The 54,268-nt window shown below is 72.0% G+C and carries 62 protein-coding genes (2 of these 62 only partly in view); 26 read left to right on the forward strand and 36 right to left on the reverse strand.

Annotation, left to right across the window (positions count from 1 at the left end; genetic code table 11):
- The 4 genes from AB0B35_RS05645 to AB0B35_RS05660 form a co-directional block, all read left to right on the forward strand.
- Positions 1–412 carry the 3' portion of a TetR family transcriptional regulator gene (locus AB0B35_RS05645; protein ID WP_361041083.1) on the forward strand. 191 nt of this gene lie to the left of the window's left edge, so the window shows 412 of its 603 coding nt (coding positions 192–603); the start codon falls outside the window, past its left edge; it ends in the stop codon at positions 410–412.
- Between the two features lie 84 nt (positions 413–496).
- Positions 497–1,213, forward strand: a complete 717-nt coding sequence (locus tag AB0B35_RS05650; RefSeq protein WP_361041086.1) for an alpha/beta hydrolase — start codon at positions 497–499, stop codon at positions 1,211–1,213.
- 85 nt (positions 1,214–1,298) lie between these two features.
- Positions 1,299–1,937: a TMEM175 family protein gene (locus AB0B35_RS05655; protein ID WP_361041089.1), complete on the forward strand. Its 639-nt coding sequence runs from the start codon at positions 1,299–1,301 to the stop codon at positions 1,935–1,937.
- A 47-nt stretch (positions 1,938–1,984) separates the two neighbouring features.
- Complete coding sequence (locus AB0B35_RS05660; RefSeq protein WP_361041092.1) at positions 1,985–3,187, forward strand: hypothetical protein; 1,203 nt, start codon at positions 1,985–1,987, stop codon at positions 3,185–3,187.
- Between the two features lie 42 nt (positions 3,188–3,229).
- Here the strand turns inward: AB0B35_RS05660 and AB0B35_RS05665 are convergent, their stop codons facing one another.
- From AB0B35_RS05665 to AB0B35_RS05675, 3 genes are all read right to left on the reverse strand, one after another.
- The gene (locus AB0B35_RS05665) at positions 3,230–4,270 is read right to left on the reverse strand and encodes a nucleotidyl transferase AbiEii/AbiGii toxin family protein (protein ID WP_361041094.1); all 1,041 of its coding nucleotides are present in this window, start codon (positions 4,268–4,270) and stop codon (positions 3,230–3,232) included.
- A 95-nt stretch (positions 4,271–4,365) separates the two neighbouring features.
- Positions 4,366–4,509 carry a GPGG-motif small membrane protein gene (locus tag AB0B35_RS05670; protein ID WP_203688747.1) on the reverse strand — a complete coding sequence of 48 codons (144 nt, stop codon included), beginning with the start codon at positions 4,507–4,509 and terminating at the stop codon, positions 4,366–4,368.
- A gap of 147 nt (positions 4,510–4,656) precedes the next feature.
- Positions 4,657–5,184, reverse strand: coding sequence for a hypothetical protein (locus tag AB0B35_RS05675; protein WP_361041096.1), 528 nt, complete (start codon positions 5,182–5,184; stop codon positions 4,657–4,659).
- A 145-nt stretch (positions 5,185–5,329) separates the two neighbouring features.
- Here AB0B35_RS05675 and AB0B35_RS05680 point away from each other — a divergent pair, with 145 nt between their 5' ends.
- Positions 5,330–6,406: a PHP domain-containing protein gene (locus AB0B35_RS05680; protein ID WP_361041098.1), complete on the forward strand. Its 1,077-nt coding sequence runs from the start codon at positions 5,330–5,332 to the stop codon at positions 6,404–6,406.
- Between the two features lie 5 nt (positions 6,407–6,411).
- On the opposite strand, the gene AB0B35_RS05685 is transcribed toward AB0B35_RS05680, so the two are convergent.
- Positions 6,412–6,819 (reverse strand): low affinity iron permease family protein, encoded by a 408-nt coding sequence (locus tag AB0B35_RS05685; RefSeq protein WP_361041100.1) that lies wholly within the window; start codon positions 6,817–6,819, stop codon positions 6,412–6,414.
- A 187-nt stretch (positions 6,820–7,006) separates the two neighbouring features.
- Between AB0B35_RS05685 and AB0B35_RS05690 the strand changes: the two genes are divergently transcribed.
- From AB0B35_RS05690 to AB0B35_RS05700, 3 genes are all read left to right on the forward strand, one after another.
- Positions 7,007–7,975 (forward strand): helix-turn-helix domain-containing protein, encoded by a 969-nt coding sequence (locus AB0B35_RS05690; protein WP_361041102.1) that lies wholly within the window; start codon positions 7,007–7,009, stop codon positions 7,973–7,975.
- A 51-nt stretch (positions 7,976–8,026) separates the two neighbouring features.
- Positions 8,027–8,971, forward strand: coding sequence for an RNA polymerase sigma factor SigJ (sigJ, locus tag AB0B35_RS05695; RefSeq protein WP_361041103.1), 945 nt, complete (start codon positions 8,027–8,029; stop codon positions 8,969–8,971).
- Between the two features lie 90 nt (positions 8,972–9,061).
- Complete coding sequence (locus AB0B35_RS05700; RefSeq protein WP_361041105.1) at positions 9,062–10,243, forward strand: FAD-dependent oxidoreductase; 1,182 nt, start codon at positions 9,062–9,064, stop codon at positions 10,241–10,243.
- Positions 10,244–10,301: 58 nt separating this feature from the next.
- Here the strand turns inward: AB0B35_RS05700 and AB0B35_RS05705 are convergent, their stop codons facing one another.
- From AB0B35_RS05705 to AB0B35_RS05735, 7 genes are all read right to left on the reverse strand, one after another.
- Positions 10,302–10,940, reverse strand: a complete 639-nt coding sequence (locus AB0B35_RS05705) for a hypothetical protein (protein WP_361041108.1) — start codon at positions 10,938–10,940, stop codon at positions 10,302–10,304.
- The gene (locus AB0B35_RS05710) at positions 10,937–11,401 is read right to left on the reverse strand and encodes a hypothetical protein (protein ID WP_361041110.1); all 465 of its coding nucleotides are present in this window, start codon (positions 11,399–11,401) and stop codon (positions 10,937–10,939) included. The genes AB0B35_RS05705 and AB0B35_RS05710 overlap by 4 nt, the downstream gene beginning before the upstream one ends.
- A 71-nt stretch (positions 11,402–11,472) precedes the next feature.
- Complete coding sequence (locus tag AB0B35_RS05715) at positions 11,473–11,949, reverse strand: SRPBCC family protein (protein ID WP_361041112.1); 477 nt, start codon at positions 11,947–11,949, stop codon at positions 11,473–11,475.
- A gap of 2 nt (positions 11,950–11,951) precedes the next feature.
- The gene (locus AB0B35_RS05720; RefSeq protein ID WP_361041114.1) at positions 11,952–12,275 is read right to left on the reverse strand and encodes a metalloregulator ArsR/SmtB family transcription factor; all 324 of its coding nucleotides are present in this window, start codon (positions 12,273–12,275) and stop codon (positions 11,952–11,954) included.
- 85 nt (positions 12,276–12,360) lie between these two features.
- On the reverse strand, positions 12,361–16,191 hold the full coding sequence (locus AB0B35_RS05725) for a S8 family serine peptidase (RefSeq protein ID WP_361041117.1): 3,831 nt from the start codon (positions 16,189–16,191) through the stop codon (positions 12,361–12,363).
- An 84-nt stretch (positions 16,192–16,275) separates the two neighbouring features.
- Positions 16,276–18,777 carry a DUF4132 domain-containing protein gene (locus AB0B35_RS05730; RefSeq protein WP_361041119.1) on the reverse strand — a complete coding sequence of 834 codons (2,502 nt, stop codon included), beginning with the start codon at positions 18,775–18,777 and terminating at the stop codon, positions 16,276–16,278.
- 1 nt (position 18,778) lies between these two features.
- Entirely contained in the window at positions 18,779–19,192 is a 414-nt protein-coding gene (locus tag AB0B35_RS05735; RefSeq protein WP_361041122.1) for a hypothetical protein, read from the reverse strand.
- A gap of 258 nt (positions 19,193–19,450) precedes the next feature.
- Between AB0B35_RS05735 and AB0B35_RS05740 the strand changes: the two genes are divergently transcribed.
- From AB0B35_RS05740 to AB0B35_RS05750, 3 genes are all read left to right on the forward strand, one after another.
- A complete protein-coding gene (locus AB0B35_RS05740) occupies positions 19,451–19,597 on the forward strand; it encodes a hypothetical protein (RefSeq protein WP_361041124.1) in 147 nt (48 codons plus the stop codon).
- Between the two features lie 180 nt (positions 19,598–19,777).
- Positions 19,778–20,080 (forward strand): antibiotic biosynthesis monooxygenase, encoded by a 303-nt coding sequence (locus AB0B35_RS05745; RefSeq protein ID WP_361041127.1) that lies wholly within the window; start codon positions 19,778–19,780, stop codon positions 20,078–20,080.
- 27 nt (positions 20,081–20,107) lie between these two features.
- The gene (locus AB0B35_RS05750) at positions 20,108–20,860 is read left to right on the forward strand and encodes an AraC family transcriptional regulator (protein ID WP_361041129.1); all 753 of its coding nucleotides are present in this window, start codon (positions 20,108–20,110) and stop codon (positions 20,858–20,860) included.
- Between the two features lie 17 nt (positions 20,861–20,877).
- Here the strand turns inward: AB0B35_RS05750 and AB0B35_RS05755 are convergent, their stop codons facing one another.
- On the reverse strand, positions 20,878–23,319 hold the full coding sequence (locus tag AB0B35_RS05755) for a tetratricopeptide repeat protein (RefSeq protein WP_361041564.1): 2,442 nt from the start codon (positions 23,317–23,319) through the stop codon (positions 20,878–20,880).
- A 669-nt stretch (positions 23,320–23,988) separates the two neighbouring features.
- Here AB0B35_RS05755 and AB0B35_RS05760 point away from each other — a divergent pair.
- Positions 23,989–24,132, forward strand: coding sequence for a hypothetical protein (locus AB0B35_RS05760; protein ID WP_361041132.1), 144 nt, complete (start codon positions 23,989–23,991; stop codon positions 24,130–24,132).
- 236 nt (positions 24,133–24,368) lie between these two features.
- Positions 24,369–24,860 (forward strand): DUF4383 domain-containing protein, encoded by a 492-nt coding sequence (locus tag AB0B35_RS05765; protein ID WP_361041134.1) that lies wholly within the window; start codon positions 24,369–24,371, stop codon positions 24,858–24,860.
- Positions 24,861–24,870: 10 nt separating this feature from the next.
- Here the strand turns inward: AB0B35_RS05765 and AB0B35_RS05770 are convergent, their stop codons facing one another.
- Together AB0B35_RS05770 and AB0B35_RS05775 are read right to left on the reverse strand one after the other, a co-directional pair.
- On the reverse strand, positions 24,871–26,109 hold the full coding sequence (locus tag AB0B35_RS05770; protein ID WP_361041136.1) for a hypothetical protein: 1,239 nt from the start codon (positions 26,107–26,109) through the stop codon (positions 24,871–24,873).
- 49 nt (positions 26,110–26,158) lie between these two features.
- Positions 26,159–26,488: a PadR family transcriptional regulator gene (locus AB0B35_RS05775; protein WP_361041138.1), complete on the reverse strand. Its 330-nt coding sequence runs from the start codon at positions 26,486–26,488 to the stop codon at positions 26,159–26,161.
- A gap of 103 nt (positions 26,489–26,591) precedes the next feature.
- Between AB0B35_RS05775 and AB0B35_RS05780 the strand changes: the two genes are divergently transcribed.
- Both AB0B35_RS05780 and AB0B35_RS05785 read left to right on the forward strand, forming a co-directional pair.
- Complete coding sequence (locus AB0B35_RS05780) at positions 26,592–26,987, forward strand: hypothetical protein (RefSeq protein ID WP_361041141.1); 396 nt, start codon at positions 26,592–26,594, stop codon at positions 26,985–26,987.
- Between the two features lie 6 nt (positions 26,988–26,993).
- A complete protein-coding gene (locus AB0B35_RS05785) occupies positions 26,994–27,548 on the forward strand; it encodes a hypothetical protein (RefSeq protein WP_361041144.1) in 555 nt (184 codons plus the stop codon).
- 32 nt (positions 27,549–27,580) lie between these two features.
- Here the strand turns inward: AB0B35_RS05785 and AB0B35_RS05790 are convergent, their stop codons facing one another.
- The 6 genes from AB0B35_RS05790 to AB0B35_RS05815 form a co-directional block, all read right to left on the reverse strand.
- Complete coding sequence (locus tag AB0B35_RS05790; RefSeq protein WP_361041146.1) at positions 27,581–28,099, reverse strand: hypothetical protein; 519 nt, start codon at positions 28,097–28,099, stop codon at positions 27,581–27,583.
- Positions 28,100–28,197: 98 nt separating this feature from the next.
- The gene (locus AB0B35_RS05795; RefSeq protein WP_361041149.1) at positions 28,198–29,910 is read right to left on the reverse strand and encodes an acyl-CoA dehydrogenase family protein; all 1,713 of its coding nucleotides are present in this window, start codon (positions 29,908–29,910) and stop codon (positions 28,198–28,200) included.
- A 20-nt stretch (positions 29,911–29,930) separates the two neighbouring features.
- Entirely contained in the window at positions 29,931–30,476 is a 546-nt protein-coding gene (locus AB0B35_RS05800) for a PadR family transcriptional regulator (protein WP_361041152.1), read from the reverse strand.
- Between the two features lie 114 nt (positions 30,477–30,590).
- A complete protein-coding gene (locus tag AB0B35_RS05805; protein WP_361041154.1) occupies positions 30,591–31,427 on the reverse strand; it encodes an ABC transporter permease subunit in 837 nt (278 codons plus the stop codon).
- Entirely contained in the window at positions 31,424–32,338 is a 915-nt protein-coding gene (locus AB0B35_RS05810) for an ABC transporter ATP-binding protein (RefSeq protein ID WP_361041157.1), read from the reverse strand. Before AB0B35_RS05810 ends, AB0B35_RS05805 begins: the two co-directional genes overlap by 4 nt.
- Before the next feature lie 41 nt (positions 32,339–32,379).
- Positions 32,380–32,502, reverse strand: a complete 123-nt coding sequence (locus tag AB0B35_RS05815) for a hypothetical protein (protein WP_361041160.1) — start codon at positions 32,500–32,502, stop codon at positions 32,380–32,382.
- A gap of 25 nt (positions 32,503–32,527) precedes the next feature.
- Here AB0B35_RS05815 and AB0B35_RS05820 point away from each other — a divergent pair, with 25 nt between their 5' ends.
- Positions 32,528–33,706 carry a serine hydrolase domain-containing protein gene (locus AB0B35_RS05820; protein ID WP_361041162.1) on the forward strand — a complete coding sequence of 393 codons (1,179 nt, stop codon included), beginning with the start codon at positions 32,528–32,530 and terminating at the stop codon, positions 33,704–33,706.
- A gap of 79 nt (positions 33,707–33,785) precedes the next feature.
- On the opposite strand, the gene AB0B35_RS05825 is transcribed toward AB0B35_RS05820, so the two are convergent.
- From AB0B35_RS05825 to AB0B35_RS05855, 7 genes are all read right to left on the reverse strand, one after another.
- Positions 33,786–34,991, reverse strand: a complete 1,206-nt coding sequence (locus AB0B35_RS05825) for an RNA polymerase sigma factor (RefSeq protein ID WP_361041567.1) — start codon at positions 34,989–34,991, stop codon at positions 33,786–33,788.
- 62 nt (positions 34,992–35,053) lie between these two features.
- The gene (locus tag AB0B35_RS05830; RefSeq protein WP_361041164.1) at positions 35,054–35,407 is read right to left on the reverse strand and encodes a YciI family protein; all 354 of its coding nucleotides are present in this window, start codon (positions 35,405–35,407) and stop codon (positions 35,054–35,056) included.
- A gap of 89 nt (positions 35,408–35,496) precedes the next feature.
- Complete coding sequence (locus AB0B35_RS05835) at positions 35,497–36,090, reverse strand: hypothetical protein (protein ID WP_361041166.1); 594 nt, start codon at positions 36,088–36,090, stop codon at positions 35,497–35,499.
- A gap of 197 nt (positions 36,091–36,287) precedes the next feature.
- Positions 36,288–36,518 (reverse strand): hypothetical protein, encoded by a 231-nt coding sequence (locus AB0B35_RS05840; protein WP_361041169.1) that lies wholly within the window; start codon positions 36,516–36,518, stop codon positions 36,288–36,290.
- 258 nt (positions 36,519–36,776) lie between these two features.
- Positions 36,777–37,565, reverse strand: a complete 789-nt coding sequence (locus tag AB0B35_RS05845; protein ID WP_361041570.1) for a peptidase — start codon at positions 37,563–37,565, stop codon at positions 36,777–36,779.
- Positions 37,566–37,582: 17 nt separating this feature from the next.
- The gene (locus tag AB0B35_RS05850) at positions 37,583–38,866 is read right to left on the reverse strand and encodes a VWA domain-containing protein (protein ID WP_361041172.1); all 1,284 of its coding nucleotides are present in this window, start codon (positions 38,864–38,866) and stop codon (positions 37,583–37,585) included.
- 166 nt (positions 38,867–39,032) lie between these two features.
- The gene (locus tag AB0B35_RS05855) at positions 39,033–39,671 is read right to left on the reverse strand and encodes an NAD(P)H-binding protein (protein WP_361041175.1); all 639 of its coding nucleotides are present in this window, start codon (positions 39,669–39,671) and stop codon (positions 39,033–39,035) included.
- 77 nt (positions 39,672–39,748) lie between these two features.
- Here AB0B35_RS05855 and AB0B35_RS05860 point away from each other — a divergent pair, with 77 nt between their 5' ends.
- Entirely contained in the window at positions 39,749–40,243 is a 495-nt protein-coding gene (locus tag AB0B35_RS05860; RefSeq protein WP_361041178.1) for a MarR family transcriptional regulator, read from the forward strand.
- A gap of 45 nt (positions 40,244–40,288) precedes the next feature.
- Positions 40,289–40,891, forward strand: coding sequence for a DUF664 domain-containing protein (locus AB0B35_RS05865; RefSeq protein WP_361041180.1), 603 nt, complete (start codon positions 40,289–40,291; stop codon positions 40,889–40,891).
- Between the two features lie 124 nt (positions 40,892–41,015).
- On the opposite strand, the gene AB0B35_RS05870 is transcribed toward AB0B35_RS05865, so the two are convergent.
- Positions 41,016–41,552, reverse strand: a complete 537-nt coding sequence (locus AB0B35_RS05870; RefSeq protein WP_361041182.1) for an SRPBCC family protein — start codon at positions 41,550–41,552, stop codon at positions 41,016–41,018.
- A 433-nt stretch (positions 41,553–41,985) separates the two neighbouring features.
- Here AB0B35_RS05870 and AB0B35_RS05875 point away from each other — a divergent pair, with 433 nt between their 5' ends.
- Both AB0B35_RS05875 and AB0B35_RS05880 read left to right on the forward strand, forming a co-directional pair.
- A complete protein-coding gene (locus AB0B35_RS05875; RefSeq protein WP_361041184.1) occupies positions 41,986–42,339 on the forward strand; it encodes a substrate-binding domain-containing protein in 354 nt (117 codons plus the stop codon).
- A gap of 91 nt (positions 42,340–42,430) precedes the next feature.
- Entirely contained in the window at positions 42,431–43,627 is a 1,197-nt protein-coding gene (locus tag AB0B35_RS05880; RefSeq protein ID WP_361041187.1) for an epoxide hydrolase, read from the forward strand.
- Positions 43,628–43,693: 66 nt separating this feature from the next.
- Here the strand turns inward: AB0B35_RS05880 and AB0B35_RS05885 are convergent, their stop codons facing one another.
- Both AB0B35_RS05885 and AB0B35_RS05890 read right to left on the reverse strand, forming a co-directional pair.
- A complete protein-coding gene (locus tag AB0B35_RS05885) occupies positions 43,694–44,458 on the reverse strand; it encodes an SDR family NAD(P)-dependent oxidoreductase (RefSeq protein ID WP_361041190.1) in 765 nt (254 codons plus the stop codon).
- 31 nt (positions 44,459–44,489) lie between these two features.
- Positions 44,490–45,050, reverse strand: a complete 561-nt coding sequence (locus tag AB0B35_RS05890) for an NAD(P)H-dependent oxidoreductase (RefSeq protein WP_361041193.1) — start codon at positions 45,048–45,050, stop codon at positions 44,490–44,492.
- A gap of 103 nt (positions 45,051–45,153) precedes the next feature.
- Here AB0B35_RS05890 and AB0B35_RS05895 point away from each other — a divergent pair, with 103 nt between their 5' ends.
- Positions 45,154–45,630, forward strand: coding sequence for a MarR family winged helix-turn-helix transcriptional regulator (locus AB0B35_RS05895; RefSeq protein WP_361041195.1), 477 nt, complete (start codon positions 45,154–45,156; stop codon positions 45,628–45,630).
- Positions 45,631–45,734: 104 nt separating this feature from the next.
- Positions 45,735–46,559, forward strand: a complete 825-nt coding sequence (locus AB0B35_RS05900) for an alpha/beta hydrolase (protein ID WP_361041198.1) — start codon at positions 45,735–45,737, stop codon at positions 46,557–46,559.
- Positions 46,560–46,565: 6 nt separating this feature from the next.
- On the opposite strand, the gene AB0B35_RS05905 is transcribed toward AB0B35_RS05900, so the two are convergent.
- Positions 46,566–46,922, reverse strand: a complete 357-nt coding sequence (locus AB0B35_RS05905; protein ID WP_361041200.1) for a hypothetical protein — start codon at positions 46,920–46,922, stop codon at positions 46,566–46,568.
- A 221-nt stretch (positions 46,923–47,143) separates the two neighbouring features.
- Here AB0B35_RS05905 and AB0B35_RS05910 point away from each other — a divergent pair, with 221 nt between their 5' ends.
- The gene (locus AB0B35_RS05910; protein ID WP_361041203.1) at positions 47,144–47,608 is read left to right on the forward strand and encodes a DUF1801 domain-containing protein; all 465 of its coding nucleotides are present in this window, start codon (positions 47,144–47,146) and stop codon (positions 47,606–47,608) included.
- 72 nt (positions 47,609–47,680) lie between these two features.
- On the opposite strand, the gene AB0B35_RS05915 is transcribed toward AB0B35_RS05910, so the two are convergent.
- Positions 47,681–47,977: a hypothetical protein gene (locus AB0B35_RS05915; RefSeq protein ID WP_361041206.1), complete on the reverse strand. Its 297-nt coding sequence runs from the start codon at positions 47,975–47,977 to the stop codon at positions 47,681–47,683.
- 83 nt (positions 47,978–48,060) lie between these two features.
- Positions 48,061–48,387 carry a DUF3040 domain-containing protein gene (locus AB0B35_RS05920; RefSeq protein ID WP_361041209.1) on the reverse strand — a complete coding sequence of 109 codons (327 nt, stop codon included), beginning with the start codon at positions 48,385–48,387 and terminating at the stop codon, positions 48,061–48,063.
- Positions 48,388–48,805: 418 nt separating this feature from the next.
- Between AB0B35_RS05920 and AB0B35_RS05925 the strand changes: the two genes are divergently transcribed.
- Positions 48,806–50,029 carry a multidrug effflux MFS transporter gene (locus AB0B35_RS05925; protein WP_361041212.1) on the forward strand — a complete coding sequence of 408 codons (1,224 nt, stop codon included), beginning with the start codon at positions 48,806–48,808 and terminating at the stop codon, positions 50,027–50,029.
- A gap of 11 nt (positions 50,030–50,040) precedes the next feature.
- Here the strand turns inward: AB0B35_RS05925 and AB0B35_RS05930 are convergent, their stop codons facing one another.
- The gene (locus AB0B35_RS05930; RefSeq protein WP_361041215.1) at positions 50,041–50,526 is read right to left on the reverse strand and encodes a hypothetical protein; all 486 of its coding nucleotides are present in this window, start codon (positions 50,524–50,526) and stop codon (positions 50,041–50,043) included.
- Between the two features lie 64 nt (positions 50,527–50,590).
- Positions 50,591–51,271, reverse strand: coding sequence for a DUF998 domain-containing protein (locus AB0B35_RS05935; RefSeq protein ID WP_361041217.1), 681 nt, complete (start codon positions 51,269–51,271; stop codon positions 50,591–50,593).
- 158 nt (positions 51,272–51,429) lie between these two features.
- On the opposite strand from AB0B35_RS05935, the gene AB0B35_RS05940 reads away from it, so the two are divergent.
- Entirely contained in the window at positions 51,430–52,263 is an 834-nt protein-coding gene (locus AB0B35_RS05940; protein WP_361041220.1) for a hypothetical protein, read from the forward strand.
- A 106-nt stretch (positions 52,264–52,369) separates the two neighbouring features.
- Complete coding sequence (locus tag AB0B35_RS05945) at positions 52,370–53,785, forward strand: sigma-70 family RNA polymerase sigma factor (RefSeq protein ID WP_361041222.1); 1,416 nt, start codon at positions 52,370–52,372, stop codon at positions 53,783–53,785.
- Between the two features lie 54 nt (positions 53,786–53,839).
- Here the strand turns inward: AB0B35_RS05945 and AB0B35_RS05950 are convergent, their stop codons facing one another.
- A protein-coding gene (locus AB0B35_RS05950; protein ID WP_361041225.1) for an ABC transporter ATP-binding protein crosses the window boundary here: on the reverse strand, positions 53,840–54,268 show its 3' portion. 348 nt of this gene lie beyond the right edge of the window; the window shows 429 of its 777 coding nt (coding positions 349–777); the start codon falls outside the window, past its right edge — the gene reads right to left on this strand; its stop codon occupies positions 53,840–53,842.

A 54,268-nucleotide genomic window follows, 5' to 3' on the forward strand; every position in this document is an offset into this window, starting at 1 on the left:
GCGCCACCAGGCCGACATGGCCGAGGCGGCGCGAACCGAGCCCGCCCCCGCCTCGGGCGACGGCGCGCAGCGGGCGATCGACCTGATCGCGGGTTCGCTGCTGCTGGCCGCAGGCCCGCACCGAGCCCGCTACCTGGCGATCTTCGAGCTGCGCCTGGAGAGTCTGCGGCGACCCGCCCTGGCCGCGGCGCTCGATGAGCTGATGGCGGCGATGGCGTCGTTCACCGGCGGCCACCACGCCGACCTCGGCTTGGACATCCCGCCGGCCGCGATCCCGCCGATGCTCGTGATGTACGGCGGAGCGCTGTTCGCACTGGTCACCGGGCCGGTCGAGGCGGTGACCCGGGAGGTGGCGCTTCCCCTCGCGGTCGCGATCGTGGAAGGCGGCCTAGGCGCAGCACGGAGCGCGTGACGGCCGTCACGGACGGTCACATCTTGTGAGGCTGCCCTGTCTTAGCTGTTTGAGCAGGGCAAACCTTACGAAACGGAGAACACCATGACCGACCGGAAGCCGACCGTCGTCCTCGTGCACGGGGCCTTCGCCGAATCCGCGAGCTGGTCCGGGGTCGTACAGCGGTTGCGGGAACGGTCGATCGACGTCGTGGCGGTCGCCAACCCGCTGCGCAGCGTGCATGGCGATGCCGCCTACGTACGCGACGTGATCGCCGCGATCAGCGGACCCGTGGTGCTCGTCGGCCACTCGTACGGCGGCATGGTCATCACCGAGGCCGCGGCCGGCAGCGACAAGGTCTCCGGCCTGGTCTACGTCTGCGCGTTCGCGCCCGACCACGGCGAGTCCGCGATCGAGCTGTCGGGCCGCTTCCCCGGCAGCACCCTGGGCCAGGCGCTGACCGCCTACCCGGTCTCGACCGGCGGCAACGAGCTCGCCATCCGGCGGGACGTGTTCCACCAGCAGTTCGCCGCCGACGTGCCGGCCGAGCGGGCCGCCGTGATGTACGCGACCCAGCGCCCGGTCACCGAGCTCGCCCTGACCACGGGGCTGCCCGCGACCGCTCCGGCGTGGGCGTCGATCCCGTCGTGGTTCGTCATCGGCGACGCCGATCTGTGCATCCCGGCGGAGCTGCAGCGGTTCCTGGCGAACCGGGCCGGCGCCAAGAGCGTCCGCGAGGTGCCGGGCGCGTCCCACGCGATCAGCGTCTCGCAGCCCGACGCGGTGGCGGCGGCGATCATCGAGGCCGTCGGCGCGGCCTGACCCCAGCCGGGGGTGAGGTCGTGGCTGTCTCCTCGGGCCTCACCCCCTCCCTCGGACAGCGGACCGGAGAAGGGCGGATACAGCGATGAAGACCAGTCGGGTGGAGGCGTTCAGCGACGGGGTGCTCGCCATCATCATCACGATCATGGTGTTGGAGCTGCGGGTGCCGGAAGGCCACGAGCTCTCCGACCTGCTCGGCATGAGCGGCACCGGGTTGCTGACGTATCTGCTGAGCTTCGTCTACATCGGCATCTACTGGAATGCCCACCACCACATGTTCCACCTGGTGGAGCGGATCAGCGGCGGTGTGCTGTGGGCGAACCTGGCGCTGCTGTTCTGCCTGTCGCTGTTCCCCTTCACCACGGCCTGGGTCGACGAGTCGGGGTTCGCGCGCACGCCGGTCGTGCTCTACGGCGTGAACCTGCTCGGTTCGGCGCTGGCGTACGTGGTGCTGCAGAACGTGATCATCGCGCAGCAGGGGCCGGGCTCGGCGCTGCGCCGGGCGGTCGGCGGCGACCGCAAGGGCAAGGCGTCGCTGGTGCTCGACGTCGCCGGCATCCTCAGCGCGCTGCTGATCCCCGGGCGGGCCGGGGTGTGGGTAGCGCTGGGCTGCTTCGTCGCCGTCGTGGTCATGTGGGTGGTGCCCGACCCGCGCATCGACAAGATCGTGCGCGAGCACACCGATCAGGACGCGAGCACCTCTGCCGCCCGTGCGCCGATCTGACCTGGCCGGGCCCACGCGGCCGACGGGCATCCACTACGTTGGCCGCCATGGGATTGCTGGGAAGGTTCTTCGGATCGCCCCGGGACAGGTTCGCGGCCGAGGCGCTCCGGATCGCCCGGCAGGCCCCCGGGGTCCGGCGGGTCAACTACGACGCGGGCAAGTTCGCGATCGCCGCCTGGCGTGACGGTGCCACCGCCCCCGTGTGGATCTACCTGTCGAACGTCTTCGCGGAGAGCGAGGGTGCCGGGGCGGCCGCCCGCCGGGACCGGATCACGCAGCTCGTGCGCATCATCATGACCCCGCACGACGACGAGACCTGGCACGAGGTGCGCCACCGGCTGCGGCCGGTGCTGCGAGCGGAGACCTTCGGGCAGGGCGGGCCGATGGGCATGGTCCCGCCGCTGTCCCGCGCCGCCCTACCGCACCTGCGGGAACTGGTGGTCGTCGACCGCCCCGAGTCCATGGCGTACGTGACCCCGGCCCGGCTCGACGAGTGGGAGGTCACCGCCGACGAGGTCTTCGCCGCCGCCCGCGAGAACCTGCAGCGCCTGGCCGAGCGCTCGCTGAGCCGCGACTGGCCCGACGCCGGCGCGCTGATCCGCATGGTCGACACCGGCGACGCCTACTTCACCTCGCTGCTGCTGGCCCCTGGCTGGCTGGCCGGGATCAGCCACGCCATGGACGCGCAGGTCGTCGCGTTCGTGCCCGACATCAACACCGTCCTGCTCTGCCCGGTCGGCGAAGGCGGCATGCCCGGCCTGTTCTCCCTGGTGGAGAGCGAGTTCAACGAGGCGACCCGCGGGGTCTCACCGGTCGGCTACGTCGCCGACGAGCGCGGCCGCGTCGCGCCGTACGCCCCGCCGCCGGGCCACCCGGACCACGTGCCCGCCCAGCGCGCCCAGGTCGTGCTCGCCCACACCGAGTACGGCGCGCAGACCCGGTGGCTGTCGGCGCAGTACGCCGAGCACGGCATCGACGTGTTCGTGGCGTCGCTCATCGCCGCCGCCCGCCCCGACGAGCCGGCGATCACCGTCACCACCTGGACCGACGGCATCACCACCCTGCTGCCGGAGGCGGACTTCGTCTCCTTCGTCCGCGACGGCGAGAGCTGGGGCCGGGTGCCGTGGCGCGACGTGACCCGGCTCGTCGAGCTGACGCCCGAGCCGCTGCTCGCACCGACCCGCTACCAGGTCGGCGACTGGCCCGCGCCGGAGGTCATGGCACAGTTGCGCGCCCACGCGGTCGACTGAGCCGCCGGGACCCGCGGCGAAACCCGGCCCTCGGGCGCACCGTCACGGACCGAGGACCGGCGGCAGGGCGGTGATCAGCCGTTCGAGCCAGGGTCCGGCCGACGGTCCGCCGAGGTCGCCGGGCCAGTCGACGCGCCAGGACCGCACCCGGTCCGGGTGGTAGGCGTCCGGATCGGACACCCGTCGCGACAGCTCGCGCCGCAGACGGCCGCTCAGGCGGGCGCCGTCGCGTTCGGCGAGCAGCACCGCGTCGTACAGGTCCTTGCCCGCGGACGTGCCGTCAGCCGCCTGGTCATGGTGCAGCCAGTGCAGCTTCCAGGCCAGCGACAGCTCCGGCCCCGCCGTCCACACCGCGGTCGGCGGGCCGCCCCCGGACCGGGGGATCGCGGTGAGCACCGGCGGCTCCGGCAGGCGCTCGTCGTAGGAGAAGTCGAGCTGCAGCAGCCCGTGCACCGTCTCGTCGAGCCGCCAGGGCAGCAGCAGACGTGTGCCGCCCGCCCCGTCCTCCTCGCCGTCGTACGCGTACGTCCAGCCGTGGTCGATCTCGGCCCGATCGGCGTCGAACCGTACGCCGCCTTCGGCCTGCGGCTGCCGGTGCACCAGTTCCAGGACGTCCTCGTGCGGACGGTCCAGTTCCATCCGGTCCAACGGCGGCATCCAGCGCAGGCCTTCGGGCGGCAGCACCGCACGGATCCCGCCGGTGTCGAAGTCGTCCGGGTCCCACATCTCGTCACCGGCCGCGCCGTGAACAGCCTCCGGCCAGGTACGCACCCGGTCGAGCTTGTCCACGTACGGAAAGGGGAAGGCGGGGTCCACCGGCACCCAGGCCACGGGGCGTACGACCCAGTCCAGGTCGCCCGGATCGCGCGCCCGCTCCCCCACCCAGGCCAGCATGGTCACGCTGCCGCGCAGCACCAGCCGGTCCCCGCAGGGCTCGGCGGCGACGAGGGCGAGCACATGATCGAGCGCCGCCCGGTGGGCAGCCCGGCGGCGCTCGCACGCAGGTGACGGCGTGCTCTCGGACTGCCCCGCGAACCCCATGCCGACCGCCCCCGCCGAGACACCACGCTTCGTGGCGCGCACCGGCGCAGAGGTTAGGCGCGGGGTCCGACAACAGTCAACGAACGCTCGCATCGGACGAACAGGATGAACAGTCCGATGCGAGCCGAAACAGCAGATCAGGTGAAGATGCTGACCCCACCCGGGCCCACCAGCAGGCCGACGACGATCAGCACGATCCCCCAGAGGATCTCCCTGCGCAGCAGGGCGAAGATACCCGCGATCACCAGCACGACCGCGAGGATCCACAGCAGCGTGGCCATCATTTCCTCCCTTGTGACCGGCCGGCCCTGGTCGGGCAGGAATCCCGGTGGCGCACCGGTGCGGTCTGCGATGGCCGACCGGACGCACTACATTCCGGGTACCCAAGGTGGAAACATGGCAAACCGGCCACGCCCGCCGGTGCCGGGTCAGCCGACCTCGACCGGGTCCAGGCGCAGGCGCTCGATCAGGTGCGCCCGGTGCATGTTCGCCACGGAGGCGACCAGGTCCGGGTGCCGCAGCAGGGCCGCGGCGCGCGCGTCGTCGGCGTCGGGGGCGGTGAGGCGGCCGAAGTCACGGTCCACGACCTGGGCGTGCTCGCAGTCGGCGGTCGCGGCCACCGCGTCGGCGGCCAGCCGCGGGTCCGACAGCAGGCAGGCCGCCCAGCTGGCGACGACCTCGTCGACCCAGCCCCGCCAGATCCGGTCGGCGGCGGAGAGCTCCTCATGCTCGTCGGCGCGCATGACGCGGTCCAGCCCGCCGGAGCCGCCCGGCCCGAGCATCGCCAGCAGCCCGGCGTCCATCTCCGTGGGGTAGCGCAGCCACGCCGCGACCGTGGCCGCCTGCCGGGCCTGCGCCAGCACGCGGGCAGCCTGCGCCGGCCCGCCGTCGGACGGGTATGCCCGGGTCAGCCAGTGGGTGGTGGCGGCGATCACGGGGGCCAGGCCTGCGGTCACGTCTACCTCATTCGGGGTGCGCGGGGCCGCGCCGGTGCGGCCTGCCCCGCCGGGGCAGCGAGGATCAGCAATGTTAGCCACGACCAGGGCGGAGAGCAATTCATGATCTTGATTGGGTACGCTCAGCGGGCCGGCAGGATGTGACATGTCCGATACGCCGGGGTACAACGTCGGGGTGAGCCGCGATCCCGCCGCCGACCTGCTGGCCATCGCCGTGGAGCTGGAGCGCGCCGGCGAGGCCGGTTACCGCATCCGGGCGTTCCGCCGGGCCGCGCAGACCGTCGCCGCCACCGACCCCGCCGACCTGGCCGGCCGGGCCGCCCAGGGCACCCTGGCCAAGCTGCCCGGCCTGGGCGAGGTCACCGCCCGCTGCGTGGCGGAGTCACTGGCCGGGGAGGAACCGGTCTACCTGAGGCGGCTGCTGGCCACCGCCGACCGGCCGCTCGACGAGGCCACCGAGGAGCTGCACCGTGCGCTACGGGGCGACTGCCACAGCCACTCCGACTGGTCCGACGGCGCGGAGCCGATCGAGGCGATGGCCGACGCCGCCCGCGCCCTGGGCCTGGAGTACCTGGTGCTCACCGACCACTCCCCCCGCCTCACCGTGGCCCGCGGGCTGACCGCGCAGCGACTGGAGCAGCAGCTGGCCGAGGTCGAGCGGCTCGACTCCGGCTACGGCGACGGCTTCCGCCTGCTGTCCGGCATCGAGGTGGACATCCTCGACGACGGCTCGCTCGACCAGAGCGACGAACTGCTGAGCAGGCTCGACGTGGTCGTCGCCAGCGTGCACAGCAAGCTGCGCGCGCCGTCCGAGGTGATGACGCCGCGGATGCTGGCTGCGGTCGCCGACCCGCACACCGACATCCTGGGCCACTGCACCGGCCGGGTGCTGCGGCGCGCGGGCGGCGACGCCGCCGTCGAGACCCGGCCGGAGAGCACGTTCGACGCCGAGGCCGTGTTCGCCGCGTGCGCGGACCGCGGGGTCGCCGTGGAGATCAACTCCCGGCCGGACCGGCTCGACCCGCCCAAGCGCCTGCTGCGGCTCGCCGTCGAGGCGGGCTGCCTGTTCGCCGTCGACTCCGACGCCCACTACAGCGTCCAGCTGGACTGGCTGCGCTTCGGCTGCGAGCGCGCCGCCCGGTGCGGTGTGCCGGTGGACCGGGTGGTCAACACCTGGCCGCTGAACCGACTACTGGACTGGACCCGCCGCGACCGTTCCTGAGCGGGTCAGCGGGTGCCCTCGCGGTGCTCCAGGCCGACGGCGTCGCGCAGCTCGACCATGTCCTGGGTCAGCTGGTCCCCGCCCCGGCTCTGCGCCTCCATCAGGTCGGCCAGGCCGTCGGCGATCGCGTTGAGCTTGTGCTGCACCGCCTCGTTGGCGCGGGTCTGGCTGTTCTGCAGCAGCGCCACCATGAGGAACGTGACGATGGTGGTGGCCGTGTTGATGATCAGCTGCCAGGTGTCGACCTTGCCGATGAACACGATCGACGGCGCCCAGACCAGGATCAGCAGCACGCACAGCGCGAAGAACCAGGCCTTCGACGCGAAGTTGCTGGCCGCCTCCGCGAAGTGGTCGAACATCGACATGTCCTTGCCGGACACCGATGAGGGCATGTCTTCCTTGCGCCCGGTCATGACCGGCCTCCCGTCGTCAACCGCACATCCCGGTATTGCCCGCCCGCGCCGCTTTCCATGCCTGCGCGGCCGCCCGGTCCCGCGACTGCCGCGAAGTCCGGATCGAGTACGGGGAACCGCGGGCCGCTCGCGACGGTCAGTACCGGGGAGCACTGGCAAGATCCGCACATCGGAGGTAACAGGCACCATGCCCGACGAGCCGGAGATGCTGCCCGCGTTGGAGGAGCACGCGTACCGCCTGCTGGTGAAACTGGATCGGGCCCGGCCCGACGACCTCGCCGCGATCACCACGCTGTCGCACGCCGAGGCCGCCCGGGTGCTGCAGGCGCTGCAGGCACGGGGCCTGGCGGCGGTCCAGCCCGGCGAGCAGGCGGTGTTCCGCCCCCTGCCGCCCGACGTCGCCCTCGGCAACCACCTGCTGCGCCGGTACGAGGCGCTGGAGCGGGCCCGGCAACTGGTCGCCGACCTGAACGACGAGTACCGCGCGGGCGTGCGCCGCCTGGAGGCCGACCACCTCGTCGAGGTGGTCGTCGGCGGCGCGGCGCTGCGGGAACGGCTGCGCCAACTGCAGGACGGCGCCCGTCAGGAGATGCTCTGGTTCTGCCGGTCCAACCCCGTCGCGCTGCCCAGCGGCGAGAACACCGCCGAGCTGGACGCCCTGCGCCGCGGCGTGCGCTACCAGGTGATCTACGACCGCGAGTTCCTGCAGTCGCCCGGCGTGCTCGACAACGCCCAGGCCGCGATGCGCCTCGGGCAGCAGGCCCGCACCCTGCCCAGCCTGCCGATCCGGATCGCCATCGCCGACCGGGCCACCGCGATCTGCCCGCTGGTCCGCGAGACCGGCGGCGGCGAGCCCACCGCCGCCGTCATCGGCCAGAGCGAGCTGCTGACCGCCGTCGTCGCGCTGTTCGACGCGTACTGGGCCATGGCCACCCCGATCCACCCCTCCGGCGAGGCGGCCGCCGACGGCCCCGACGACGCCGACCTGTACGTGCTGTCCCTGATGATCGGCGGCCTGCCCGACAAGGCCATCGCCTCCCAGCTCGGGGTCAGCCGCCGCACCGTCCAACGCCGACTCGACCGGCTGATGGGCCTCGCCGGGGTCGACACCCGCCCCGGCCTGGCGTTCCACGCGGCCCGCCACGGTTGGCTCTGACCCGCGGCCGCGACGCGGAGTCGATCACCGGCGGCTGGTTAGTATCGGGCCATGCCGCTGACCGCGCTGGACGTCGACCGGTTCGAAGCCGCCAGGCCGCGCCTGGAGGCCGTCGCCTACCGCCTGCTCGGCTCGTCCGCGGAGGCCGAGGACGCCGTGCAGGAGACGTACCTGCGCTGGCAGGCCACCGACGTCGAGCGCATCGAGGTCCCCGAGGCCTGGCTGACCAAGGTCCTCACCAACCTGTGCCTCAAACAGCTCACCTCGGCACGGGCGCGCCGCGAGACGTACGTGGGCCAGTGGCTGCCCGAGCCGCTGCTCGCCGGCGACCCGATGCTCGGCCCGGCCGACACCGCCGAGCAGCGCGAATCGGTCTCCTACGCCGTCCTCACCCTGATGGAGCGCCTGTCCCCCAACGAGCGCGCCGTGTACGTGCTGCGCGAGGCGTTCGACTACCCGCACCGGGAGATCGCCGAGATCCTCGACCTCACCGAGGCCGCCAGCCAGCAGATCTTCCACCGCGCGAAGAAGCACGTCGCCGACGGCAAGGCCCGCACCGAGATCGACGACGCCACCGCGCGGCGCATCGTCGAGGAGTTCCTGGCCGCCGCCACCAGCGGCCGCACGGAGCCGCTGGTGCGGCTGCTCACCGCCGACGCCATCGCGATCGGCGACGGCGGCGGCAAGGTCCCGGCCCGTGCCAGGGCGTTCGAGGGCGCGGTCGCGGTCGCGAAGTTCCTGTGGGGCCTGTTCCGGCCCGCCGAGGCCAAGCGCGCCATCATCGGCGGCGCACCGGAGATCTTCGCGACGACCGCCAACGGCGACCCCGCCGTGGTGGCCGTGGTGGACGGCCGGGTCGTCGGCATCATGTGCCTGGAGGTCACCGCCGAGGGCATCGCCGCGTCCCGCAATCAGGTCAACCCCGACAAGCTCGCCCGCGCGACCGCGCACTGGGCCGCCACCGACCACGGAAAACCCCTGTTCACCGCGTTCTGATCGCCGTGTGAGCTGCTTCACAGCCGTCCCTGTCAGGAAACGGCGGGCTGCCCGGTTCAAGAGGCGAACCCGCGAAGACAGGAGCAGGAAATGAAGCACCGCATCGTCGTCATCGGAGCCGGATATACCGGAGCCACCGCCGCCGGCCGCCTCGCCAAGCGGCTGCACCGCGAGGACGTCGCCATCACCCTGGTCAACGCCGAGCCCGACTTCGTCGAACGGGTGCGCATGCACCAGCTGGCAGCCGGCCAGGACCTCACACTCCGGCCGCTGCGCGAGATGTTCGCCGGCACCGGCGTCGAGCTGCGGCTCGCAAAGGTCACCGGGGTCGACGTCGGCCGCAAGACCGTCGCTGTCGCCGACGGCGGCGAACTCGCCTACGACACCCTGGTCTACGCCCTCGGCAGCGGCTGGAACACCCAGGGCGTGCCTGGGACGACCGAGAACGCGTACGAGATCGCGAGCCGTTCCGGCGCGCTGCGGCTGCGCGAGCGCCTCGCCCGCCTCGACGCCGGGCAGACCGTGGTCGTGGTCGGCGGCGGCCTCACCGGCCTGGAGGCCGCGACCGAGATCGCCGAGACCCGCCCCGACCTCCAGGTGGCGCTGGCCGCCCGCGGCGGCCTCGGCGACTGGCTGTCCGCCAAGGGCCGCGAGCACCTGCGCAAGGTCGTCGGCAAGCTCGGCATCACCGTGTACGAGAACGCCGCCGTCACCCGCGTCGACGCCGACCGGGTCGCCCTCGCCGACGGCCGGACCGTCCCGGCCGCGGTCACCGTGTGGACCACCGGTTTCGCGGTCCACCCGATCGCGCAGGCGACGACCCTGGAGGTGACCGGCACCGGTCAGATCGTGGTCGACGGCACCATGCGCTCGGTCTCGCACCCGGACGTGTACGCCGTCGGCGACGCCGCCATGGCGATCGGCGCCGGGGACAAGCCGCTGCGCATGTCGTGCGCCTCGGGAACCCCGATGGCGTGGCAGGCCGCCGACGCGATCGCGGCCAGCCTGACCGGCGGCAAGCTGCCGACCGCGCACCTGCGCTACTTCAACCAGTGCATCTCGCTGGGCCGCAAGGAGGGCCTGATCCAGTACGTCACCGCGGACGACGTCGCCAAGCAGGCTGTCCTGACCGGACGGCTCGCGGCCGCGTACAAGGAGGTCATCTGCAAAGGCGCGGCCTGGGGCGTGGCCAACCCGACGCTGGGAGTGCCGACCCGGCCCCGCCGCATCGCCCGGGACACGGTCGCCGCGGCCGTCAACGCGCCGGCGTAGCGCACGAAGCCGAAGCGGGCGCCCTCATGACGGGGACGCCCGCTTCGGCCGCACGCGCCTACGGCGTCCAGCGCCGGCTGTTCACGCCGGGCCAGACCTGTTCGAGCACCGGCACCAGCGTCCCGCCGAACGCCACCGTTCCCTCGTGCGAGGCGTATGCGATCCAGCTCGACGATTCGTCCGACCAGACGCCCTCGGCACCTGTGTACCGCGGTGCCGTCAGATTCACCTCGACGGCGTATTCGGGGCCGTACTCGCGCAGCTCGATCACCCGTCGTACCCCGAGCCGGTCGAGGGCGTGCCGGAAGGCGTCGACGACAGGCTCGGCCCGCAGATGCGCCGTCGCCGCCCACACCCTCACCTGACGGGTGAAACGATCGCGCTCCTCGGACGCGGCTTGAGCCTCGATCTCGCGGGCGGGATCAGTGAACACCGGCCCGGCTGTGCCGGCCGCGCGGACCAGCAGGTCGGCGAGCCGGGACGAGCCGGGAAGACGGTCGCCGTCCAGGCGTTCGACCTCGACCAGGACGGCGTCCACGACGCCGTACCGGGGGAAGATCGCCTTGGCTTCGTCGGTGTAGTGGTAGCCGTCGGCGGCTCGCCCGTGGTTCGGCAGCCGGGAGTAGCGGGCCGCCGGCTCGGTATACCTTTCCGCCAGGTAGCGCCTTGCCGTGTCGTGCAGGATCTGAGGGTTCACCTGCCGTTGTCCGGCATCGTGCGGATCGTGGTGCCCGGTCCGACATCCCTGGTGAGGCCGTACCAGTAGAAGGTGAACAGGTCGTGTTCGCGGCCGTGGTCGAGCCGCTTGGCGACCTTGTTGTGCGGGAAGCCGCGCAGCCCGTTCGGCATCTCGACCACGGCCGCCCTCTCGTTCGCGTCGTAGGCCCAGCGGCCGCCGCCATGGCGCACCATCAGCTCGCCGACGTACGCGCCCATACCCATGATCATGCTGTGGCGGTACTCGGCCGGCGGATCCGTCGCCAGGAAGGCGTCGCAGAGGTCGTCCAGCCGCGACGCCTCGGTGGAGTCCCACCCGAGCGCCCGGCCGTCTTCCGCGGAGGCGCTGACGAACGCCTCCGCCAAACCGCGCATGGCCTTCGCGGTCTCCGCGTCGCTCGGGTCGGCGCGCCTGCGCAACCGGTCCAAAAGCCAACGCATGTACTTCCGCCTTTCAGCCAAGGGGGCGCAGCGTATCAAGCGGAGGGGGCGGCGTCGGCCGGGCGGAGCTCCTACCGGTCCGCCGCCGCCTTGGCGAAGATGTCCAGGACGCCGCGCCAGCCACCGCCGCCGACGAGCCCGTCGCGCATCGCCTGACCGGCCACGAGCCGGTCGAAGTGGCGGTGCTCCAGCTCGACGACGGTCTGCTCGGGTCCCTCGGCGGTGAACCGGACCTCGATCTCGCTGGCGTGGGCGGGCTCGGGGTCGTACTGCCACCTGCCGTTGATCTGCCAGGTGAGGACGAGGCGGTGCGGGGGCTCCCAGGCGAGCACCGTGCCCCAGTCGCATTCGCTGCCGTCGACTCCCCGCTCGTACCAGCGTCCCCCGACGCGGGGTTCGACGACGGCCTCGGCCAGGTCGGCCTGTCCGATGTGGTATTGCGCCGGCCACCAGGTGCCGAACGACCGGGTGAACAGGTCGAATGCCCGCTCGGCGGGCAGGCTGACGGTGACCCTGCCGTACAGCGGCGGGAGCGCGGGTGCGGTCATGGCTACTCCTCTTCGGGTGCGGTGTCGTTGTCCGCGGCCTTCTGGAAAGCCGTGAGCGCGTCCTGCCAGACGCGGTCCAGGTAGGCACGCAGCGCGGTCACTCCGGCGGGATTGAGCTGGTATACCCGGCGCGTGCCGGCGGCGCGGCTGACGACCAGGCCGCCGTCCTTGAGCACGCGCAGGTGCTGGGACACCGCGGGCCGGCTGATCGGCAGGCGGTCGGCCAGTTCGCCCACCGAGCACGGTTGCCGGGCGAGCAGCTCGAAGATCGCGCGCCGGGTCGGGTCCCCGAGAAGTCCCAGGCCCGGATCTCCGTAAGCGTCCACGAACGGTAAGCCTAGACTTACAAAGACGCGGGCGCAATGAGTGAAGGGGCGCCCTCCCGGTCGGAGGGCGCCCCTTCACGGCGCGCTAGCGCAGGTCGTACGCCCGGACGACGGTCTGGGTGACCGTGTTTCCCGCGCCGTCGGTGGCCCGGGTACGCAGCGAGACGCTGCCCGAACCGGCCGGGAGGTGCGCGGTGTACGCGTCGCCGCGCCCCGTCACCCGCACCGTCCGCCAGCTCCTGCCCTCGTCGAACGACACCTCCACGACCAGCGTGGTGTGCCGCGGCGTGGGCAGACCGGCCTGGTGGCGCAGTCCGATCCCGACCGTGTGCGCCCGCCCGGCGACCGACCCGTTGAGGTCGGCGGGCACCCGGTAGTCGACCTGCAGCAGCGGCAGCGCCCGCGCCTTGTCGGCCGTCCCGGACCGGAAGTCCCACACCGTGTCGGTACGGGTCGCCCGGTTCCATTCCGGCGTCGTCCGTGCGGTGGTCAGCTGCAGCCGGTAACCGGCCGCCCCCGCGGGCACCTCGACGTCGGCCATGGCGCTCGGCATCTCCGCGACCAGCGTCCCGTCGCGCCACAGCTTGGCCGCGACCTCGTCGCCCTCACGGAACCCGGCGTGTCCGGCGGCGTCGACGAACTCCGGCACCCGCAGCGACAGGACGTCGCCGAGCCGGGTGGAGAGCAGGCCGCTCGCCGCGGCGGGCCGGACCACCGGCCCGAACCAGGTCTCCCGCGTCTTGCCGGGCCGGTAACTGCGCGGCTGGTCGGTGATGCCACCGGCCAGCGGACCCCAACCGCCCCACGGGTACTCCTGGTGCACCCGGTGCTGCCACACCGAGTCGCCGGCCGACACCCACTCCTCACGGGTGGACGGCGTGGCCACGAAACGGGTGGTGTCGTTCCAGGAGTAGTCCTGCCACGGACGCCAGCCGAAACGCTGCTCACGGGCCCACGGCTCGCCGCCGTTGTGCGCGTACGAGGTGTCGACGCGCATCGAGTTCGCGGCGGTCACCCGGTGCACGATGCGCTGCGGGACGCGGCCCCGCTCTACGTGGAAGACGTCGTACAGGTACGGGCTCACCGGGGTGAGGACCAGCTCGATCGTCGCATTGGACCGGGCGGTGCGGGCGAGCAGCTTCTGCCCGTCGTCGTACGCGACGACCATGGCCGGGATCGGCTCCCGCTCGCCCTGCGGCTCCCACACCGTCCACGCCGACCAGTCGGCGGGGCGGACGATGATGATCGCCGCCGCGCCCGCCGCGGCCGCCGCCGCGATCTGCTCCTGCTCGGTGCGGTCGGCAGCCGTCTCGACGAGCGCGACCGCGTCGCGCACGCGCGCGGCCGCGAGCTGCTGTGCCGTGCCGGTGCCGGCACGGACCAGCTTGAGCCGCTTCGGCCCGTCGTAGCCGGGCGACAGGTGCAGCAGGTTGATGTCGAGCGGGCCCTTCACCCCGTCGATCTGGGCGGCCACGATCGGCGCGACCAGCTGCCAGCGGGACGAGAACTCGTACGAGCCCGCGGTGACCGGCTTCGTCGGGGTCACGTTGACCTGCTGCACGGTGCTGAAATGCATGACGCCGTGGCTGATGGCGCGGCCGTTGCCGTGCACCCGGTGCACGTAGTAGCTGAGGATCGCCTGCTGCTCGGACGGCTTGGGCGTCTCGATCCGGATCGGGGTGCCCTTGCGCGCGTCGAGCAGCACGGTCATGTCCCCGGTGACCTTCAGTTCCGGGTCGGTGACCAGGGTGACCTGCTCGTCGAGCGGCGCACCGTGCTCGATGAGGCCCTGCAGCAGGTAGGTGCCCTCCTCGACCTCGACGGTGCCGTCGTTGCCGACGAGCCAGGTGAGGGTGTCGGAGCGGCTGTCCTCGCCGTGCAGCATGACGACCGGCGCGGAGCCGGGATTGCCGGCCGGGTCGAGCGCCCGCAGGGTGACCTTGTGCCGCGGTCCGGCCAGGGTGAGGCCGACGGCGGTGCGCAGGGCGATCCCACCGGGGCCGGTCGCCGTGATGACACCGCTGTGCCGGCCGCGGTCTAGCTTGGCCGGGTCGAGGGTCGCGGTGACGTCGGCCGTGCCACCGGCGGGCACGGTGACCTGCCCGGTGGTGGTCAGGGCGTCGGTCTCGGCGACGGCCCGGTCGACGTTGCGCAGGTCCACTGTCAGGTCGAGGGTGACGGGCGCACTGCCGGTGTTGGTGAACGTCAGCGTACGGGTCGCCGCCTGCGCCGCCGGGGCGGTGGCGAGCAGGCCGAAGTCGGCGGTGGCGGTGCCGTAGACGGTCTGCGCGACCGCCCGGGTCAGGTCGACCCGGCCCGCGCCCTGCTGGTACACCGTCAGCGACGCGTTGGCGCGAGCGGTGCTGACCAGGGCGTTCTTGAGCTGCCCGGCCTTCCAGCCCGGGTGCGCCTGGGCCAGCAGCGCGGCCGCGCCGGCCACGTGCGGGGTGGCCATCGAGGTGCCCGACGCGGTGGTGTAATTCGCGTCGACGACGGTGCCCATCGACGTCCCGGCGGCACGGGCCGCGACGATGCCGACGCCCGGTGCGGTGATCTCGGGCTTGAGGCCCTCGTCGCCGAGGCGGGGGCCGCGGCTGGAGAAGTCGGCCAGGTTCTCGTCCCGGTCCACGGCCCCGACGGTCAGCGCGGACGCGGCCGCGCCGGGCGAGCCGACGGCGTAGTCGGAGCCGTCGTTGCCCGCCGCGATGACGAACAGGGTTCCGCTGGCGGCGGTCAGCCGGTCCACGGCCAGGCTCATCGGGTCCTGGCCGTCGGTGGCCGAGCCGCCCAGGCTCATGCTGACGACCTCGGCGCCCTGCTCGACGGCCCACTCCATGCCCGCGACGATCCAGGACTCGTAGCCGGAGCCGCCGTCGTTGAGCACCTTGCCCACCAGCAGGTTCGCGCCGGGTGCGACGCCCTTGCGGGTGCCGCCCGAGGCCGCGCCGGTGCCGCCGACGGTCGCGGCGACGTGCGTGCCGTGCCCGTGCCGGTCGACGGCGTCGGGGCTGTCGGTGAAGTTGCGGGCCTGCCCGATGCGTCCGGCCAGGTCGGGGTGGTTCGCGTCGACGCCGGTGTCCAGGATCGCCACGTCGACGCCCTTGCCGTCGAACCCGGCGGCCCAGGCGTCGGGCGCGCCGATCTGCGCGACACTGCGGTCCAGGGCGGCCTCCACACGGCCGTCGAGCCAGATCCGCTCGATGCCGCCGCCGAGGCGGCCGCCCTGCGCGGCGCCGGACCGCGCGCTGCCCGCCGAGGACGCCGCGGCCGCCGTGTCCGCCGCGGCCGGGGCAGCGGGCGCGGTGGCCCGCCAGAAGCCGGCGAGGTTGTCGCGGCTCGCGGTCAGCGCCGCAGCGCCGATGCTCGGCAGCTCGCGAACGCCGGTGACCCCGGCCGTGCGCCTGGCGTTCGCGCCGCCGTCGGCGTAGCGCACGATCAGCGGCAGGCCGGTCGCGGTCGCGTCGCCGTACCCTGCCGCGAGCAGCTCTTCGACGTCGAACAGGTCCGCGTCGACGGCCCCGGACGACACGTACGGCACCACATCGGACGGCAGCACCCGCAGGCCGCCGTCGACCTCCAGGGTGTGGAACGTGATGCGTTCACGCCCGGGGGCGGGGCGCACCGCGGCGGTGTGCCGGCCCGCGCCGGCGTCGCTCACGGTGACGACGTCACCGGTGATCAGCGTGACCGTCTGGCCGGCCGTCGGGGTCGCCGCGGTCCGGCCGGGCGCGGTCGGCGCGGCGGCAGCGGTCTGCTGCGCCGTGCCGACCACGGTGAAGGTGAGTACGGCCGCCATACCGCCGGCGGCGGTGGCGCGGCCCAGGGGTGACCACATCGTGTCGAGCTCCTCACGATCATCGCCGCTGTCCACGGCGAAGGTGATCGGATTCTGCTGCGGCGACGTGTCCAAGGTCACTAGTGCCCGTGCTGCGCAAAGGCGACATGTCACCAGGTGGACAACCCGGCTTCACCGCCGCGCCACCGTGCCGACGCCCGCCCCTCAGCCGCGTGCCGTGAGCAACGCCAGCTGCGCCAGGATCGACGGGTCGGTGATCTTCTCGTCCTCGGCGAGCAGCAGCACCTTGCTGAGCACGACGCTCGTCCTCGGATCGTCGTCGGCGAACGGCAGGAACAGCCGCCGGTGCGGCTTGCGGCCGAACCCGTCCGGCACCACGCACAGGTAGCCGCCCGGCTCGACATGGATGCTGCCGCTGGTCAGGTGCACCCGGTAGACGGCCCGCGAGCCGTGGACCACCGCGGCCGTGCCCTCGACGGCGACCTGGCGCAGGCCCAGGTCGTCGATGAGCGCGGCCAGCACCTCGGCCCGGCTCTGGGCGCGAGCGGGCGAGTCCAGCCGCGCCGGGTCGGTGCCGGCTACCGACACGACCAGGTCGAGGTCGCGCATGACCTCGGAGAAGACGGCCGGAGGCACATCGGCCAGGGGCACGATGTCGCGTCCGGACAGGAACCGCAGGTCGCCGATCTCCACGTCGCCCATGCCGAAGTATCCGTGGAAGTCGCAGCGCAGGGCCGCCGTCAGGTCTCCCGCCGGCCGGGTGGCCTGGTACGCGGCGTAGTCGCCGTGGGTGTGCCAGCCGCGGCCCGACAGCAGCTGCCCGGCGACCCGGCCGGTCACGGTGTGGCCGGTGAAACGCCGCGACACGTCGACAGCTTCGCGTTCGGCGGGCGTGAGCACGTACAGCTCACGGAATGCCTGCTTGACGGGCTGGCGCAAGCGGCGGCGCACGATCTCGGCCTGCCAGTGCCCGAGCCGGCCGGACGCGTACAGGTCGAACGGGTGCGCGGCGGTGACCGGGCTGGACGTGTCGACGTCGGCGAGCAGGCCGACCTGGCCGGCGCGGTCGCGCCACAGCAGGGCGGGCAGCATCGCCGCGCCCGCGGGCAGTCTCAGCAGCCCGGCCAGCTCCTGCGGGCCAACCGGTGTGCCGGTCGCGACGAGCCGTTCGATCACGCCGGTACGCAGCCGCCGGGCCTGGTCGCGCAGCAGTTCCTGGTGTTCGCGGCTGGCCGCGTGGCGGGCGTCGGCGCGTACCGCCGCGGGCACGCTCTTCAAGACCTTCTCGCCGCTGGTCACGGTGATGACCGGGTCGGGGCCGTCCATGACGACCGCGACCGTGTAGTCGCCGACCGTCCACGGCGGTGGGGTGGCGTCGGCGAGGCGGATCTCGCACTCGGTCTCCAGCCGGCTCGCGTCGGGCAGGCCCGCGACCTGGGCCAGGTGCTCCAACGCCACCTCGACCGCGGCGGCGTGGCTGTGCCGGCGGTTCGGGCCGAGCTTCGGCCCGCGCTTGGCGACCTCCCGCAGCGCCGTGTACCGGTCGAGCACCGTCTCGCCCTCGGCGAGCGGCAGCATGCCGTACGCGGCGATGCCCGCCAGGGCGTTGTTCTTCACGCGTTTGAGCACCGCCGCGCGGTTGCGCCCCAGGACCGCGCTGACCAGCTCGCACGGCGTCTGCGCCAGCAGCCGCTCGGTCAGGTCGGGTCCGGCCGCCTCGGCCGCCACCAGGATCAGCTCGCGGTCATACCGGACCACCCCGCCCGCCTCGATCCGGTCCACCACCCGCATCAGCGCGGTCGCCGGTTCGAGCCCGAGCACCTGCAGCAGCCCTTCCGCGTCGCCGGCGTCCCGGCGCAGGTGGAAGGCGCGCAGCCGCACCTCCAGCGGGCACTGCCGCAGATGCGCGACCAGCTCCGCCAGTTCGGCCTCGGTCAGCTCGGCCGCGCCCAGCCGCCGCCTGGTCTTCTCCTCCCCCGCCCAGTCCAGCGCCCGCAGCACGAACCGCAGCCCGCGCGGCACGACAACCTGCGGCAGCTCGTCGTCCGGCATCCCGGCCGAGGTCATCCGCCACAGCATCGCGTCCACGTACGACCGCACGGCGTCCGCGCAAGCGGCGGGCGGTGGCGGCGCGCCACCCGACGGGTCCCGGCCCACGATGGTGTTGCCCAGCCAGCGGTCCACGGTGAACGCGTGCTCGACCAGCGCCGCGTCCAGGGCGTCGCGCGCGTGCAGGGCGTCGAGCAGCCGGGTCACGGCGGGCCGGGAAACCCGCCCCAGCGGCGTCAGCACCAGCACCCGCATCGCGCCCACGTCACCTGATGCGATGACGTGATCAGCCACCTCGTCCAGCGGCGGTGTGCCCCAGGCCGGTGACGTCAGCAGGGCGCGCAGCGCCGCGTCACGGGTCGCGGTCGGCCACGGCGTGTCCAGCACCGCGAGCACGTCCGCGCCCGTCGCGAGCGGGAACGCCTCGTCGTACGCGTCGCTGAACGCCTGATCGATGTCGGGGATGCGGTCCTCCAGGTGGCCGCCGACGCGGTCGTCGCCACGGCGCCGCTGCTCCCGGACGATCGGCCCCAGCTCGCGCAGCAGCGCCAGGTCAACGTCCTTGACGGCGGCACGCACCTGCTCGACCCGCTGCCACAGCGCGTCCCGCTCCTGCGCGAACGCCGCCAGGTAGATGTCGGGGATCGGGTGGTCCACGTCAGCCTCCGACCAGCGCCGTCAGCCGTACGAACACGACCGGCTCGCCGAGGCGCAGCACGATCCGCTCGTCGAGCAGGTCGTGCTGCCGCCCTCCGATGAACAGGGCGAACGTGCCGCGCTCGAACGCCCGCCAGGCCCGATCCACCTCGGCTTCGACGTCGGGCGTGACGGGCTCCCGGTCGGGCAGCCGGATCATGCCCGTCGCGGCCTGGGCGCGGATGTCGTCGTCGGTGAGGTACTGCCGATCCAGCAGGGCGCGGCACCGGGAGCCGTCCGCCTGCCAGGCGCGCACCTGCTCGGCGACGGCGGCGCGGATCAGCTCGCGCACCGTGGTCTGCTCCTGCGCCAGCTCGACCAGCACATCGGGCAGGCGGTCCCCGCCGGGAACCCTGCTTCGCACCTCGACCCGCACCACGCGCCTCCTCGCCTAGGACGGCCCCGACCCTAACTGCGCCGTCCGACAACAAGGGATCACTCCGAAACGGACTTAACGACCTACCGGCGGTGATGGCGGTCACGGTCGGTAGGCATACCTAGACCCACCTAGGCATGGCACTAGGTAGGTCGTGGGCAGGCAAGATACGCCGTCGCTACGGATGGAGCGGAGGTCGGGCCGGAGGAGTATTTACCTCGTCAGCAAGACACAGAGTCAAGGACTGAGGAGTCTGCGATGTTCGGATCGCCCGAGATGTACTTCGATCTCGCGAAGTTGCATCACCGAGAGCTCATCGACGAGGCCGCGAAGGAGCGGGTGGCCAACGGGGTGCACCGCCACGGCCGCAAGCGCCGCCAGGCGCGCGACCACACGGCACGATGAGCACGACCAGACAGGCCCGGGATCCGGAAACGGACCCGGGCCTGTTCGTGTCCACCGGTCGGTGACGTGTCCGATGCGAGCGTGAACGTGTCCTGCCGACGCGAGCCGGACGGCCGTGAGGCGGCGAGGATCGAATCCAGCCGCGGCAGCCGCCGCCACCGCACCTTCCGGAGGACCTCCATGTTCATCGCGATCGTCGACTTCCGCACCGCCCCCGCCGACCGGACCTCGGCCCTGGCCCAGCTCGACGCCGAAAGCGACCGCGTACGCGCCATGCCCGGCAACATCGCCTTCCGGGTCTACGCCTCCCGCGCGGACGAGTCCGCGATCGCCATCGTGCACGAGTGGGCCGACGAGCAGTCGTTCGCCGGATACCAGGCGTCGGACTCCTTCGCCCGCTCCGGCGAGGTGCTGCGCCCGATGATGATCGCGCCGCCCGTGAGCCGCCGCTTCCGTGCCGACCTGCTGGAGACGGTCCGCTGACTACCATGGGTCCGTGCGAGGCCGCCGATGACCCGTGAGGCGTACAGCTTCGTCCGCACCTTCCCCGCGGAGCCGGTCCGCGAACTGCGCGTCGACCGCCACTACCTGCTCTGCGCCTCCGCCGGGGTGCTCCGGCTGGAGGCGCAGGGCCAGGCATGGCTGCTGCCCCCGGCGCGGGCCGCCCTGATCGAGGCGGGCCGGCCGATCCAGGTCAGCATCCCGCAGCCGGTCACCACCGCCTCGGTGCTGTTCGACCCCGGATTCACCGCCGCCCCGCCCGCGCCGCTGACCGTGTTCGACCTCAACCCGCTGGCCCGCGCACTGGTCGACGAATGCGGCGCCTACGGCGAGAGCGACGAGCCCCTTCCCGCGTACGCCCGGACGCTGTTCAGCGCGCTCGCCGCCGTGACCTGGCGGCTCGCCGAGCAGCCGAGCCCGGTCGTCGTCCCGGCGGGACGGTCGCCGGAACTGCGCAGGGCCCTGGCCGCCACCGAGCGGCAGCTCGGCGGGGAGGTCAGCTTCGCCGACGTCGCGGCCGAGGTCGGCCTCGCGCCGCGCTCGCTGGCCCGGCGCTTCGCCGAGGAGACCGGGCTGACCTGGCGAGCGGTGCTGCGCCGGATGCGCGTGCTGCGCGCGATCGAGGAACTCGCCGCGGGCGACGCCCCGGTGACCCGGATCGCGCACACGGTCGGCTACACCTCGCTGTCGGCGTTCAACGCCGCCTTCCTGGACCTGACCGGCCGCACCCCCACGGAGTACCGCGCCAGCTTCCGCCCCTGATCCGGCCGGAACGGCAGTCAGCTGGCCGCCAAGACCTGGACCTGGTCCGCGGCCAGCATCGTCAGCGGATGGGCGTCGCCGAACTCCTGCCGGTGGGAGGCCACGCATCGCTCATAGGTCGCCGCCGCTTCGGCGCGGCGGCCGGCCTGCCGGTAAGCGCTGCCGAGCAGATGCCATGCCAGGAGCGTGTCCGGATCGTCATCGCCGTATAGGTGCCGTCTGCGAACGAACCCGTCTTCGGCCAGCTCGACGCCCTTGTCGGGCGCTCCACTGTTGAGGTAGGCGATCGCCAGCTCGGTCTGCGCGCGCAGGGTCACGAACCGGTCGGGCCCGAAGGTCGCCAGGTTCTCCTTCCATCGCCGCCGCATCGCCTTGACCCGCTTGCTCAGCTTCTTGGCCTTGGCCTTCGCCTCGACAAGGTCGGCACGGGCCGTGACGGCATCGTCGTGGTTCTCGCCCAGGCACGCGGCGGAGGCTGTCGCGTTCTCCTCGTAGAGGACGATCGCGTCGGCAAGGAACCCCGCGATGTCGAGGTGCAGGGCCAAGGCCGCCGTGAACTCCACGGTCGTCGGGTGCTCCGCTCCGAAGATGCGGTGGCACTCGCGGACGTTGTGCCAGAAGAGGGCGATCGACTCGATGAACCGTCCGTTGTGCCAGTAGGCGACCGCCAGGTTGTTGCGACCGGTCAGCGTGTCCGGGTCGTCGTCTCCCTTGACCCGCCGATAGTTCGCGAGTATCTGCTCCTGCATCCGCAACGCGTCGGCGGCCCGGTCGACGTTGAGGTAGGCCATCGCGAGATTGTTCTGGGCGTCGAGGGTGTCGGGGTGGTCTTCGCCGAGCACCCGCAGGTAGTCGGTCACGTTCTGTTCGCCGAGGGCGACGGCTTCGTCGTACCTTTTAGCCTGGGCGTGGGCCACGGCGAGGAAGTTCCGGGCGTTGATGGTCTCGGGGTGGTCGTTGCTGAGTATCCGCTCCGCGTCCGCAGCGAGCAGGGTGCCCAGTTCCATCGACCGCCCCGGCTCGTGGGCGTACCACAGGTGGTCGACGGCCCAGACACGCAGCCCGACCACGCGGGCGACGGTGCCGGGCGAGACCAGCTCCTGCTTGCCGATGATGCCGGCGAGCACCGCCCACAGCACCTCGATCTGGGCGACCAGCTGCTTGCCTTCGTTTCGCATGGTCCAGGCCGAGGCGCGGGGGATCTTCAACCCGTCGAGGATGGTCACCACCTGCGCGATGACACCGTCGACCGTCCCGTTGGTCAGCGCCACCTCGCGGACCACCCGCTGCAGCAGTCGATGCACGATGACCTGTGATCCGTCCTGGCTGAACGTCAGCAGCGACCGCTCGCCCAGCAGGGCCAGCGCGGTCCGCACCCGCTGTGCGTCCACCGTTTCGCTGGCAGGCACGACGGGCGCCACGACGCCGCGATCGGCCGCGGCGGTGAGCATCTCGACGGCCACTCCCGCGGGCGACAGGACGGACAGCAGCGACAGCAGCCACATGGCCAGGCCGGTCGAGTCCTCGCGTTTGATGTCTTCCAGTGCCAGCGCGAACGCGTGCACCGTGCTGCGTGGATAGTGGTCGCCGGGCACGTGCTGCAGCTGCCCGGCGATGTCTACCCGGCGAAGTTGCGCCGCGTACAGCGCGAAGGTCGGGTGCGCCCGGCCGCGGCCGATCGTCGACGCGGCTTGCGCCAACGCAACCGGGAGGCAGCCCAACTCGTCGGCGATCTGCCGTGCGCCCTGCACGTCGGCCAGGCCGGTCCGGGTCAGGAGGTAGTCCACGGCCTCCGGCTCGGTGAACACGTCCACCGCGACGGTCAGCCCCAGATTCCCGAACGAGCCGCGCGTGGTGGTGACCAGGACGCGTACCTGCCCCACCGTGGGTGTCCATTGCGCGACGAGGTCTGGATCGGTGGCGTTGTCGTAGACGATCAGACAGGGCCCGGGTTGGGTGCTGAGCCAGCGGAGCGCGTCTGCGGCGGCGGTGGCGGAGTCAGTGTCCGGCCGGCGCACGCCGCAGTCGTCGGCGAGTTCGGCCAGCCGGGTGATGATGCCCTGCCGGTCCTGGGCGCCGGCCCAGACGACGACGGGGTACCCAGCCTCGATGCAGGTGCGCGCGAATGCCGCCGCGGCTTGCGTCTTACCGACGCCCGGCCCTCCGGTGAGGGCGCACAGCCGGTTCTCCCGGCCGGCGAAGACCTGGGTGAGTTCCTGCAGGATCGCTGCCCGGCCACGAAAGGCGACGGCTTCGTGGGGAACCGCGCCGACGATCCGCTGGGAGGGCGGTTTGCCGCGGTCGCGGTGCGGCGTGTAGGGGCGGCCGGCCCAGGCGATCAGCGGCAGCAGCACGGTGCCGGCGACGAAGGCGGCGAGGGTGAGGGCGTTGTCGCTCTCCATACCCGCCGGACCGTCCGCGATCCACCAGGTGATGCCGAACGTGGAGGCACCGGCCACCAACGTCAAGGACCAGCGAAGCATCGGCGGCATCGATCCCCCACACGGCTGTATGCGACCCTGTAAAGCTCACACAGTGTGATCGGGTTAGATACCATCCGTATGGTCACTTCGAGGTCGCCCACACGTCCGTAGATCTGGGACCGTCGCACACCCACGGTGCGCCGCAACGGTTTCGGTCACCGAGCAGGCCGCGCTCGGGGGCGGCCGCGGCTCATGCGCGGGTATTCAGGCCGGCGACGATCGCCCTGGCGACCGGCGACGGGTCGGAGCCGTCCGCCACGTAGACAGCCGGCTGGGCCATCGAGCGCGGCGTCGTGCCGCGATGCGGCCACGTCGCCGGGTGCACGATGAACGGATGGCACAGAAGACGTCACCGGCGACGTACCCGTCCCGCTCGAACTGCTCGACTTCACGCCTGTCCACGACCCCAGTGTGACCCGGACAGCCATCCCGGGCAGCCTTACAAATGCGCCTCAAAGGGATGTCCTATCACCGCCGTGGTGGTGGCGGTCACGGTCGGTAGGCATACCTAGACCGGCCTAGGCATGGCTCTAGGTAGGTCGCGGCCAGGCGGGATACGCCGTCGTTACGGATGGAGCGGGGGTCTGGCGGGAGGAGTATTCATCTCGTCAGCAAGACAGTGGGTCAAGGACTGAGGAGTCTGCGATGTTCGGATCGCCCGAGATGTACTTCGATCTCGCGAAGTTGCATCACCGAGAGCTCATCGACGAGGCCGCGAAGGAGCGGGTGGCCAACAGGGTGCACCGCCACGGCCGCAAGCGCCGCCAGGCGCGCGACCACACGGCATGATGAGCACGACCAGACAGGCCCGGGATCCGAAACGGACCCGGGCCTGTTCGCATGCGTCGACCGGCGCGGCCGTTCTCGCGATCCTTGCCGACGGCGTCGATCCCGCGACATGTCTGCCCGCGACGCGTGCGACGCTGCGCGGCGCATGACGGACGCGCCGGTCACCGGGCTGCACACAAGACGTCGGCTTCGGCGTGTCCGGGTTTCCCCGCCGACGTGCGGGGCATCTGGGTCGTATGCACCTGCCCACCAATCACCGGAGGCGCCCGCTCTGGCGGGCACTGGCCGGCTTGTCCGCTGTCTGCCTGCTGGGGTTCGGCCTGATCGGCGTGGTCGCCACCGCGGGGCAGCCCTTCTTCCACGACGGCGACACGATCGTGCTCGGTCTGCGTACGAACCCCGCGCTGGCCTGGCTGTCCGTCGCCCTGGGTGTAGTCGCGCTGATCGGAACGGTCATCGGGACCGCGGCCACGGCCGCCTACCTCGGAACAGGCGCGATCTGCCTGCTCAGCGGCCTGGCGTGCCTCACCCTGCTGGAGACCTCGGTCAACATGCTCAACTTCGGCGTGTCCACCTGTGTCGCATCGTTCCTCGTGGGAACGGTCCTGCTGACCGCGGGGCTGTACGCCAGGACTGGCACCCCGCGCCAGGCGGTCACCGAGGAGGTGCTGCGGCACAGCACCCGCCCCGGCGACAAGTTCGCCGTCGAACCGCACGCCAACCCGTAGGCGTGGAAGCTCATGACCCGTCGGTAACTCCGGCAGGGTCGCGCCTCAGTGCCGTGCCCATGGCCGCGCCACCGGCTGCGCCGATCGCCCAGAAGACGATCATGATGATGATGAAGTCGGGGCGCACCACGTCGAGGACCGCCGACTGCCATGTCGGCGGCACCGCGTCGCCCGTGCTCAGGTAGCCGGCCTGCCGCTGCGCCCAGACCAGCGCCTCCGGGACGCCGACGGCGATGATCGCCACCAGGGCGGCGAGCCCGGACAGCGCCGCGGCGCGCAGTCCCGCGCCGAAGGAACGGTTGCGCCAAGCCGTGACGAGCGCGACGGCCAGCAGCAGCACACTCGGGCCGACGATCCAGAAGTCGAGGATGCCGCCCCTGCTGTGGGCCAGTGACCAGCGCGAGGCCGCGAACGAACCGGCCGCGACGAGCACCGCGACCCCGGCCGCCGACGCCCACGCGGCCCTCGGCCGCCCGGACCGCAGCGCGGCCCACATCCCGCCCAGGGCGAATCTGCGCCGCTCGGCGGGTGGGTCGATGGCCGCGAGTTCGGCGCGCAGCGCGGCGCCCCAGGCGGACCGGTTCTCGGGCAGGTCCGCGGTGGCCAGGTCGAGCAGGAGCTGCCACACGTCCCGGGCCGGCAAGCGTTGCGTGGTCTCGGTGCGCGCGCCGCGAGCCGCGCCGAGGACCGGCCAGGGCAGGGCCCAGATCAGCACGACGAGGAACACCGCGAACGGCAGCAGCAGATCGCCCGCGCCCAGGTTGGCCACGACGGGGAAGCTGCCAGGTTCGGCCTGGTAGGCGGCGTTCAACGGCAGGTGTGCGGCAGCGGTGCCGACGGCGACCGCGACGAGTGTGAGCAACCCCGCGACCGTTCCGGCCCCGAATCCGCGGGCCCGGGCCACGGTGGCCGCGGCCAGGGCGGCGAGCCCCGCGCAGGCGACCGCCGCGAGCAGCCCGAGCACCATGGCGAGCAGCGCTATGTCGACACCCCAGCCAGGTCCTTTGTCGACCGTGGCGAGATACAGGCGTTGCAGGCCGAAGGTGAGCGCCGCGGTGCCGGCGGCGACACCGATCAGCAGCGGCCACACCGGACGCCTGGTCCCGTCGCGCCACCCGGCGCGGACGCGAGAGGCGAGCGTGCCCACACCGCCATGGCGTACGGCATCGCGCAGCCGGACGGCGAGCACCACGATCGCGAGCAGCGGTGCCGGTGCGAGCACCACCAGGGTGAGGAGAAAGTCGAACATCGCGGGCCTCCGAACGGCAGGGGCGGGTCGGGGATCGAGCGGTCGAGGGTCAGGCGGTCCTGGGCGCGAGCGCGGCCGGGCCCGGGGCGGGTGCGGCCTCGGCGGCGCGGGCCGCCGCTGCGACAGCGCGGGCGAGTTCGGCGCCCGCGGTGGTGAGCCGGTAGAGGTGCCGGGCCGGCCGCCCGCGCGGCGGGTCGGTCTCCCAGGAGGTCTCCACGTGTCCGCGTTCGGCGAGGCGGATGAGGATCGGGTACACCGTGCCCGCCTTCAGGCCGAGGGTGCGGCACAGGTCGTAGCCGTGGCTCCAGTCCTCACCGTTTTCGGCGAGGGCGACGAGCACTGCCGCGGTCTGCGGGGAGGGATGTCGTACGCGTGCCATGCCTCTAATATCTACCTAGGTAGAGTTAGCGCGCAAGCCCTTTCTCCGCACTGGCCGCCAGGGGTCTGCGAACGCCGCGTTCGCATGGCAGGATCTCCTGTTCGTGACGCCCCGCCACCCCACCCGCTCCGCCGGGTTCGTCGTACTGGTCCTGACCACGCTCTGCGGCGGTGTGCTCGGCCTGGTCATGCTGGTCAACCGAATCGAGCCGACGGTCTCGACCTGGCTCGCCGGGGTCTCGTTCGCGCTGTTCGTCATGCTGTGCGGGGTCGCCGCCCCCGGCTGGTTCTGGCGGGAGCACGAGGTGTGGCGGGCGCTCGGCGGTCCGGAGCAGCTGGCCGCCCAGGTCCGGGCCCACGCGGAGCAGCAGGCCGCGTATTCGGCGGCGGTCCACGCGTCCTATCAGGCCCGTGCCGCGCAAGAGGCCGCACACTGCACCGCGAACGGCCCGGACCGCACCGAGGCCAAGGCGGGACCGCCGCCTCGGATCGACGGCTGAACCCACGTGCCGGTGACACTCCGCCGCACCCGGACGTGGCTGGTCCAGGTGCTGATCGCACTGGCGGCTCCGGTCGCGCTGGCCTGGGCGCTGCTGACGATGCGTCGCGACATGATCGCCGGGCTGCCACCGGCGATAGTCGGCCGCGAGCTCATCATGGTCACGATGGCGGCGATCGCGGCTCCCATCGTCGTCATGAAGACCCTGGGCGCGCTTCGGTTCCGCTTCGTCATCGACAGCGCCGGTCTGACCATCCGGACCCCCGACATCACCGCCGCTCTCCCGTGGTCCGACATCGAGTCGGTCATCCTCGACGACCTGCGCATCCTCGTCGTTCCCGACCCCGGCCACCAGCGAGCCGACTATCCGGGCATCGGCAGGTTCGCCGGCACGACATCCGACGGCCGCAGCTGCTTCGAGGTCCTCGTGCTGTCGCAGGTGCGCGAGTCACCGGCCGCGATCGCGTCGGCGCTCGCCGAGCACGCCGGGCCGCGCTTCACCGACGCCCGGCGCCCGGCCCGGCACGGCGGCACCGGCTCGCACTCTGCGCCACCCGGCTGAGTGGTTCGCCGCAGCCACGGCCCTCGGCGTGTTCAGCGGTTCTTGGCGGCGGCAACCTCCGCTGCCACCACGGCCATGAGTTTGGCGATGTTCTCCGGGGTCGCGTCGTAGCCGGCGGTCGTCGCGCCGAGAACCATGGTGCCGTCGAGCACGCCGACGCCGACGTGGGTCTGGCCGTCCTTGGTCACGCTTCCGGCGAAGGCCTGCTCCCCCGGGTTCGGCGCGGGCACGGCCCTGACCTCGGGAACCGCGTTGCTCAGCTCGACGGCCTTCTGATAACCGGCGGACGCGTCCGCCGCGGTGGCGTACTCGTCGGCCGAGATCGTCACCTTCTTCGAGCCGTCGCTGTTCGTGTACGCCACGCTCCGGGTGGCCGTCGGGCTGCCGGAGGCGGTGGAGTTCCAGCCGGTGGCGAGCTCCTGGCTGATCTCCGGGAAGAACCCTTGCACCTCGCTCAGCGGAATGACGACGTTGCGCGGAAGCAGGGCGCCGGTGGCCGACGGCGCGGCGGCCTGCGGCACGGTCGCGGACGTGACTCGCCGACACCTCATCCCCGTGATCGTTCGACTTGCCGGGCACCTGTGCGTATCTTGAACGCGCATTCGCCCATGTGCCTGGCAAGTCGAACGATCAGGGACGCGTGGCAGACCTACGGCCGCATCTCGTACGCGCCGCAGAGGGCCTCGACCTGGGACCACACGGCGGCCGTGCGGGACGCGTCCCGGGCCGGGCGGCGCAGGTGCGCCAGTGCCCAGGCGGCCTGGGCGTCGGTGGTGGCCGCCTTGCCGTGCAGCTCGGTCGCGTACGCGGAGAAGTCGCCGACGAGCACCGCGAAGATCTCGTCGAGCAGATCGCGGTCCAGGCCGGTCGACTCGGCCTGCTCCAGGATCAACTGGCCGTAGACGACCAGCGCGAACAGCTGCCCGATGGTGAGCAGGAAGTCCAGGTCGCGCTGCTGGTCGGCGTCCGGGGCGTGCGCCTGCAGCAGCGCGCACAGCCCGTCGGCCTGCTCCCGGAACACCGCCACGTTGGCCAGGTCGGCGTTCTTGTCGTACGGGCCGCGCCAGTCCTGGAACCGGATCTCCCCCAGCCCTCGGGCGGGCCCCTGCCGGAACAGGAACTCGTCGTCGGCGGCGTCGTGGCGGGTCGGCACCGGCGCGAAGCCGGCCGGCCGGAACAGGTAGTTCGGCATGAACTTCAGGATCAGGGCCAGGTTGACGTGCACGGTGCCTTCGAGCTTCGGCAGGCCGCGGATGTCCTTGGCGGCCTTGTCGAAGTAGGTGTCGGCCTCGAAGCCCTTCGCGGCGATCACGTCCCACAGCAGGTCGATCACTCGCTCGCCCTCGGTGGTGACCTTCATCTTCGTCATCGGGTTGAACAGCAGATACCGCCGGTCATCCGGGCCCGCGGACCGGAAGTAGTCGACGGACCGGTCGCTGAACAGCTTCATCGCGACCAGCCGGGCGTACGCGTCGGCCAGCTCGCGGCGCACGTGCGGGAAGTCGGTGACCTTCCTGCCGTACAGGACGCGCCGGTGCGCGTGGGTGACGGCCTCGTACATCGCGTGCTCGCAGATGCCGATGGAGGCCGTGCACAGGTTGAACTTGCCGACGTTGACCGTGTTGAGCGCGGCGTCGAACGCGGCCTTGCCGGTGTGCAGCACATCCTCGGCGCGCACCGGGTAGTCCTCCAGCCGGAACTCGCTGACGTACATCTGCCCGTTCACCACGTTCTTGACCAGGTGGTATGCGGGGTGGCGGCTGTCGGCGGCGAAGAAGACATAACCGTCGGGACCCTCGACGTCGGCGCGGCGGCCGAACACGGAGACCAGGCCCGCGACGTTGCCGTTGCCGATGTAGTACTTGCCGCCGGTGGCCCGGAAACCGTCCGCGCCGTCCGGGGTCAGGATCATGTCGGTGGAGTAGATGTCCGCGCCGTGGGCGCGCTCGGACAGGCCGAACGCCATGACGTGGCCGTCGGCGAGCAACTGGGCGGCGCGGGCGCGGGCGGCCGGGTTGGCGCTCTGCCACACCGGCCCGAGGCCCAGGACGGTGACCTGCCAGGTGTACCAGTAGCCGAGGCCGTAGAAGGCGAGGACCTCGCTGAGCGCGGCGTTGCGCGCGGTGTCCCAGCGGGTGCCGGTGCCGTCGGCGGCCGGGGTCAGGAACGTGGCGAACAGGCCTTCCTTGGCGACGAAGTCCAGGAAGTCGGCGTACCAGGTGCGGTCGTTGTAGCTGTCGACGAGCGTCTTCTTGCCGCGGTTCTCGAAGAAGTCGACGGTGGCGCGCAGCAGCCGGCGTGACTCGTCGTCGAGGTGCGCGGGGTCGTAGGTGCGCGGGTTCAGCAGCAACGGGTGCGTCATGGCGGTTCTTCCCTATCCGGTCAGAGGTCGTGGAGGGTGTGCAGGACGTCGTCGAGCCAGGCCAGGACCATGCGCTCGTACTCGATGCCGCCGCGCAGCACGACGTGCTGCAGCCGCTGCCCCGCGTCGAGCTTGTCGGCGTCGGGGAAGTCGCGCTGCTCGCCGGTCAGGTAGCGGCGCAGGGTGGTCTCGTGGTCGGCGCGATACCGCTCGACCTCGGTGATCAAGGCGGTCCGGCCTTCGGCGTCGTCGAACGCCGCGCCACGGATCTTGACGGCCAGCTCGTGGCGGACGGTCTCCGGCTGGACCGGCTCACGCAGCCAGGCCGTCAGCGCCTCCCGGCCGGGCGCGGCCACGGAGTAGCACCGCTTGTCGGGGCGGCCGTCCTGGCCGATCTCCTCGGCGGTGACCCAGCCGTCGGCCTCCATCCGCCGCAGCACCTTGTAGATCTGCTGGTGGGTCGCGGTCCAGAACCGCCCGATCGACCGGTCGAACCGCCTGGCCAGCTCATATCCGGACCCGGGCCGCTCCAGCAGCGAGACGAGGATCGCGTGTTCCAGTGCCACGCCCGCCATCCTGCTATGAAACTAATTGCATATCAACAGCCGCGCGAGGCGGATTGGCCGGCTACGGAAAGGGGCCTGCTTCCGCGACGGAAGCAGGCCCCGGGGTCGGTCCGGTCAGGACACGTCGCGGGTGCGGGTGAGCAGGGTGCCGATCAGGCCGGTGACCAGGGCCCAGGCGACCAGGACGAGCGCGCCGACCCAGTAGCTCGGCTGGCCGGGCAGGTCCGCGCCGCTGGTCATCAGGGTCGACGCGAGCGAGGGCATGGCCCACTGGACGTTGGCCAGCCAGTCCCACTCCAGCAGGTTCGTCAGCACGTTCACGATGATCGACACGGCGATCGTGCCCACCGTGTACATGACCATCGCGGTGATGGTCGCGCCGATCTGGCTGCGGATGAGCACGCCGATGCCGATGCCGATCAGCGCCCACAGCGCGTACGCCAGGCCGTTGAGCAGGATCGCCCGGATCACGTCCCAGTCGCCCAGGGCGGGGGTGATGTTCTCCGAGTTGAGGAAGATCGCGGTGGCCGGCACGGTGATCGCCGTGGTCACCAGCCACAGCACGACGCCGAACACGCCGCCGGCCGCCGCCTTGGCCAGGATCACCGAGGTGCGGTGCGGGGTGGCCAGGAACGTCGTGGTCGCGGTCTGGTGGTGGTACTCGTTGGTGACCGTGATGATGCCCAGCAGCATCACGAACATCAGGCCGAAGTACTGCCCCGAGGTCACCATGTACGAGGTCAGCGCGACGGGTTCGACCAGCGCCGACATCGCCGCCATGCCCTCGGGGTCCATGCCCTCGGCCATCTCCGCAGGCTGCTCGATCACGAAGTGCATGTTCAGCGCGTTGATCGCGAACGCCAGCAGGAGCAGGCCGAACGCGCCGAGCGCGAACAGCCACCACACGTTGGTGGTACGGATCTTCAGGAACTCGCTGCGGATGAGCCTCACCGGATCGCCTCCTTGCCGGCGGTCAGGTCGAGGAAGACGCGCTCCAGGTCAGGGCGCTCGGTGACCAGTTCGTGCACGGCCACCCCGGCGCTCAGCGCGGCGTCGCCGACCTGCTCGGCGGTGACACCGGTCAGCACCAGCGCCCCGTCCTCGCTGTTGCTGCCGACGCCTGGAAGCGCGGCGAGCAGCTTGTCGGGGTGCGGGGTGCGCACCCGCACCGAGCCCGCGTTGCCCGCCCGGCCGATCACGTCGGCGACCGGCCCCTGCGCCACCAGCCGGCCTGCGGCGATGATGACGACGTCGTCGGCGAGCAGCTCCATCTCCGAGAGCAGGTGGCTGGAGACCAGGATGGTGCGGCCTTCCCCGGCGAGCTTCTGCAGCAGGTCGCGCATCCAGCGGATGCCCTCGGGGTCGAGGCCGTTGGCCGGCTCGTCGAGGATCAGCACGCGCGGGTCGCCGAGCATCGCCGCGGCGATGCCCAGCCGCTGGCGCATACCCAGTGAATAGCCCTTGAACTTGCGCTTGGCCGCCGGGGTCAGCCCGACCAGCTCCAGCGCCTCGTCCGCGCGGGAGGCCGGCAGGCCGGCGGCGGCGGCGATGACCCGCAGGTGGTTGCGGCCGGTGCGGCCCTTGTGCGCGCTCGACGCCTCCAGCACCGCGCCGACCGCCTGCAGCGGCTCGGCGAGGTCGGCGTAACGCACGCCGCCGATCGTCGCCGTGCCCGCCGTCGGCGACACCAGATTCAGGATCATTCGTAACGTAGTGGTCTTGCCTGCGCCATTCGGTCCGAGGAAGCCGGTCACACGTCCCGGCTTGATGGTGAACGACAGCCCGTCGACGGCCTTGACCTGTTTGTAGTGCTTGGCCAGGCCGGACACGACGATCTCACCATCGGTGATCACATTGCCCATCCGGACAGTGTGCTCGGTCGGGGCAAGCCCGGCCAGTGCGATCAGGCCCCGAATACCTCCATGACAGGGATATCCGCCGCCAGGACGACTGCGGCATCCTCCGCACGGCCGACGACAGCGTCCTTCGCCGGATTGACGGCACCGATGCGCAGATCGGGCAGCATGAGATTTGTCCAAAGGGGAGGGATCATGTCCAGAACACCCATCCGTGCCGCTCTTGGGGCCGCCGTCGTATTCATCCTGTTGGCCGGTGCCGCGCCCGCCGCCGCCGCCGGGTCGACGCTGCGCCCGCAGCTGGAGGCGATCACCGCCGCCGGCATGCCCGGCGTGTTCGCGCAGGCCGTCGACGGTCGCCACCGGCAGTCCGCGGCCGCCGGGGTCGCCGACGTCACCACCGGCGCGCCCACCCGGCCCGGCATGCGCCACCGCGTCGGCAGCATCACCAAGACCTTCACCGCCACCGTCCTGCTCCAGCTCGCCGGGGAGGGCCGGCTGCGGCTCGACGCGCCGCTCGGCCACTACCTGCCGGCGTACGCCGTCGACGGGGTCACCGTCCGGATGCTGCTCAACCACACCAGCGGCATCGCCGACTACGACCACGTCATCTTCGCCACCGACACCTCGCTGGAGGAGAACCGACACCGCACCTTCACCCCGGCCGAACTGGCCGCGTTCGGGCTGGACCAGCCCGCCACGAACCCGCCGGGCGCGGCCTGGTCCTACTCCAACACCAACTACGTGCTCGCCGGGATGATCCTGGAGAAGATCACCGGCCGGTCGCCGGCGTACGAGATCACCAAGCGGATCATCCGGCCGCTGGGCCTGCGCCACACCTACCTGCCCGGCACCGGCACCCGCATCCACGGCCCGCACGCCGCCGCCTACATCCCCTGGTACGAGGGGGTGCTCGTCGACTTCGCCGACTACAACATGTCCTGGGGCTGGGCGGCCGGGGACCTGGTCTCCACCACCGACGACCTCAACCGGTTCTACCGGGCGCTGCTGACCGGCAACCTACTGAAGCCCGCGCAGCTCGCCCAGATGCAGACCACCGTGCCGTGGGTGCCCGGCGCGCCGGAGTACGGCGGCTACGGCCTCGGCCTCTACTCGAACCTGCTGCCGTGCGGGCTGGCCTGGGGCCATGACGGCCTCGTGCTCGGCCACTCCACCATCTCCTGGCACAGCGCCGACGGCCGCCGCCAGGTCACCGTCGCGCAGAACATGACCCACTACGTCGCGCCGGGCCAACCCGACCCGATCGCCGACGCGACCATCACCATGCTGGTCACGCAGCTGTGCGGCGAGCAGGCGGCCACAGCCCGCACCGCTGCCCGCCCGCACCTGGCCGAGCAGTCCTTCCGGCGCTGAGCTCGGCTTCCGGGCGGTCTTCGGACCGCCCGGAAACGGCCCGGCACTACCCGACAGCGGTTACCACGGACCGAGCGCATCACGAACCGGAGGCGGTGTCCAGGTCGGCCAGGCGTTCGGACAGGAACGCCCGCTCGGCTTCGTTCGCCGTGACGGCCAGCGCCCGGCCGTACGCCTCGCGGGCCTCCGCCGTGCGCCCGGACCGCAGGAGCAGGTCGGCCTTGACCGCGGGCAGGTACTGGTAGCCCGCGAGACCGCCTTCCTGTTCCAGCCGCTCGACCTCGGCGAGTGCCGCGCGCGGCCCGGCGACCATCGCCAGCGGCACCGTCCGGTTCAGCGCCACCACGGGCGAGGGCCAGACCTCCCGCAGCCTGTCGTACAGCTCGACGATCTGCGGCCAGTCGGTCTGCTCGTACGAGGGCGCCTCGGCATACAGCGAGGCGATGGCCGCCTGCAGTACATACCGTCCGGGCCGGCCGCCGCGCAGTCCGGCCACGATGAGGTCGTGTGCCTGCGCCATGGCCGCCCGGTCCCAGCGGGTGCGGTCCTGTTCCTGCAGGCGCAGCAGCCGTCCGGCGGCGTCCACCCGCGTGGCCCGGCGCGCGTCGGTGACCAGCAGCAGGGCGAGCAGGCCGCGGACCTCGGGCTCGTCGGGCATCAGCTCATGCAGCATCCGGGCCAGGTGCAGGGCGCGGTCCACGAGGTCGGCGTTCACCAGGTCCGCGCCCGACGGCGCGGTGTGACCGGTGGTGAACAGCAGGTGGATCACGCCGAGGACCGGTCGCAGCCGGTCGGGCAACTCGGCCGCGCGCGGCACCCGGTAAGGGATACGGGCACCCGAGATCTTTTTCTTCGCCCTGGTGATACGAGCCGCCATGGTCGGCTCGGAGACCAGGAACGCCCTGGCCACGTCCGGGGTCGGCACGCCGCACACCAGTCGCAGGGTCAGCGCCAGCTGGGCCTCCTGCGACAGCGCCGGATGGCAGCAGGTGAAGATCAGCCGCAGCCGGTCGTCGGGCACGCCGCCGTCGGCATCCTCGTCGTCGGGCAGCCGGTCCACGGCGCTCTCCTCGGGTTCCAGCAGCAGTGGGAGTTTCGACCGGAACGTCTGCTCGCGCCGGATCGCGTCCACCGCGCGCCGCTTGGCCGCCGTGGTCAGCCACGCCGCAGGGTTGCCCGGGACGCCGTCGCGGGGCCAGCCCCGCATGGCCGCGGCGTACGCCTCCTGGACGCACTCCTCGGCCAGGTCCAGGTCCCCGACCACACGCACCGTCGCGGCAAGCACCAGGGCCCACTCGCGACGGTGCGCCTCGGCGATCGCCGCCGCGACGGCCCCCGGCTCGCTCATCAGGCCGGTCGCTGCACGAAGCCGCCACCGGCGATCGGCCGGACCTCGACCCCGCCGCCGGCTTGGCAGGCCGGGTTGAGCCTGGCGATCGCAAGCGCCGCGTCGAGGTCGGGCGCTTCGAGGATGTAGAAGCCGGCCACGATCTCCTTGGCGTCGACGAACGGCCCGTCAGTGACGACGTCGCCGCGCACGGACGTCGCCAGGTCCCTGGTCGTCAGGGCGTATGCCGCCACCAACGCCCCGGAGCGCTCCAGCTCCTCGGCGTGCCGGTCGTGCGGGGCGGTGTCCTCGCTGGTCGCGTGCGCGCTGTGGGCGGAGTCGCCGGCGTAGATCAGAACTGCGTACTGGGCCATGACGGGCTGCCTTCCTGCGGTGTTCGGGGTCGGTACGCCGGTACGTCGAACGGCCCCGCGCGGAATCGACAGACTGTACGGCAGAAACCTCAAAGATCTTCCGCCGTGTCCGCCGCTGCGGGGTCGCGCCGCATCGCACGCACGGCGTAGCCGAGCGCGATCATCGAGTACATCGGGTATCCCACTTCGCGCATGTCGAGGGAGTCGCCGATGTGCCAGGAGAGCGGGTCGAGGCCGAAGTCGTAGTCGATGAGCGCGAACACGAACCACAGCGGCGCGTACGCCCGGTCGAGTTGTTGAACCTGATCGCCGTCGACCGAGCTCGAATGCAGCAACTGCGCCAGCACCGCGACGTCGGCCACGATGATCACCCCGAGCACTCCGACGATCCAGGCCTGCCGGAGCAGTCCGCGCCGCGCGAGCACCGCGGCGACCACCAGCACGACCAGCAGGCCCGCCAGCCACACCAGGGCGGAGTCCCGCTTGCCGAACGCCTTGTCGAGCTGCAGGACCGTGAACACCACAGCCGGGACCAGCACCGCGAGTACGGGCCACCAGCCACGTGCCCGCAACAGGCCCGCGATCCGGTATGCGGCCACGGCGGCCAGCCCCGACAGGATCACGGTGCCGAGCAGGTAGACGTAGTCCACGTCCGCGTGGTCCATGGTCCTGTCGCTGGTCACGCCCCACCCGAGAACGAGGGTGAGCACCCCCAGCAGCAGTAGCGCCGTACACAGCACAGGCGCGAGAACGAGCTCCGCGATCTTTCTGGGACTGACATCGGCCATGCCGCATGGTGCCACGTCAGCCGGCACCCCGGTGCCCCGCTCGGTGGATCATGAGCAGGGGACCAAGGCAATGAACTTCGGCCATTCGGGACTCACCGAACAAGCGGTTCGATGAACGAGATCAGAGCTGCGATACCAAGGATCATCCCTTGAATCGCGAACATGATCGGCGCGGCGTCTTCGACGTGCCGTCGCCAACTGGCAGGCGTGACCCGGATCGGCGCGTCCTGACGCAGCCAGGCCCGGATGCGCTCCGGGTGCCGAATCGAGAAGAACACCAGAGCGAACATCGCCACAGCGGCAATCAGCGGAACGACATTCATTGCGGAGCCTTCGGATCAGGCGGACATCTGTGGTGTGAACAGCCGGCTCACTACGGGATGGCGAGCAGCCGCCGCACACATCGTGACGCCGTCACCTGCGCAAACCTACACTCGGTGCTGGTGACGCACCCACCCGCCCGCGACCCGGCCGACGCGCTCGCCCTGGTAGGGCGTCCCCGCGACCTCGGCCGCCGGCGGCGGAACTGGACAACGCCCCTTCCGCCACCCGCAGGAGAGGAAGGGGCGTTGGCGTTTTGTTCAGCTGCGGCGGCGACGCCAGGTCAGCGAGAACCCGAAGACACCGGCCACGGCGGCAAGGACACCGCCGACCGTCGTCCAGATCCAGCGAGCGGACAGATCCGGCAACCAGTCCAGCGCCCCGGTCGCCTCATCGGGGTCCGGGCCGGGGCTGGCCGACGGCTGCACCGAGCCGGCCGCGGTGATGACCTCGCCGGGTTTGACCCGCGGCACGAGCGGCGCCTTGAGCTCGCCGTCGTCGGCGACGGCGTCGCCGTGCGCGCCGAGCAGCATGTCGACCTGAACGGGCAGGCCGAGATCCGTTTCGGGCAGCTCGGTCACCGACAGCCGGACGTAGTACGTGCCGGGCAGCGGATCGCCGGACCACGGCTCGGCCCAGGAACGCACCCTGCGCAGGGTGCAGCCGAGGCTGACCTCGGTGGCGGTCGCGGCGGCGACCGGTGTCTGCACGCCGGCCGTGCATGCCTGGCGGCGGCGCAGCCCGTCGAAGACGTCCACCGTCCAGGTGGACGCGCCGGTCCGCTTCGCGGCGGGCGGGAGTGCGACGGTCAGCGCGATCTCGGTGGTCTGCCCGGCCGTGGCGCTGAACGACCAGTAGAGATAGTCGCCGGTGGTGGCTGCCACCTGAATCGGCTGGCCGACGTTGACCGCGGTCGCGGTGAGGAACGAGGTTCCGGCCCGGTTGACGGTGGCCGATCCCGGTGAGGGGGTCGGCGCAGCGGTGGCGGCGGCCGGCATCAGGGCGACGCAGGCTGCGGCGAACACGGCGGCCGCGAGGCGGTGGTGCATACGCACACGGGTGAGCATCAGTTCGTCCTCCAGGTCGCGATCCACCAGCGGGTCCCCCAGCCGGCGAGCACGCCGGTGATCAGGCCGGCGACGGTCAGCACCAGCAGCAGGAGCCAGCCGCTGCCCAGTCCTGGCGCGTCCGGCGCGGGCGAGGTGGCGACGACGTCGATGGTCAACTCGAACGGCATGCCCGGCGCGTCGGCCGCCGTCGAACTGGCGAACGAATTGCTGATCACCAGGCAGACTTCGGTCGGGGTGGTGGAACCCTCTGCCGACTGGTCCGACTCGACGTCAGGTTCCAGGGCCGACCAGCGCAGGCCGGTGGACAGCACATCGGTGCGTCCGCTGCCCGCGTCCGTGCCGCGCACGAGCTCCCGGCCGTCAGCCGCGGTGGCGCGCAGCAGTACGCCGTAGTCCCGGTTGACCGGGCGGTCCAGGGCGATGCTCACCGAGGCGCGCAGTTCCTGGTCCACCCGGACCGGCACCCGGTACCAGCGGTGCTCGGAGATCTTCTCCCGGTCGGTGTAGACGCCGGGTGACAGCAGTGGCGCTCCGGCGCATTCCTTGCCGCCCGCCACGATCGCGGGAGGCTTCACGACGGTGTCGTCCTTGGCCCGGTCGACGAGCTGCTTGATCCGGTCGGTCAGCTGTGTCGGCGTCTCCGCGGAGGCGTACGTCCCGCCGGTGGCCGCGGCGATGCAGACCAGCTGCCGGCGCACCTTGTCGTCCGGCGCCAGGCCGAGGGTGTCCACCACCAGGTGGGTACCCTTGGCGGCCAGTTCGCGGGCGACGTCGCAGGGGTCCGGCGGGGCGCAGGTGTCCTCACCGTCGGTGATCAGGATGATCCGGCGGGCGGTCTCGCCGGTGCCCAGGTCCTCGGCCGCGCCGCGCAGCGCCAGCCCGACCGGGGTGAATCCGGTGGGCCGCAACTTGGCGATGGCGTTCTTGGCGGCGGCCCGGTCCACCGGAGCCACCGGCACGATCTGCTGGGTGTCCTTGCAGCCCTCGGCCTTGTCCTTGCCCTTGTACGTCGCGCCGAGCACGCGGATGCCGAGCTCTGTCCCGTCTGGAAGGGCGTCGACGACCTCGTTGAACGCCTGCTGGGCGACGGAGATCCGGGTGCGGCCGTCGATGTCGGCGGCGCGCATCGATCCGCTGACATCGAGCACCAGCTCCACTCTCGGCGGCGGGGCGGTCTCGACGGGTTCGTTGTCGGCGGCCTGAGCCGCCGTCGGCACGATGACCGACAGCGCGACCGATGGTCCTATGAGGATGGCACGTAACCATCTATTGTTGATCACCGCGGTGATCTTACTTACCCCGGCAGGCCCGCTGGCAGCGGATCGACTGTATTACGATCATCCATATACGACCGTCAGCGTCGACTACGCGCTCGTTGACACGGGGTGTCCAGACACCGCCGCCGTGCTCGCCCAAGGAGCCGCCGAGCACGGCGTCATCTTGGTTTCAGTACGCGACCCCGACGGCGCGGCCGATCGTCGCCGAGTCACCCAGCGCGGCCAGCATGGCGTGTGCCACGTCGGCGCGGGAGATCGTGTGGCCCCGGGCGACGTTGCCGCCGACGACCGTGCGGTAGTGGCCGGTCACCGGCTTGTCGACGAGCTTGGGCGGCCAGAACACCGTCCACTCGGTGCCGCTGCGCCGGATCAGTTCCTCCATCACCGCCAGGTCCCGGTACACCTCCTTGAAGGCCGCGCTGACGACCGGCAGCAGGATGCGGCGGCCGAAGAAGCCCTCCCCTTCGGCGGGCGGGCCGACCGGGGCGGCGCTCACCGCCACGAAGCGGCGCACCCCGGCCGTCGCCATCGCACCGAGGATCCCGCGCGTGGCGTCGGAGGCTATGGTGCCGGCTTTGCGGCCGCGGGAACCGACGCCCGAGAGGATCGCGTCGCGGCCCTTCACCGCGGTCAGCAGCAGGTCCGGGTCGGTCAGACCACGGACGGCCGCTACCTCCAGGGCCGGATGCCGTAGATCGAAGCGCGCCGGATCACGGACCACGGCGGTAACCGCGTGTCCGGCGTCCAGTGCCTGGCGCACCATGTGCCCACCGATGCCGCCGGTGGCTCCGAAGACCGTCAGTTTCATCGGATGCCCCTTCCTGAAATAGGGAGTCTCAGTAATTGTTACCCTAGCGGACAATATCTCAGTCGTACAATACTCGTGTGCCTGCGCCTTCGAACCGCCCGCTCAACGAGCGGACCAACTTCCTGCTGTCGCAGCTCGGCTTCCACACCGCGATGCGGTTCACCGAGCGACTGGCCGCGCTGGACATCCAGCCCAGCCACTTCGGCCTGCTCATGCACCTGGCCCAGGGCGAGGGCCGGTCTCAGCAGCAGCTCGCCGAGGTGCTCGGCATCCACCGCAAGGTGATGGTCGGGCTGCTCGACGACCTGGAGCAGCGCGGGCTCGCCGAGCGCAGGCGGCATCCGGCGGACCGGCGGGCGCACGCGATCTACCTGACCGACGCCGCCCGGACCCTGCTGCCGCAGGCGCGCGCCATCGCCGACGCCGAGGAGGAGGACCTGCTGACCGGCCTCGACGGCGACGAACGGCGGCAACTGCTCACGCTGCTGCAGCGCCTGGCCGACCATTCCGGCAATCCGCGTGGCGTCCACCCCGGACTGCGCCGCAACCCGGGCCTGCCCGGCATGGGATGAGCACGGCGCGTGATTGGCGGCCGCGCCGCTGGGTAGAGGTCGGCCATGACGTATGTCGACGCGCCTGGCTATCCGGAACCACCGGCCATCGGCGGTGAGGCGGAGACGCTGCTCGGTTCGCTGGAACGGCAGCGTGCCACATTCGCCTGGAAGTGCTCCGGGCTGGACGACGCGGGCCTGCGCACGCGCACCGGGGTGTCGGCGATGACGCTGGGCGGTCTGCTCAAGCACCTCGCGTACCTGGAGGACGTCAACTTCACCGGTGACCTGACCGGTGCCGAGCTGCCCGCGCCGTGGCGCGAGATGGAACGCGACGCCGAGCCCGGCTGGGAGTGGTGGTCGGCCGCAGACGACGACGCCGCGCACTTGCGCGAGCTGTGGGAACAGGCTGTCGCCCGATCCCGGCGGGCGGTGACCGAGGTGCTGCTGACGACCGGGGTGGACACCGTGTACACCGCGCCGGACGGGAGTGTGCTCACGCTGCGCCGGCTGCTGGTCGACATGATCGAGGAATACGCCCGGCACACCGGCCATGCCGACCTCATCCGGGAGGCCGTCGACGGCCTGGTGGGCGAGGATCCGCCAGGGCCCGCGTACCCGTTCCAGTTCGCTCAGGCCACGTTCGGGCCTGCCCGGCACGCCGTGTGACTCGCTGAGGCGGGTCTCGACGTCGAGGCGTTGCTGAAACGGCGTGGCGTCGACGAGGCCGCCGGCGAGTGGCGGGACTGGTGACCCACGCCGCCGATGCGGACGTGGGCCAGGTCAGGCGTGGTCAAGCGGCCTGGATGCGCCGTGGACCGCGCGCTGCGCTCCGGCACTGCCGTCGCCATGACGCGAAGACGTACCGGTGTACCGCCTTGAGCCCGACGGACATTGCCAGGGCGGTGAGGGTCGGGAATGCGCCGTGCACGCCGACGGTGGTGGTCCTGGTCAGCCGGGTGCGGTTGCCGGCCGGGCACACCAGGTGAAACCGCTCGTCGATTCCGGTCACCCACCTGGCGAACGCCAGATCGCTCTCCTCCATGCGGAACTCCAAGGTCTCGGACGGCTCCCAGCGCGTGATGCGCTGCTGGACCACTCCCTGCTCCGCCCGGCACTCGCGCTGGGCACCGACACCGCCGACGCCGCCGGGCAGCGCGCAGGCGACGGGTCGTGGTGTGCCGACGGCGAACACCGGGCAACGCGGTGCGCGATCCATCCGCGAGTCGGTCAGCAGCGGCCACACCTCGTCCGGCGCTGCGTCGAGGGTGACACCGGTGGTGACGACCAGCCGGACCGGCCCTCTACCAGCACCTTTAATAGCGATCATGACGCCCCGCCTCCCGTTTTGAGCGAACGCTCAAGGAAAGCATACGACCGGCGACAAGGTGCCGCCGCCCCGGAGACCTCGCTCGGGCGATGCCGGGCGCGACCGGGGAGGCGTGCTCCGCGACCGCGCCCGGTTGCCGGTCAGCTCACCGCGGTGAGCGTCCAGCGCTGGTTGGCCGCGCCGGTGTAGGCCCACTGCTGGATGCCGGCCCCGCTGCCGGTCGCTTCCCGTTCGTGGTCGCCGATCCGCACACCCCCCCACCCCGCGCGACCCGATCCGGCCCTGGCGCGCTCGGCCGAACCGACCACCGAGTTCGGCTACCGTGCCGCGGGCGAGCTGCTCGACCTGCCGCGGCGGCCCACGGCCTTGGTCGGGTTCAACGACAAGGCGGCTGTGGGCCGCGCTCGCCGCGGCCGCCGAGAGCGGCCTGCGGGTGCCCGCGGGCCTGTCGGTCACCGGGTTCGACGACATCGACCTCGCGCAGGCGACGACGCCGCGGCTGACGACGGTCCGCCAGCCGTTGGAGGAGATGGGCCGGATGGCGGTCAGCCTGCTGGAACGCCATCAGCTCGAAGCGCTCCACGTCGAACTGACCCCGGAGCTCGTCATCCGAGACTCCACCGGGCCCCGTGCCGCCGGGTACGAGCTGATCCCCGACACGGGGATCCGGGGCACCGCTGACGAGCACGGCAGGCAGAAGGTCAGCACGTCCAGATCTTGCGCGGGTGGTCGGCCGCGTGGGACGTGCGGTAGTGCCGTCACGGCCCGGCGAACCGTCATACCATAAGGCAGCTAAGTGAAAAAAGCTCCTAAATCGGATGAATTCGACCAGCTGATTTCATTCGCGCACAGAATCCGCCACGGCAAAGGGGGCACGTGTGCCTGCCAAGAGCAAGAAGACAGCGATCCGGCCGTTCACCGTCGAGGTGCCGCAGTCGCAGCTCGACGACCTGCGCGCCCGCATCGAGGCCATGCGATGGCCCGAGAAGGAGACCGTCGACGACCTGACGCAGGGCGTGCAGCTCTCGACGATGCAGGCGCTCGCGAAGCACTGGGCGACGAAGTACGACTGGCGCAAGTGCGAGGCGCGCCTGAACTCCTACCCGAACTTCATCACCGAGATCGACGGGCTGGACATCCACTTCATCCACGTCCGCTCCCGGCACGAGAACGCCCTGCCGCTCATCATCACGCACGGGTGGCCGGGTTCGATCGTCGAGCAGCTGAAGATCATCGAGCCGCTGACCGACCCCACCGCACACGGGGGCAAGGCGGAGGACGCCTTCCACCTGGTGATCCCGTCGATGCCCGGCTACGGGTTCTCGGGCACGCCGAAGACCACCGGCTGGGGACCCGACCACATCGGACGGGCCTGGGTCGAGCTGATGAAGCGGCTCGGATACGACGAGTTCGTCGCGCAGGGCGGCGACTGGGGTGCGCTCATCGTCGACATGATGGGCGTGCAGGCGGCCCCTGAGCTGCTCGGCATCCACACCAACATGGCCGGCGCGGTGCCGCCCGAGATCGACAAGGCGGCCCTGGCCGGAGCCGAGCCGCCGTCCGGCCTCTCCGAGGAGGAGCGGCACGCCTTCGACCAGCTCACCTTCTTCTACGCCAAAGGTCTGGCCTATGCCCAGGAGATGGGCAACCGCCCGCAGACGCTGTACGGCATCGCGGACTCGCCGGTCGGGCTGGCCGCCTGGATCCTCGACCACGACGCCCGCAGCACCGAGCTGATCGCGCGCGTCTTCCAGGGCAAGAAGGAGGGTCTGACCCGCGACGACGTGCTGGACAACATCACGCTCTACTGGCTGACCAACACCGCGATCTCCGCGTCGCGCCTGTACTGGGAGAACAAGCTGGCGTTCTTCGCGCCGAAGGGCGTCGGCGTGCCCGTGGCCGTGAGCGCCTACCCGGACGAGATCTACTCGGCGCCGCGCAGCTGGGTCGAGCGGGCCTATCCCAAACTCCTGCACTACAACAAGCTCGACAAGGGCGGGCACTTCGCCGCCTGGGAGCAGCCGCAGTCGTTCACCGAGGAACTGCGCGTCGGCCTGCGCCCGCTGCGCCACTGACCAGTCACGATCCTGCCCGGCTGCCGCCCCTCGAAACAGGCTGTCGAGGGGCGGCAGGCCTGCCTGTCACCAGGCGGTCGAGCCCCCGTCGACCGGATAGTTGGCACCGGTGATGTAGGACGCCCGATCGGAGGCGAGGAACGCCGCCAGTTCCACGACCTCCTCCGGCCGCGCGAACCGCTTGAGCAGCGTCTTGCTGGTTATCGCGGCCCTGGCGGCTTGATCGTCGCCGAGGTCGCGGTCGCTGAGCGGGGTCAGGGTCGGCCCCGGACTGATCGCCACGGCACGGATGCCGTGAGGCGCGCCCTCCAGCGCGAACTGCCGCGTCATGGCGATGACACCCGCGTTGGCCGCACTGTGCGCGACCATGGGCGGGACCGCGCCGGCGACCATGCCGGCCATGGACGCGACGTTGAGGATGACGCCGCCGCCGCGGCGGACCAGATGCGGCCACGCGTACTTCGACACGAAGAACGGGATGTCGAGTTCGCCGGTGATGGTGGCACGCCAGTCCTCGACCGAGAAGTCCGGCATCGGGCCGAAGCGGACCACGGCGGCGTTGTTGTAGACGACGTCGATTCCGCCGTACGCGGCCGCGGCGTCGTCGACGGCTCGCCGTACCTGTTCCGGATCGGTGAGATCGACCGGTGCGATGCCGGTCATCTCCCCGCCGCCGCGACGGACGAGGTCCACCGTCTCGTCGTTGGCTTCGGTCATGATGTCCAGGCCGACGAGGCTCGCGCCTTCCCGCGCGAAGACCAGCGCCGAGGCGCGCCCCAGACCCCGGCCGCTGCCGGTGATCAGTACGACCTTGCCGTCGAGCGTTCCCATGAGACTCCTCCTGCCTGTCAGCGGTGCAAGGTCACTTGGCGCGCAGCGGCGCGAGCGCCCTGCTCCACGCCACCACCTGGTCGAGGGTCGTGCTGAGCGTGTCCCGCTGGTGCGGGCCTGGCTTGAACACGCTGAAGTTCTCGAAATCGGTGAACAGCGACAGCGCCACCTGCGAGCGCACGTCGGCCAACTGCAGCTCACCGGCGATCAGGCGCAGGTGCTCCACCGCCCGGGTGCCGCCCACCGAGCCGTAGCTGACGAAGCCGACGGCCTTGTTGTTCCACTCCCCGTACAGGAAGTCGATCGCGTTCTTCAGCGCGCCCGACGTCGAGTGGTTGTACTCCGGCGTCACCATGACGAATCCGTCGAACGACGCGATCCTGCTCGCCCACGCCTGGGTGTGCGGCTGGGTGTACTGGCCCATCGAGGGCGGGTATGCCTCGTCCAGGTGCGGCAGCTTGTAGTCGACCAGGTCGACGAGTTCGAACTCGGCGTCGGCGCGCTGCCGGGCGACGTCGTATACCCACTGCCCCACGGCCGCCCCGTTGCGTCCCGGCCGGGTGCTGCCGATGATGATCCCGATTCTTGTCATCTGTCCGTTCCTTCGTACTTGTCAGAACATCCGAGTGATGTCCTTGCTTCGTCAAGCAAACATAGCGCCACTATTTCCTTCGTCAAGCAAGTAAGCTGGGGATATGTCTGCCGTCACAGCACGCCCGTCGCCGGCCACCGACGAGCCGCAGCCGCTCAGCCCGGCCGAGGACGCCCTCGTCCGGTCCCTCAGCCGCCTCATGTACGCGCTGCCCCGCGCCATCGACGCCGACATGGTCCGCGAGCAGCGGCTCCCCTTCACCGAGTTCCTCGTCCTGAAGAACCTGTCCGAAGCACCCGACCGTCGACTGCGGATGACCGAACTCGCGGCCACCAGCGAGATGTCCCTCAGCGGCATGAGCCGCATCGTGGGCCGGCTGGAAGGCGAGGGCTTCGTCCAGCGCGTCAGGAGCGAGGAGGACGCCCGTGGCTGGCACGCCGTGCTCACCGACGCCGGCCTCGCCCGCCTGGCCGAAGCCTGGCCCACCAACCTGGCCTCGGTACGCCGGCACTTCCTCGACCACCTCGCCGGGCTCGACCTCGAGGCGCTCGCCGTGGCGCTGCGGGACGTCGCCACCTGAGCGTGCGGCCCAGGTGCTCAGCCCCACGGGAACGGACCCTGGTGATCTAATGTCGACCGGTGGAGAGCACGGCTTCAAGGCGTCCACCGCTGAAGGAGGGCTCGATGCGGGTCGACGGGATCACGTCAGCGGACGGCGCACCGATCACGGTGCACACGACGGGCACCGGGCCGGACGTGGTGATCCTGCATGCCGGCGGCGTACCGCGGCAGCACTACCACGGGCTGGCGGAGGCGCTGGAACACCGGTTCACCGTGCACCTCTATGACCGGCGCGGCCTGCCCGGCGCGGCCCCGCTGGACGGCTCCGAGACCGTCGCGACCGACCTCGCCGACCTGTCCGCGGTGCTGCGGCACACCGGCGCCCGCAGTCTCCTCGGCCACGGCAGCGGTGGCTTCCTGGCGCTGCGCGCCGGGCTGACCCTGCCGGTGTACCGCATCGCGGTCTACGACCCGGCCCTGTCCGTGTCCGGTCGGCCCGCGTCGGACTTCCTGGACCCGCTGGAGGAAGCCGTGCACGCCGGTGACCAGGCCAGGGCGCTCACCGTGCTGACCCGGGGGACCCATCCCGACAGCCTCGCCGCCAAGCTGCCGTTCGGCCTCGCGCTGCTGCTGCACCGGCAGCTGCTGCGCACCCCGGGCAAGCGCGCCGCGGCAGACCTGCTGCCGACGGTGCTCCCGGAGATCCGCCGCATCCGCGAGCACGACGGCCCGCCCGCCGACTACGCCGGGATCACCGCCGACGTCCTGCTCGCCGCCGGTGCCCGCAGCCCGGAGCACTTCGCCGAGAACTGCCGGACGCTCGCCGAGGCGATCCCCCACGGCCAGGCGCTCATCGTCGCGGGAGCGGCCCACGACGCCGCCGTCACCGCCCAGGACGAGCTCGTCCGGCCGGTCTCCCGGTTCCTGGCGGGTGCGCCGATCGCGTAGCGCCGGTCACCGGCTCCAGCAGGCGCCCGGCAACGCCGCGTAGATCTGGTCCAGGTCGGGCTCCCGCGCGCCCTCGATGGCGGCGGTCAGCGCGAAGTCCACGCAGGCCAGCGACAGCCGGTCGAGGTACGGCCGCCAGCCCGACCCGGTGTCGACGACGACCGGCGGGTCGGGCCGGTCGGCGGCGTCGAGCGGGATGCCCCACGCCGTCTCGGTGATCAGCGGGTCGGCCACCTCGTCCGGCGCGGCGACCGGCTCGCCCGGCAGCCCCCAGGCAGCGGTGAACAGGCGCAGGAACTCCCACACCGCGGTACGGTCGGCCAGCCGCCGCCGCAGCTCCTCGGCCGTGTCGAGCCCGGTCACGTCGTCGCTCCGTTCGGCCGGCGAGCCCGCAGCCGGGCCGCCATCGAGAACTTAGCTGCCTCGCCGCCCGGCGGGCACCCGGACCCGCGATCCGTGCCGCGTTCCGTGGTCGCCACGGATGCCCGCGAGGCAGCCCGCGGGCGATGCTGAAAGCACGAACGACCCGCCCGGAGGGGCCCGGCACGGACAGCGCACACCACCTGATTTAAAGGAGAATCGCCATGAAGGCCACGAAGACGTCCGACAAGAGCACGAAGGCGGCCGAGAAGTACGACGGCTTCACCGACGAGGAGCGCGGCGCGATGAAGGACCGCGCCGCGGAACTGAAGTCCGCCACACGCCGCGGCGCCAAGGCCGACGAGGAGCCCGCCGTCCTGGCGAAGATCGCCGAGATGCCCGGAGCCGACCGCGCCCTGGCCGAACGCATCCACGCGCTCGTCAAGGCCAACGCGCCGGAGCTGGCCCCGCGGCTCTGGTACGGCATGCCCGCCTACACCCGAGACGGCAAGGTGCTCTGCTTCTTCCAGAACTCGGCGAAGTTCCGGTCGCGGTACGCCACGCTCGGCTTCAACGACGTCGCGAACCTCGACGACGGCACGATGTGGCCGACCGCGTACGCCCTGACGGAGCTGACCGCCGCCGACGAGGCCCGCATCGGCGCACTGCTGCGCAAGGCCGTGAGCTGACCGCCGAGGCCCGTCGGGCGGGGACCTGTTCCGCGCCCCGGCCCGACGCGCTCCGGACCCGTGTGCGCGGGGTCAGAGGCCGGCGGGCAGGCCGGCCTCGGGTTCGAGCGCGCCGGGCTGGTTCAGCGGCCGGAAGTCACCCTCCACGCCGGACCGGTTCAGGAACTGCGGCATGGCTCCCGAACGACCTCGCCGGTCGAATGCGGACAGCACCGCCGCGGCCAAGGGTGGGAGCTTGGCAAGGAACGGCTCGACGGCGCGGACCTCGGCGGGGATGCGCACTGTCGGCGCGTCCGCGTACCAGTGCGCGAGATCGGCGTCGAGGTCCCGGTCCACATACCCGGCAAGGTGATCGAGCGTGAGGGTCATGCGGCAGATGCTTATCGACCGCCCCGGACCTCGAACGTGATCATTGTCCCGTGGATCGTGACGACACGCGGTCCTGCCGATGCTCACGCCGGGATGTCACGGACTCCCGGCTGACCGGCGCGGGGCACGCCCGGCTGCAGCGCGCATCGCCGGGCGGCGGTGCCCGCTCCCGCCGCGGCGAACAGGGCGATCAAGCCGCCACCGATCCACCCCACCAGCAGTAGGAAGATCGCCAACAGCACGGCGGCGGCGGCCAGCGCGAACCCCAGGCGCGCCGCGCTGCGCCTGCGGTACTCCACCGGCGGGCACACCACACCCGTGCTCAGGCCCTGCACGAACACCGGGTCGCCGGCCCGGGTCTGCGCGGCCAGCCCGTCGAGACACGCCTGCTCCTCGGGACGCAGCGACATCGCCCCCACCCCTCTTCCTGTCTCCTGTGCCGACCTCCTACCCAGTGCGAGGCCTTTCCATACCGCCCGCGAGCACCCGAACCTCCGCCGGGTGGGGGGCACCGACCCGCCCGCACGGTTTGGGGGCGGGCGCTTGCGGGGTACGGCTGAACCATCCACAGCAGGAGGCAGAAGATGACCGACCCACGCGATCCTGTGCAACCGCCCGTGCCGATGCCGCCACCGCCCACACCGGCTCCCCCGCCGGCCCCGCCGCCACCGGCCCCGTCGCCCATCCCCCCGGTGCCGCCACCGCCCATGTGACGTCCCGGGTGGTGACCTGCGACACCTCGGGAGCGGGGAATCTACCCGCCGGTATCCAGTTGATGTCAGCGTGACCTCGACTCCCGCCGCAGCTTCTGCTCCGCCCGGTGAACTGATGAGCGGTGGGCAGCGGCTGCGGCTGGTGCTCGTCCTCGGCTCGCTCATCGCGATCGGCCCGCTGACCATCGACATGTACCTGCCGGCCCTGCCCGCGATCACCGACGACCTCGGCACGACGTCCACCGCGGTGCAGCTCACCCTCACCGGCACCCTGGCCGGCCTCGGCCTGGGCCAGCTGGTGATCGGTCCGCTGTCCGACGCGTACGGCCGCCGCCGGCCGCTGATCCTCGGGCTGCTGGTGCACGTGCTCGCCTCCGCCCTGTGCGTCGTCGCGCCCGACGTCGTGACGCTGGGCGCGCTGCGCGTCCTGCAGGGCCTCGGCGTCGCGGCATCCTCGGTCGTGGCCATGGCCGTCGTACGGGACCTGTTCAGCGGCGCGGCGTTCGCCCGGCTGTTCTCCCGCCTGATGCTCGTCATGGGCGCGGCCCCGGTGCTCGCGCCGACGCTGGGCGGGGCGGTGCTGCGCTGGACGCAGTGGCGGGGCGTGTTCGTGGCGCTGGCCGGGTTCGGGGTCGCGCTGACCCTGGTGGCGATGTTCGGCCTGCGCGAGACCCTGCCCGTGGAGCGGCGGCGCACCGGCGGAGCGGCGGGCACGCTGCGGATGTACGGCGCACTGCTGCGGGACCGGACGTTCGTCGGGCTGGTGCTCGTGGCGGGCCTGGCCATGGCCGGGCTGTTCGCGTACGTCGCGGGTTCGTCGTTCGTGTTCCAGCAGCAGTACGGCCTGGACGAGCAGCAGTTCGCGATCGTCTTCGGTTCCGGGGCGGCGGGGCTGATCGGCGCGACCCAGCTCAACGTGCGCCTGTTGCGCCGGTACACCCCGCAGGGCATCCTGGTCGGCGCGCTGGCGGGCGGCGCGGGCGCGGCGGCGGTGCTGCTCGTGCTGGCCGTGACCGGTTTCGGCGGGCTGCCCGCGCTGCTCTGCGCGCTGTGGACGGTCCTGGCCGCCTGCGGCCTGGCGCTGCCCAACGCGCCCGCGCTGGCGATGTCGCGCCACGGCGAGGCGGCCGGAACGGCGGCGGCGCTGCTGGGCGCGGTGCAGTTCGGCGTCGGGGCGGTGGCCGCGCCGATGGTCGGCGTACTGGGTGCGGACGCTCCGGCGATGGCCGTCGTGATCCTCGCCGGGATGGCGGCAGCGGCGGCGATCGCCGTCCCGGTGGTGCGCGCGGGCCGGTTCGAGGGCTCGCTCGCCGAGCCGGCGGCCGCGCACCTCGGCTGACGCCCAACCGGTCAGGTGGCGGGCATGTTCTCCCAGGCCCGGTGCAGGCGGCCGGTCAGGGCGGTCTCGGCCGCCTCCATCCGCTCGACCGCGTTGCGCAACGCCTCGCTCTCGCTGCGCGGGCGGGCCATCGTGTTCGCCCAGTCCTCCTCGGCGGCGGTGCCCGCGTCGGAGATCTCGCGGTGGATGTCGCTCAGCGCCGCGAGGTAGTCGCGGGCGGCCGTCTCGATCTCGGCGTCCAGCACGCTGCGCTTCTCGATCAGGAAGATGTTGAGGTGCCGGGCCTGCTCGGCCAGCGCCTCGGCGGAGATGGCCCCGCCCCGGGACAGGATCTGCAGCTGGCGCAGGCGGGTCTGCAGCTCCTCGATCGCACTGGCGCTGCGCTGGCTCAGCTCCCGGGTGCGCCGGTTGCGCTCGGTTCGCCGCCACTGCAGGAAGCCGAGCCCGACGGCCAGCGCGCCGCCGAGGAATCCCAGCACGGGTCCAAGAATGTCCACGATCGACATAGTGCAGCAGACCGGTGATCTGCCGCGAGTGGGGAGCCGAACCCGGGTCTGTCGGCTATCCGGCCGTGGACCGGTCCGCGAAGTCTCGCCGGGCCCGGGCGGCGGTCCCCGAACCTCCCACTACCTGCCGCGGCACCGGCCGGCACAGCAGCACCCCGGTGACGACGACCCAGACGACGAGCGGAGCCAGCGCGACCCGCTCCAGCACGCTGGTGAACGGGCCTCGGCCGATCGCCAGCAGGCCGACCACCAGCAGCAGCGCCAGGGGCAGCGTCACCGCGGCGAACGCCCGCGCGACGGCGCGCAGCACCGGCCGCAGCGAGATCAGCGCCACGACGGCCATCGCCAGCACCGCCAGCCCGACGGCGACCACGCTCGCCCCGGCGTGCACCAGATCCGCGGGCGTCGACGGCTCGTAGGGCGGCAGCGGGCAGCCCGGCGTGCACGACACCGCCGCCGAACCCGCACCGAAGACGCTCGCGGTGACCAGCATGGCGTACACGAACGGCACCAGCCGCCGCAGCGCCAGCCCGAGCAGCGCCAGCGAGCCGGCCAGTGTCAGAATGCCCGCCCGGTAGACCCCGTCCCGAGGACTGGAGGCGACCCCGCCCTCGCTGATGTACCCGCGGGTCCACGGCTCGGGCAGCACGCCGAGCGCGTACATCACGGCGGCGATGCCCGCGACCGCGGCGGCGACGGCGAGCCCGGCCGCCCATCGTGACCTGTCCGAAGGCATGATCCACCCTACCCGCGCGCACCCGCCGCAAACCCGGCCGCGCATCGACGGTGCGGCACGTCACTCCGGCCGCGAAAACGGTGGCGCGGAAAGTGTTGTCCCTGCCGCCGCCCGGTGCTCCTACTCCCGACAGACCCACCTTTCGGAAGGAGAACACCATGAAACTCCGGATCGCCCTGGCGGCGCTCGCGGTCAGCGCCGCGGCTGTCCTGGTCGCGGCTCCGGCCTCGGCCGTGCCGAACATGTCGCTGGTGTCGGCGGTCTCCGCGGTCGACTCGACGGCGGAGAAGTCGGCGCTGGCCAGCTGCCCCACCGGCACCCGGGTGCTGGGCGGCGGCGGGTTCATCTCCGGCGGCAACCGGCAGGTGAGCTTCACCCGGCTGCAGGCGCTGGGCAGCTCCGACGACTTCACCGCCTCGGCCGCCGAGATCGGCGCGTACGGGTCGGCCTGGCAGGTGCACGCGTACGCGATCTGCGGCACGGCCCCGGCCGGGCTGGAGTACGTCAGCTACCTGACGCTGTCGGACTCGTCGGCGAGCAAGTCCGCCACCGCGACCTGCCCGGCGGGCAAGCAGCTGCTCAGCACCGGTGCCCGGGTGCTCAACGGTGGCGGCCGGGTGATCATCAACAGCTCGATCCCGGCGGCCGGCCTGGCCTCCACCACCTCCACCGCGTACGAGGCCCAGGGCGGTTTCGCCGGGAACTGGAGCCTGTACAGCTACGGGGTGTGCGCCAACCCGCTGCCCGGCCTGCAGCTGGTCTCCGCGCTCGTCGGGCCCGATTCGACCGACGACGTCGTCGGGGCGAGCTGCCCGGTCGGCAAGTTCGCGCACGGGCTCGGCGCGACCATGAGCACCCCTGCGGGCCAGGCGCTGTACGGCGGGCTCTACCCGTCCGGGGCGCTGGACCAGACCGTGGCGGTCGCGCTGGAGGACGCCGACGGGTACGCCGGCAACTGGTCGACGCGGGTGTACGCCATCTGCGCGTCCTGATCCGGTGGTGACGGCGGGCCGCGCGGGCGGCCCGCCGTCACCGGCGGCTGTCGGCAACCCGCCGCGGACCTGCCCCATCCCTGAACATCTATCTACGGTGGTTGATGTGGACGACTCGACCCTCGCCGTCGCGCTGGCCGACGGCGACCCGGCGGCGCTGGACGCGGCCTACCGGCGCTACGCCGACCGCCTGGTCGCCTACGCGGCCACCATCGTCGGCGATCCCGACGCCGCCGCCGACGCGGTGCACGACGCGTTCCTGCTCGCCGGCCGGAACGCGGCCGGCCTGCGCGACCCGGCAGCGCTGCGGCCGTGGCTGTACGCCATCACCCGCAACGTCGCGCTGCGCCAGGTGCGCCACCGGGCCCGGGTCGCGCCGGTCGACACGTTCGACCACCTCAGCGCCGGGTTCGCCGACCCGGCCGCCCGGGTGCACACCGACTACGTCGGGCGGCTCGTCCGGGCGGCCGGGGGCGGGCTGTCGGCCGCCGACCGGGAGGTCATCGAGCTGGCGATCCGGCACAGCCTGTCCAGTGCGGAGATCGCGGCGGCGCTGGGCGTGTCGGTCAAGCACGCCAACGCGCGGCTGTCGCGGGCCCGTGCCGGACTGGCCGACGCCCTCGGCGCGCTGCTGGTCGCGCGTACGCCGTCGGCATGCCAGGACCTCGCCGAACTGCTCGGAGGCTGGGACGGCACGCTGACCCCGCTGCTGCGCAAGCGGCTGCACCGGCACATCGAGCAGTGCGCCCTGTGTTCCGCCGTCCGGGGACGGCAGATGGACCCGCGTACGCTGCTGACCGTCTTCGCGGCTCTGGCCTTCCCCGCCGCACCCGACCGGGCCCGGCCCTCGACCGCCCAGCACGCCATGGAACCACACCAGGCAGGCGAACCGCGCTGGAACCGCGAGACCGGGTTCCCCGAACCGCGTCCCCGCGCGCTGCCGCGAGGCCGTCCTGCCCTGGCCGTCGCCGCGGTCCTGCTGCTGGCGACATGCGGCGGCGCGGCCGGGATCGGCGCGGCCGGGCTGCCGGTCGCGCAGGTCACCACCAGCCCGGAGCCGCTGGCATGGGAGCCTGGCGAGCCGGGCCTGGCCGCGCCGTCGGCAGTGGACCCGACGGGCGGGCCAGGGTCGCCGACTGCCGGGTCCGGGTCGCCGACTGCCGCGCCGCCTTCCCGCACCGCCCGGCCGTCACCGCGGCGCAGCGTGCCACCGCGCAGCCCGTCGCCGCGGCCGCCGTTCGCCCGGACCGCCGTCACCGAGGTGACCTGCACGGCATCCGGTGGCCTGCACGCGGTGTATCGCGTCTACACCGACAGCCCGCTGTCCGGTGCGACGCTGCACCGCGAGCTGCGCGGCTTCACGCGGCGACAGGCGATGACGGTGTCCACGGACCGGTTGAGCGCCTACTTCGCGGTGACGGCCGCGTCGACCGGCCCGTTCACCTGGTCGGTCGAACTGTCCACCGACGACGGCCGCACCCTGCGCACTCCGGACCGGGTGCTGACCAAGGACTGCGACTGACGGACCGCGTCCTGCCGATCGGCCGGGTCGCCGGACGCGGCCGGCAGGCGCGCCCTAGTCGGCGGGGACGATGATCGGTGTGCCCGCCACCGGGTCGGTGACGATCACACAGGACAGGCCGAAGACCTTCTGGATCAGTTCGGCGGTGATGACCTCGCCCGGGGTGCCCTCGGCGACGATCGCGCCACCGGCCATCGCGATGATGTGGTCGCAGTACCGGCTGGCGAGGTTGATGTCGTGCAGCACGGCGACGATCGTCTTGCCGGCCTGCGCGTTCAGGGTGCGCAGCAGGCGCAGCAGCTCCACCTGGTGGTTGATGTCCAGGTAGGTGGTCGGCTCGTCGAGCAGCAGCAGGTCGGTGTCCTGGGCCAGGGCCATCGCGATCCAGACCCGCTGCCGCTGCCCGCCGGACAGCGCCCGCAGCGGCCGGTTGACCAGGTCGGCGGTGTCGGTCGCGTCGAGGGCGCGGGCGACGGCGTCGTG

Source organism: Catellatospora sp. NPDC049133, from assembly GCF_040648455.1.
GTDB classification, from domain to species: Bacteria; Actinomycetota; Actinomycetes; order Mycobacteriales; family Micromonosporaceae; genus Catellatospora; species Catellatospora aurea.

What these genes read in the sequence shown, in the direction of transcription:
- AB0B35_RS05650 (WP_361041086.1), top strand. Translation starts at nt 497, where the DNA reads ATGACCGACCGGAAGCCGACCGTCGTCCTCGTGCACGGGGCCTTCGCC.
- AB0B35_RS05655 (WP_361041089.1), top strand. Translation starts at nt 1,299, where the DNA reads ATGAAGACCAGTCGGGTGGAGGCGTTCAGCGACGGGGTGCTCGCCATC.
- AB0B35_RS05660 (WP_361041092.1), top strand. Translation starts at nt 1,985, where the DNA reads ATGGGATTGCTGGGAAGGTTCTTCGGATCGCCCCGGGACAGGTTCGCG.
- AB0B35_RS05670 (WP_203688747.1), bottom strand. Translation starts at nt 4,509, where the DNA reads ATGGCCACGCTGCTGTGGATCCTCGCGGTCGTGCTGGTGATCGCGGGT.
- AB0B35_RS05680 (WP_361041098.1), top strand. Translation starts at nt 5,330, where the DNA reads ATGTCCGATACGCCGGGGTACAACGTCGGGGTGAGCCGCGATCCCGCC.
- AB0B35_RS05685 (WP_361041100.1), bottom strand. Translation starts at nt 6,819, where the DNA reads ATGACCGGGCGCAAGGAAGACATGCCCTCATCGGTGTCCGGCAAGGAC.
- AB0B35_RS05690 (WP_361041102.1), top strand. Translation starts at nt 7,007, where the DNA reads ATGCCCGACGAGCCGGAGATGCTGCCCGCGTTGGAGGAGCACGCGTAC.
- sigJ (WP_361041103.1), top strand. Translation starts at nt 8,027, where the DNA reads ATGCCGCTGACCGCGCTGGACGTCGACCGGTTCGAAGCCGCCAGGCCG.
- AB0B35_RS05700 (WP_361041105.1), top strand. Translation starts at nt 9,062, where the DNA reads ATGAAGCACCGCATCGTCGTCATCGGAGCCGGATATACCGGAGCCACC.
- AB0B35_RS05710 (WP_361041110.1), bottom strand. Translation starts at nt 11,401, where the DNA reads ATGCGTTGGCTTTTGGACCGGTTGCGCAGGCGCGCCGACCCGAGCGAC.
- AB0B35_RS05715 (WP_361041112.1), bottom strand. Translation starts at nt 11,949, where the DNA reads ATGACCGCACCCGCGCTCCCGCCGCTGTACGGCAGGGTCACCGTCAGC.
- AB0B35_RS05740 (WP_361041124.1), top strand. Translation starts at nt 19,451, where the DNA reads ATGTTCGGATCGCCCGAGATGTACTTCGATCTCGCGAAGTTGCATCAC.
- AB0B35_RS05745 (WP_361041127.1), top strand. Translation starts at nt 19,778, where the DNA reads ATGTTCATCGCGATCGTCGACTTCCGCACCGCCCCCGCCGACCGGACC.
- AB0B35_RS05750 (WP_361041129.1), top strand. Translation starts at nt 20,108, where the DNA reads ATGACCCGTGAGGCGTACAGCTTCGTCCGCACCTTCCCCGCGGAGCCG.
- AB0B35_RS05760 (WP_361041132.1), top strand. Translation starts at nt 23,989, where the DNA reads ATGTTCGGATCGCCCGAGATGTACTTCGATCTCGCGAAGTTGCATCAC.
- AB0B35_RS05765 (WP_361041134.1), top strand. Translation starts at nt 24,369, where the DNA reads ATGCACCTGCCCACCAATCACCGGAGGCGCCCGCTCTGGCGGGCACTG.
- AB0B35_RS05770 (WP_361041136.1), bottom strand. Translation starts at nt 26,109, where the DNA reads ATGTTCGACTTTCTCCTCACCCTGGTGGTGCTCGCACCGGCACCGCTG.
- AB0B35_RS05775 (WP_361041138.1), bottom strand. Translation starts at nt 26,488, where the DNA reads ATGGCACGCGTACGACATCCCTCCCCGCAGACCGCGGCAGTGCTCGTC.
- AB0B35_RS05790 (WP_361041146.1), bottom strand. Translation starts at nt 28,099, where the DNA reads ATGAGGTGTCGGCGAGTCACGTCCGCGACCGTGCCGCAGGCCGCCGCG.
- AB0B35_RS05795 (WP_361041149.1), bottom strand. Translation starts at nt 29,910, where the DNA reads ATGACGCACCCGTTGCTGCTGAACCCGCGCACCTACGACCCCGCGCAC.
- AB0B35_RS05810 (WP_361041157.1), bottom strand. Translation starts at nt 32,338, where the DNA reads ATGGGCAATGTGATCACCGATGGTGAGATCGTCGTGTCCGGCCTGGCC.
- AB0B35_RS05815 (WP_361041160.1), bottom strand. Translation starts at nt 32,502, where the DNA reads ATGCTGCCCGATCTGCGCATCGGTGCCGTCAATCCGGCGAAGGACGCT.
- AB0B35_RS05820 (WP_361041162.1), top strand. Translation starts at nt 32,528, where the DNA reads ATGTCCAGAACACCCATCCGTGCCGCTCTTGGGGCCGCCGTCGTATTC.
- AB0B35_RS05830 (WP_361041164.1), bottom strand. Translation starts at nt 35,407, where the DNA reads ATGGCCCAGTACGCAGTTCTGATCTACGCCGGCGACTCCGCCCACAGC.
- AB0B35_RS05840 (WP_361041169.1), bottom strand. Translation starts at nt 36,518, where the DNA reads ATGAATGTCGTTCCGCTGATTGCCGCTGTGGCGATGTTCGCTCTGGTG.
- AB0B35_RS05845 (WP_361041570.1), bottom strand. Translation starts at nt 37,565, where the DNA reads ATGCACCACCGCCTCGCGGCCGCCGTGTTCGCCGCAGCCTGCGTCGCC.
- AB0B35_RS05855 (WP_361041175.1), bottom strand. Translation starts at nt 39,671, where the DNA reads ATGAAACTGACGGTCTTCGGAGCCACCGGCGGCATCGGTGGGCACATG.
- AB0B35_RS05865 (WP_361041180.1), top strand. Translation starts at nt 40,289, where the DNA reads ATGACGTATGTCGACGCGCCTGGCTATCCGGAACCACCGGCCATCGGC.
- AB0B35_RS05870 (WP_361041182.1), bottom strand. Translation starts at nt 41,552, where the DNA reads ATGATCGCTATTAAAGGTGCTGGTAGAGGGCCGGTCCGGCTGGTCGTC.
- AB0B35_RS05885 (WP_361041190.1), bottom strand. Translation starts at nt 44,458, where the DNA reads ATGGGAACGCTCGACGGCAAGGTCGTACTGATCACCGGCAGCGGCCGG.
- AB0B35_RS05890 (WP_361041193.1), bottom strand. Translation starts at nt 45,050, where the DNA reads ATGACAAGAATCGGGATCATCATCGGCAGCACCCGGCCGGGACGCAAC.
- AB0B35_RS05895 (WP_361041195.1), top strand. Translation starts at nt 45,154, where the DNA reads ATGTCTGCCGTCACAGCACGCCCGTCGCCGGCCACCGACGAGCCGCAG.
- AB0B35_RS05900 (WP_361041198.1), top strand. Translation starts at nt 45,735, where the DNA reads ATGCGGGTCGACGGGATCACGTCAGCGGACGGCGCACCGATCACGGTG.
- AB0B35_RS05910 (WP_361041203.1), top strand. Translation starts at nt 47,144, where the DNA reads ATGAAGGCCACGAAGACGTCCGACAAGAGCACGAAGGCGGCCGAGAAG.
- AB0B35_RS05915 (WP_361041206.1), bottom strand. Translation starts at nt 47,977, where the DNA reads ATGACCCTCACGCTCGATCACCTTGCCGGGTATGTGGACCGGGACCTC.
- AB0B35_RS05920 (WP_361041209.1), bottom strand. Translation starts at nt 48,387, where the DNA reads ATGTCGCTGCGTCCCGAGGAGCAGGCGTGTCTCGACGGGCTGGCCGCG.
- AB0B35_RS05925 (WP_361041212.1), top strand. Translation starts at nt 48,806, where the DNA reads ATGAGCGGTGGGCAGCGGCTGCGGCTGGTGCTCGTCCTCGGCTCGCTC.
- AB0B35_RS05935 (WP_361041217.1), bottom strand. Translation starts at nt 51,271, where the DNA reads ATGCCTTCGGACAGGTCACGATGGGCGGCCGGGCTCGCCGTCGCCGCC.
- AB0B35_RS05940 (WP_361041220.1), top strand. Translation starts at nt 51,430, where the DNA reads ATGAAACTCCGGATCGCCCTGGCGGCGCTCGCGGTCAGCGCCGCGGCT.